Consider the following 42,476-nt stretch of genomic DNA (forward strand, 5'->3'; position numbering starts at 1 on the left):
GCGTCTCCGACAGCCTCGACTTCTTCCTGTCCGGCCGGTCCCTGCCCGCGTGGGTCACCGGGCTGGCGTTCATCTCGGCCAACCTCGGCGCGGTCGAGATCGTGGGCATGTCGGCCAACGGCGCGCAGTACGGCATGGCCACCATGCACTACTTCTGGATCGGCGCCGTCCCCGCGATGCTCTTCCTGGGCGTCGTGATGATGCCCTTCTACTACGGGTCGAAGGTCCGCAGCGTCCCCGAGTTCATGCGCCGCCGGTTCGGCACCGGCGCCCACCTGGTCAACGCGATCAGCTTCGCCACCGCCCAGGTGCTCATCGCCGGCATCAACCTGTACCTGCTGGCCACTATCGTCAACGCGCTGCTCGGCTGGCCGCTGTGGGTCTCGCTGATCGCCGCCGCGGCCGTCGTCCTGAGCTACATCACCCTCGGCGGGCTCTCGGCCGCGATCTACAACGAGGTCCTGCAGTTCTTCGTGATCGTGGCCGCGCTGCTGCCGCTCACCCTCATCGGGCTGCACCGGGTCGGTGGGATCGGCGGCCTGGTCGACAAGGTGACCGAGGCAGGCAGCGACGAGCAGCTCTCCTCGTGGCCGGCCACGGAGCTGTCCGGGTTCGAGAACCCGGTGTGGTCGAGCATCGGGATCATCTTCGGTCTCGGGTTCGTGCTCTCCTTCGGTTACTGGACGACGAACTTCGTCGAGGTGCAGCGCGCCATGGCCACCCACTCGATGTCCGCCGCCCGGAGCACGCCGATCATCGGATCGTTCCCGAAGATGTTCGTGCCGTTCATCGTGGTGATCCCGGGGCTGATCGCCACGGTGCTGGTCCCGGAGGTCATCGAGGCCAAGGCGGCCGGCGACGCGGACTTCGACTACAACAACTCGATCCTCATGCTGATCCGCGACGTGCTGCCCAACGGCCTGCTCGGGGTGGCGCTGGCCGGCCTGCTGGCCGCGTTCATGGCCGGCATGGCGGCCAACATCTCGGCCTTCAACACCGTCTTCAGCTACGACCTGTGGCAGCAGTACGTGAAGAAGGACCGGCCCGACCACTACTACCTCAACGTCGGTCGCTGGGCGACCGTCGGCGCGACGGTGGCGGCGATCGGGACGGCGATCATCGCGTCGGGCTACACGAACCTGATGGACTACCTCCAGACGCTTTTCGGGTTCTTCAACGCGCCGCTGTTCGCCACGTTCATCCTCGGCATGTTCTGGAAGAGGATGTCCGCGGCGGCGGGCTGGATCGGCCTCGTGGCGGGCACGCTCGGCGCCGTCGCGGTCTTCGTGATGGCGGACCCGAAGCTGCTCGGCGTGCTCGACCTGCCGGGCCAGGGCGCCAGCTTCGTCGGCGCCAGCGTCGCGTTCGTGCTCGACATCGTGGTCAGCGTGGTCGTCACGATGTTCACGAAGCCGGTGCCGGAGAAGCAGCTGGGCGGGTTGGTCTACAGCCTCACGCCCAAGGCGGACCGCACCCACTCCACCACGGGCGACGACGCCGGGTGGTACCGCTCGCCCGCGCTGCTCGGCGGCGGGGTGCTCGCCCTGACCGCCGCGCTCTACATCATCTTCGGCTGAGGGAGGTAGACGATGGCCGAGAAGGGACACCGGGCGGGTCTGTTCGACCTGCGCCTGATCATCGCCGTGCTGTTCGGCGTGTACGGGGTCATCCTGACGATCGTGGGGCTGGGCTTCACCAGCGACGAGGACCTGGCCAAGGCGGACGGGTTGAACATCAACCTCTGGTCCGGGCTCGGGATGCTCGCGCTCGCCGCGTTCTTCGGCGTGTGGACGTTCACGAAGCCGCTGATCGTGCCCGACGAGGTCCCCGAGGGGACCAGGGCCGGGGAAGCGCCCCACCAGGGGTGAGCCTCGGCGACGCTGCCGGGCTCGTGACGGGTCGGGGGAGTCCTCGGCCGGTCACTACCGCGGGTAGGACTCTGAACGCGCAGCGTTCGAAGGGAAGGCGTTTCGAACGCTGCGCGTCCGGGGGTTGAACGCCTCGACGGTCCAGTCGTCGATCCAGCGGACCGCGCGGCCCACGGTGCGACCGATCGCCGAGCGCTTGTTCCGGTGCTTGCCCAACACGGGTTCCTTTCGACGGGGAGTGCTTCCACCAGTTACATCGCGTCGATCTTCTGAATCGTTCCCGAAGCCCTCCGTGACCTCGACCACGCTCCCGGTGTCGGTCGGACGACGAACCGCTGTCGATCGCCTGTGGGTTCGGGGGTTCGGTCCGCGCACGTCAGCACCGCTCGCTACCGTGCACCTCGTGCCCCGTCCCACCCGCACCTTCCCCGCGGTCGCCGCAGCCCTCAGCGCGCTCGCCCTGCTCGCCGCAGGGTGCGGGTCCGACGCGCTCGCGAAGCAGCCGCCGTTCCCGCGCAGCACGATCCAGGCGAACGCCGCCGACCCGTCGGACAAACCCGTGACCGGCACCACGACCACGGGTGAACCCGCCGACCCGGCGTTCTCCGTCGACAAGCTGCGGCTGCTCGACCCGTGCAAGCTCCTGGACGCCGACGCGCTCAAGGAGCTGGGCAAGCCGGACGAGGCCGTGCCGGGCGGGTTCAGCCGCTGCTCCAACTTCATGCAGGACAAGGACGGCAAGGACCTCTCGATCACCGTCGAGGTCGGGCAGACCATGACCAGCGAGATCAAGAAGGCGGACAAGACGCTCGCCGGTCTGCGCAGCTACGAGCAGGTGCTGGAGGGCAGCGCGTGCTTCGTCTCGGTCATCACCCAGGAGGAGCCGGGCCTCGCGTTCACCGTGCAGATCGGCTACAAGGACGGCGACGGGTGCGTGCCCGGCCGCAAGGTCGCCGAGTCCGTGGTGAAGCTGGCCAAGGGCAAGACGGCCGTCCGGACCGCGCCCAAGGGCTCGCTGATCACGCTCGACCCGTGCGCGCTGCCGTCGGACGCCGCCGTGGTCGAGGCGTCGGACAAGTCACCGCGCGTCTACCCGTACGGCCTGCACAACTGCTCGTGGGTCGGCGACGACGCCGAGATGACCCTCGACTTCCGCGGCGGGTTCGTCCCGAAGGACGACAAGTTCGACTCCAAGCAGACCGAGATCGACCTCGGCGGGGTGAAGGCGTACCAGGTCGACACCGCCACCTCGTTCCCGTCGTGCACGATCAAGTGGGTCCAGCTCAGGGGTGAGGACGACGACGGCGAGGTGGTCGAGGTGAAGTCCGCGGGCCCGAAGGACGCGCAGTTCGACCGCTGCGCGAAGGCCCAGGCGTTCGCCAAGGCGCTCCTGCCGAAGCTCCCCAAGCCCTGATGGGGCTTACTGTGGTGCGGAATTCCCCTACTCTTGGGTAACCCCGCAGCACCTCTGGAGGGCTCATGACGCAGACCGCCCCGGCCGAGTCCACCGAAGCGGACGGCGACCAGACGCGGTTCGCGTCACTGGACCCGCGCACGGGCGAGGTCGTCGGCCACCACCCGGTGCACACCGCCGCCGACGTCGAGGCCGCCGTGGCGCGGGCCCGCACCGCGGGCGAGGAGTGGGCCGCGCTGGGCTTCGACGGCAGGCGCGCCCGGCTCGACGCGTGGCGCAAGCTCCTGGTCCGCAGGCTCGACGAGTTCCAGGCGCTGATCAGCAACGAGACCGGCAAGTCGGCCGACGACGCGCGCACCGAGCTGGCGCTGGTCGTCGACCACCTGCACTGGGCGGGCAAGCACGCGAGCCGCGTGCTCGGCAAGCGCCGCGTGTCGCCCGGCATGCTGATGTACAACCACGCCGCGAGCGTCGAGTACAAGCCGCTGGGCGTGGTCGGCGTGATCGGCCCGTGGAACTACCCGGCGTTCACGCCGCTGGGCTCCATCGCGTACGCGCTCGCCGCGGGCAACGCCGTGGTGTTCAAACCCAGCGAGTACACCCCCGGCGTCGGCGAGTTCCTCGCCAGGACGTTCGCCGAGGCCTCGCCCGAGCACGCCGACCTGTTCCAGGTCGTGACGGGCTTCGGCGAGACGGGCGCGGCGCTGTGCCGGGCAGGCGTCGACAAGGTCGCGTTCACCGGCTCCACGCCGACCGGCAAGCGCGTCATGGCGGCCTGCTCCGAGACGCTGACGCCGGTGCTCGTGGAGTGCGGCGGCAAGGACGCGCTGATCGTCGCGGACGACGCGGACGTGAAGGCCGCCGCCGCGGCGGCCGTGTGGGGCGGGATCTTCAACTCCGGCCAGACCTGCGCGGGCGTGGAGCGCGTCTACGTGGCCGAGGCCGTGGCGGACGAGTTCATCGAGCTGGTCACGAGGCAGGCGTCGAAGCTGCGGCCCGGCGGTGAGCCCAACGCCCCGTTCGGGCCGATCACCATGCCGCGCCAGGTCGAGGTCATCCAGGCGCACGTGCGCGACGCCCTGGACCGGGGCGGCCGGGCGGTCGTCGGCGGGCTGGACTCGATCCGGCCGCCGTACGTCGCGCCGATCGTGCTCGTGGACGTGCCGGAGGAGTCCACGGCCGTGACCGAGGAGACGTTCGGCCCGACCCTGGTGATCACCAGGGTGCCCGACGCCGACGAGGGCGTCCGGCTGGCCAACGCGCTGCGCTACGGGCTCGGCGGCTCGGTGTTCTCCCGCGGCCGTGGTGAGGAGCTGGCCCGCAAGCTGCGCTGCGGCATGGTGTCGGTGAACGCCGTGCTGGCGTTCGCGGCGATCCCCGGCCTGCCCTTCGGCGGCGTCGGCGACTCCGGGTTCGGCCGCATCCACGGTGACGACGGGCTGCGCGAGTTCACCACCCCGCAGTCGGTGACCCGGCTGCGCTTCCGGGCGCTGCTGAACCCGATGACCTACGACCGCGGCTCGCGGACCGTGCGCCACGTCGTCCGGCTCACCAGGCTGCTCTACGGCCGGTGACCGGCGGCCCGGTGCGGAGACCCCGCACCGGGCCCCGGTTCAGTTCGAGACCTGCTTCTCCAGGTCGGTCAGCACGGCCTCGGCGCCGATGACGCCCAGCCCGAGGAACCACGTCTCGTCCGCGACCGGCTTCGCGTGGCCCGCCTTCACCGCGGTCAGGCCCGCCCACAGCGGCCCTCCGAGGATCTCCTGCCGCGCGGTCTTGGACGCGTCGCCGTAGGTGGCGTAGAGGATCCAGTCGGCGTCGGCCTTGCCGATCTGCTCGGTGCTGACCTCCACCGCGAGGTCGTCGACCTGCTGGCTCTCCGGCTGCGGGAGCTTCGCGTCGATCAGGATCGTGCCGATGAACGACTTCCTGGCGTACAGCCTGGTCTTGCCCGCGAGGAACCGGACCATCGAGATGGTCGGGCGCTTGCCGAACTCCTGCTCCACGGCGTTGCCGACGGCTTCGGCGTGCGCGGTGTAGTCGGCGAGCATCTTCCGAGCGTCGGCGACGCGGTCGAGCGCGGCGGCGTTGAGCCGGAAGTTCTCCTTCCAGGTGTAGCCGGGGCGGACCGCGAACACGGTGGGCGCGATGGCGGAGAGCTTGGCGTACTGGGCCTCCTCGCGCAGCCGCGAGCCGAGGATGAGGTCCGGCCGCAGCTCGGCGATCGCCTCCAGGTTCAGCGAGCCGATCGTGCCGACGTTCTCCGGCGTGCCCGCCTTGTCGCCGATGTAGGGCGGCATGGTCGGCGCGCCGTCGGGGAACGCGACGCCGACGGGCTTGACGCCCAGCGCGACCACGTTGTCCAGTTCGCCGCCGTCGAGCACGACGACCCGCTCCGGCTTCTTCTCCAGCGTCGTCTCGCCCATCGCGTGGCGGATCGTGCGGGGGAACACGCCGGGCTCCGCGTCGGTGCCGAACGTCTTGCTCTTGTCGCCCGCTTGGCCGAACTCCGCTCCGCCCTGTGCCACGGCGGGCTGTCCGGCGGGTTGCGCCGTCTGGCCGCACGCCGTCAGCGCGAGGGTGCAGGCGAGCGCTGCCGCCCAGATGGTCCTTCGGTTCGACACAGCGCGAATCCTTCGCTACTCAAGGTCACTGAGCTGGACTTATTAGGCCTTCCTAACCGTAGTCGAGGGCGTTGTGCCGTTACGACGACTCGTGACGTGGGGTACTAATGGCATCGGTCAGCGGCGATCGGGAGGCAACGGTGAAGAAGATCATCAATGATCCGTCCACAGTGGTCGAGGAATCCCTGAAGGGGATGGCCTTGGCCCACCAGGACCTGATCGCGGTCCAGTTCGACCCCACCGTGGTCGTCCGGGCGGACGCCCCCGTGCCGGGCAAGGTGGCCGTCATCTCCGGCGGCGGAGCGGGCCACGAGCCCCTCCACGGCGGTTTCGTCGGCCGGGGGATGCTCGACGCCGCCTGCCCCGGCCACGTGTTCACCTCGCCGACCCCCGACCAGGTCCAGGCCGCCGTGCGGAGGACCGACGCGGGCGCCGGGGCGCTGCTGGTCGTGAAGAACTACACCGGCGACGTGCTCAACTTCGAGACCGCCGCCGAGCTGGCCGCCGCCGACGGCGTGGAGGTCCGCACCGTCGTGATCGACGACGACGTGGCCGTGACCGACTCGCTCTACACCGCGGGCAGGCGCGGCGTCGGCGGGACGCTGCTGCTGGAGAAGGTCGTCGGGGCCGCCGCCGAACGCGGGGTCGACCTCGACGGCTGCGAGGCGCTGGCGCGCCGGGTGGTCGGCCGGGTCCGGTCGATGGGCCTCGCGCTCGCGGCGGGCACCGTGCCGCACGCGGGCGAGCCCGGCTTCACCCTCGCCGAGGACGAGATCGAACTCGGCATCGGCATCCACGGCGAGCCCGGCAGGCGCCGGGTGAAGATCGGCACCGCCGACGAGATGGTCAGGAGCCTGCTGGACCCGATCCTGGAGGACATGCCGCTCGCGGACGGCGACCGCGTGCTGCTGTTCACCAACGGGATGGGAGGGACCCCGCTCATCGAGCTCTACCTGGCGCACGGCATCGCGGAGCGGTTGCTGGCGGAACGGGGGATCGTGGTGGAACGCCGGTTGGTCGGACCCTTCGTCACCAGTCTGGAGATGCAGGGCATGAGCCTCACCGTGCTGGAGCTGGACGACGAACTGCTCGACCTGTGGGACGCACCGGTCCACACGGCCGCTCTCCGCTGGGGGGTCTGACCGTGGTGGCGTGTTCTGGGCACGGGGTGGCCGTCGCGATGCGGACGGCGGCCAAGGTGCTGGAGGAGCACCGGGAGGAGCTGAGCAGGCTCGACCGGGAGATCGGCGACGGCGACCACGGCGAGAACATGCACCGCGGCTTCGCGGCCCTCGTGACCGCGCTGGAGCGCGACGCCCCCGACTCGCCGGGCGGCGTGCTGAAGCTGGTCGCCATGACGCTGATCTCCAAGGTCGGCGGCGCGGCCGGGCCGCTGTACGGCACGGCGTTCCTGCGGGCCGCGACGGCCGTCAAGGACACCGGCGAGCTGGACGCGGCCACCGTGGCGCTCGCGCTGCGCGCCGCGCTGGACGGCGTGGTCGCGCGCGGCAAGGCCGAGCGCGGCGACAAGACGATGGTGGACGCGCTGCTGCCCGCCGTGCTGGCGGCCGAGGGCGCGGTGGAGCGCGACGAGGACGTCCCGGCCCTCCTGCGCGCCGCCGCCGACGCGGCGGCCGAGGGCGCGGACTCCACGGTGCTCGTGCTGGCCCGCAAGGGGCGCGCGTCGTACCTGGGGGAGCGCAGCATCGGGCACATGGACCCCGGCGCCCGCTCCACCGCGCTGCTGCTGCGCACCTTCGCCGACGTGGCGAGCGGCCAGCGATGACCGCTCACCCCGAAACCCCGGCCGACCGTCGGGGCGGCACCCGATGACCGCGCTGGTCGGGCTGGTGGTCGTCTCGCACAGCCGCAAGCTCGCCGAGGGCGTCGCGGAGCTGGCCGGGCAGATGGCGCCCGACGTCGACGTGCTGCCCGTGGGCGGGGACGGCGAGGGCGGGCTGGGCACGGACTACGCCGCGGTCGCCGACGCCGTGGTCGAGGCCGACTCCGGGGCGGGCGTCGTCGTGCTCTACGACCTCGGCAGCGCCAAGATGGTCGCCGAGATGGCGGTCGAGGAGGTCGACGACGGGCGGGTGCTCGTGGTCGACGCGCCGCTCGTCGAGGGCGCGGTGGCCGCCGCCGTGGCCGCGCAGGGCGGCGTGGCGATGGCGGAGGTGGGCGTGGCGGCGGCGAGCGCCACCCCCGGCAGCGCGGGCCAGGTCACCGCCGTCAAGCCGAGCGGACGGCCGTCGCTGCGGCTGGTGACGAACGCCGCCAGCCTGGAACTGGTGCTGACCAACGACGTCGGGCTGCACGCGCGGCCGTCGGCGCTGCTGGCGCGCACGATCGCCGACCTGGACGCGAACGTGCTCGTGCGGTTCGACGGGGACGAGGCCGACGCGCGCAGCGTGCTGGCGCTGATGGGTCTCGGGGCGCCCGGCGGCGCGCGGATCGAGGTCGTGGCCAGCGGCGCGGACGCCGAGGAGGCGCTGCGGCGCATCGAGGAGCTGGCGGAGCGCGGTTTCGACGAGTGAACCGGCAACTTGCACGATCCCGATGGTGAAGCTCACGCGTCGGTGCGCCCGGACCGTGGCATAGTCGCCACAAGTTACCGTTCGGTAGCACCGGGAGGTCGTCGTGGCGCGCCAGTTCAGCACGGTCGGAGTGGTCGGACTCGGCACGATGGGCGCGGGCATCGCCGAGGTGTTCGCCCGCACCGGGGTCGCGGTGATCGCGGTGGACGTGGACGAGCGGGGCATCGAACGCGGTCTCGGCCACCTGGAGCACTCGACCTCGCGGGCCGTGGAGCGCGGCAAGCTGGACGAGGCTGGCAAGGCCGAACTGCTCGGCCGGATCAGCACCAGCACGTCGCTCGCGGACCTCGCGGGCTGCGACCTCGTGGTCGAGGCCGTGCCGGAACGCATGGACCTCAAGGCCTCCGTGCTCGCCGAACTGGACCGGATCTGCCCGCCCGACACCGTGTTCGCGTCCAACACCTCGTCGCTGTCGATCACCGAGATCGGTGTCCACACCGGACGCCCCGGCAAGGTCGTCGGACTGCACTTCTTCAACCCGACCCAGGTGCTCAAGCTGGTCGAGGTCGTCCGGTCCGTCGTCACCGAGCCCGACGTCGTCGCGGACGTCGTCGCACTGGTGGAGGGCCTCGGCAAGACCCCCGTCGTGATCGGCGACCGGGCCGGGTTCATCGCCAACGCCCTGCTCTTCGGCTACCTCAACCACGCCGTCCGGATGTACGAATCCCGTTACGCCACGAGGGAAGACCTCGACGCCGCCATGCGCTACGGCTGCGGCTACCCGATGGGCCCGCTGGCGCTGCTCGACCTCATCGGCCTCGACACGGCCTACGAGATCCTCGACACGATGTACCACCAGTCCCGCAACCGCCTGCACGCCCCGGCGCCGGTGCTCAAGCAGATGATCACCGCGGGCCTGCTCGGCCGGAAGTCCGGCCGCGGCTTCTACACCTACGACGGCCCCGACTCCTCCACCGTCGTGCCCGACGTGCACACGCCCGCCGCCGCGTCGGACACCACCGCGGTGCGCGACGTCCGGCGCGTCGGCGTCATCGGCACCGGCACCATGGCCACCGGCATCGTCGAGGTGTTCGCCAAGCGCGGCTACGACGTCGTGCTGCGCGCCCGCTCCCTCGACAAGGCCGAGGCGGCGCTCGCGAGGGTGCGCAAGTCGCTGGACCGCGCCGTGTCGAAGGGCAAGCTGTCCGAAGTGGACGCCGCGGCCGTGCTCGGCCGCGTCTCGCCCGCCGTGGAGTTCGACGAGCTGGCCGACTGCGACCTGCTGGTCGAGGCCGTCGCCGAGGACCTGGCGGTCAAGAAGGCCGTCTTCCGGTCGCTGGACGAGGTCTGCAAGCCCGGCGCGATCCTCGCGACCACCACGTCGTCGCTGCCGGTCATCGAGTGCGCCGCCGCCACCGCCAGGCCCGGCGACGTCGTCGGCCTGCACTTCTTCAACCCCGCGCAGGTGATGAAGCTGGTGGAGGTCGTCGACACCATCTCCACCTCCGCCGACGTCGTCGCCACCGCCCGCGCGGTGTGCCTCGACCTGGGCAAGCAACCGGTCCACTGCGGCGACCGCGCCGGGTTCATCGTCAACGCGCTGCTGTTCCCGTACCTCAACGACGCCGTCAAGATGCTCGAAGCCCACTACGCCGACGCCGACGACATCGACAACGCCATGAAGGTCGGCTGCGGCCTGCCCATGGGCCCGTTCGAGCTGCTCGACGTCGTCGGCCTCGACGTGTCGCTGGCGATCGAACGCACCCTGTACCTGGAGTTCCGCGAAGCGGGCTTCGCCCCCGCTCCGCTCCTGGAGCACCTCGTGACCGCCGGGCGGCTCGGCCGCAAGACCGGGAAGGGGTTCCGCGACTACGCCTGATCCGCCGTCGTGAGCTGCGCGGATGAGCGGGAGCGCCCCCGATACCAGTGGCCGCCGCACACGGGGGCGTCCACGTTTGGCATGGTGGTAGTCATGCGGCGCGCGGTGATCTCGCTCTTGGTGGTGTTGCTCGGGTTGACGAGCGGATGTGCGTACTCGGTGCGGGGTGCGGCAGTGGCGGAACCGCAACTGGACATCGACTCGCCCTTCTCACCCGGCGGCGAGTCGACCGACCCTTCCGTCGACCCGTCCGAGGACCCCTACCCGTCGACGTCGGGCTCGGCGCCCACGTCGACGTCCGACGACCCCGCGGCAGACCCGGTCAAGAACCTGTGCGGCCTGATCGGCTGGGGCGACCTGCCCTACACCGGCACCGACAAGAGCAGCCCGCCGTCGGACCGCGACTACGACCCCACCTACGACCAGTCGTGCAAGTGGCAGACCAGATCCGGGGAACTGGACGTCGGCGTCACCCTCCGCTACCGCGCGGGCAAGCCCGTCGCGCTCCAGGAGAACTCCGGCGAGTACGACCTCAACGGCCGCAAGGTCACCTACCTGGACCGCACCGCCGACACCGAGGTCCAGCCGTCCTGCGTGCTCGTCCTGGACTACGCGGGCGGCGGCCTCGGCATCATCGTGATCGACGGCTCGAACAAGTTCGGCGCCATCTGCGACCAGGGCAAGCACCTGGCCGAGGTGCTGCTCGCCAAGGAGCCGAAGGGCTAACCGCAGCACCCACCGCCGCAGCAGCCGCCGCCGCCCTGGGGCGCCTCCGCGGCGGCCGTCGCCACCCCGACGACGGACAGCAGCTTCACCGTGTCCGAATGGCCCTCGGGGCAGTCGGCGGGCTCCGATGAGGCGCTCATCGGCCGCTTGACGTCGAACGTGGAACCGCAAGCCTTGCAGCGAAACTCGTAGGTGGGCACCCGACCATTCTCCTCGGCCAGGAGGCCCATCGGTAGTCTGGTCCCTCGTGCCACGCCGCAACCACCCCAAACGACCAGCGTCGGCCGACGACCGACCACTCGGCGGGGGCCACGGCTGGGCCCGCAACGAGTCGGCGTCGGACGGCGAGTGGCTGGTGCGGAACGTGGCCGGGGCGCAGACGACGAAGCACTACCGGTGTCCGGGGTGCGACCACGAGATCCAACCGGGAACGCCCCACGTGGTCGCGTGGCCCGCGGCGGACTACGGGTCGGTGGAGGAACGACGGCACTGGCACCAGGGGTGCTGGAACTCCCGCACTCGAAGGCCTCGGCGGGGGTATTGAGTCCGGGGTTCGGGTCGTGCGGGGAAGCCGTGGCGACCGTTGTCTCGGGCCCGCAAGCACCCAACCCGCCGCAGCCGAAGCGGACCCCACCCAACCAAGCCCACCAGAAGTGGAAGCGCTCAACCCGCCGCAGCAAAGCGGACCCACCCAACTGGACCGAGTCCAGACCCCTCCCTGCCCCCGATCCACAGCGCCCTCATGGTCGGCCGTGCCGGGTCAAGGCGTCTTTCCAGCCTTGACGCGGTACGTCCGGCCATGAAGACAATTGCGCGACCGGGGGGAGGCTCCACCCCCCCGCACCCCCGGCACGCAACTCTCAAAGAGGTCCCCCATAGTGCAGGGCCCCCCGATGCACACGCTACGACAGACCACCGACGAAACCGGATCGTCGCAGGTCCGAGGACCGCAAGGGCAGACTTCGCCCCGCCCGTCAATCGTCTCGATGCCCCGCTGTGTCAAGGTGGGAAAGATGCCTTGACGAACAAGGCGAGACACGATGGGAGTGGGGAACGGGCTCTGCCCCCGCTTCGCGGTGGACGTGTCCCGTTTGTTGGGTGGGTCGGGTTTCGGTTTCGGTGAAGGGGTTGTCGTGGGTGGTGTGAAGGTCGGTGCGAACACCGTGTTGCCCGCTGTGCGGGAGGCTGTCGTGCTGCGCACTGCTGATGGGCTTGAGTTGGTGGGGGAGTTGGCCCTTCCCGTCGAGGTGGCGCCCGTGGCGACCTTGGTGTTGTTGCACCCGTTGCCCACGCATGGCGGGATGATGGACTCGCACCTCTACCGCAAGGCTGCTTGGCGGTTGCCCGCTCTGGCCGGGATCGCTGTTCTGCGGTTCAACACCCGTGGCACGGTCAGTGAGGCCGGTCGCAGCCAAGGCGCGTTCGACGGGGGTGTGGGGGAGCAGTTCGACGTTGCTTCCGCCGTCGAGTTCGTGCGGGAGCGGGGGTTGCCCGGTGTGTGGTTGGTCGGGTGGTCGTTCGGGACCGATCTCGCGTTGATGCACGGGTGCCTGCCCGGTGTTCGCGGCGCGGTGCTGATCTCGCCGCCGCTGCGGTGGAGTTCGCCCGCGGAGCTGCGGGTGTGGGAGCGGTCCGGGAAGGCCGTGGTGTGCCTGGTGCCCGAACTGGACGACTACCTGCGGCCCGACGAAGCCGCGGAGCGGTTCGGGGCCGATCTGCCCAGCGCTTCCGTGGTCCCGTTCGAGAACGCCCGGCACCTGATGGTGGGGCAGTCGGACAAGGTGCTCGACGCGATCGTGGGCGTGGTCGCGCCGGACGTGCGGACGCCGCTCGCGCGCACGTGGGACGGGGCGTGGGAGAAGCGTCAGGTGACGATCGTCGAGTCCTGACGGCGGTGGACGTGCAGGTTCCCCTGGTTCGTCGTGCGGACGAAGCCCAGCTTCTCCGCCACGCGCTGTGACGGCGTGTTGTCCGGGTCGGTGAGGATCACCACCGGCAGGTCCGGGCGGGCCCGGTCGGCCCACTCCAGCGCCGTGCGCGCCATCTCCGGGGCGTAACCGCGGCCCCAGTGCGCGGGCGTGAAGCGGTAGAAGAGGTTGAGGGTCCGCTCGCCGTCCAGGTCGTGGGTGCGCAGGCCGCCGAACCCGATGACCTCGCCCGCCAGCTCCACGGCCCAGTAGCCGATGCCGTCCTCGACCCAGTGCCGCAGCCAGGCCGCCAGGTTCTCGGCCGTGCGCTCCGGCGACGGGGTGCCGTCCGCGTTGTGCCGGTTCGTCTCGGGGTCGCCCATGATCGCCAGCGCGGACGCCAGGTCGCCGGGCACGACCCGGCGCAGCCGGAGGCGTTCGGTGTGCAGTTCGTCCGGTGGCGCTGTCATGCCCCGACGGTAGCGCCGGGGTCCGACGGTCAGCGCTTGGCGGCCGGAGCCACCTGCTGGGTGGGCGTGGGCTTGGGCAGGTTCACGGTCTCCTCCGACCGGGCCTGCTTGTCCGCTGCGGGAGCGGCGGGAGCGGCGGACTTGGCCGGAGCGGCGGGACCGGCCGGGGTGACCGGAGCGGCCTGGACGGTGGGTGCGCTCGCCACCGCGGCGGCGGGGACCGCGTGCGGTGCGGCGGCCTCCTTCTCCACCTCCAGCGGTTCCAGCAGCGGTGCGATGTCCTGCAACGCCGTGCGGGCGTTGCGCAGCTGCTGCGACAACCCGTTGCGGAGCTTGGCCAGCGCCTCGACCTGCTGCGTGGCCGCCGCGACCCGCCGGTTCGACTCCTCCGTGGCCTCGCGCACGCGCCGGTTCGACTCGTCCGTCGCCTCCTGCACGCGGGCGGTCGCCTCGCTGATCGAGTCGTGCCTGCGCCGGTTCGCCTCCTCCGTCGCCTCGCGCACGAGGCGCTGGGCCTCGGCGTTGCTGGAGGCCTGCTCCTGCGAGATCTGCGCGCGGATCCGGTTCGCCTCGTCCTGCGACTCGCGCAGCCTGCGGTCCGCCTCGGCCTTGCTGGCCGCCTCGGCCTCCGCGAGCGTCTTCATCGACTCGACCCGGCGCGCGGCCATCGCGATCTCGAAGTCCTCCTCGACGGTGACGCGGCGCTGCTCGGCCTCCTTGACCACGACGTCGGCCGCGGCGCGCGCGTCCTCGACGATCTTCTCCGCCTCGGCGCGGGCCTTGTCCAGCACGCCGCGGTGCTCGGCCTCCATCGCGGCACGGCGCTGGTCCAGCTCGGCGATCAGCTTCTCGTAGCGGGCGCGCAGCACGCCCGCCTCGCCCTCGGCCTTGGCGCGGATGTGCCCGCCCTCGGCCTCGGCACGGGACTTGATCTCCGCGGCCTCCTCCTGGGCGAGGCGCAGCATGCGCTGCAACCGCTCGCTCAGGCCCTCCAGCGTGTTCGGCGGCATGGAGAGCCGCTCGACCTGACCCCGCATCTCGGCGATCTCGGATCGAGCGGCTTCGAGCTGGCGTGCCAGGTCGTTGGTCTGGGACACCGCGGCGTCACGGTCGGCAGCCAGCAGCCGGAGGTCCGAGTCGAGCCGTTCGAGGTGGTCCTCGACCTGGCCCTTGTCGTACCCCCGCTTGGCGATGTCGAAGCCGGATCCCAGCGGGACGAGGTCACGATCGTCGGCGAGGCCCATGCCCCCACGCTACCCGCTCGCGGTGACCCGGTGGCACCCCGGCGCGGACTTCGCCTACACGCCGCGGAAGCGGTTGATGCCGCTCAGGTGCGTTGCCCGCAGGGCCTGGTCGCGCACGCCGAGGCCCTCGCCCGGAGCGAGGCACAGCACGCCGACCTTGCCCTGGTGGGCGTTGCGGTGCACGTCGTGCGCCGCCTGTCCGGTGTCCGCCAACGAGTACACCTTGGACACCGTGGGGTGGATCTTCCCCTTGGCGACCAAGCGATTCGCCTCCCAGGCCTCGCGGTAGTTGGCGAAGTGCGAGCCGACGATCCGCTTGAGGTTCATCCACAGGTAGCGGTTGTCGTACTGGTGCAGGAACCCGCTCGTGGAGGCGCAGGTCACGATCGTGCCGCCGCGCTTGGCGACGAACACGCTGGCGCCGAACGTCTCGCGGCCGGGGTGCTCGAACACGATGTCCGGGTCGTCGCCACCGGTGAGCTCGCGGATCCGCGAGCCGAACCGCTTCCACTCCTTGGGGTCCTGCTCGTGCTCGTCCTTCCAGAACCGGTAGCCCTCGGCGCTGCGGTCGATGATCAGCTCCGCGCCCATCGACCGGACCAGCTCCGCCTTCTCCGGGCTCGACACGACGCAGATCGGCGTCGCTCCGCCGTTCAGCGCGAACTGCGTGGCGTAGGAGCCGAGACCGCCGGACGCGCCCCAGATGAGCACGGTGTCGCCCTGCTTCATGCCCGCGCCGTTGCGGGACACCAGCTGCCGGTACGCGGTCGAGTTGACCAGTCCGGGCGACGCGGCCTCCTCCCACGTGAGGTGGTCGGGCATCGGCATGAGCTGGTTGGACTTCACCAGCGCGAGTTCGGCGAGCCCGCCGAAGTTCGTCTCGAAGCCCCAGATCCGCTGCTCCGGGTCGAGCATCGTGTCGCTGTGCCCGTCCGCGTGCTCCAGCTGCACGTCCAGGCAGTGCGCGACGACGCGGTCGCCGGGCTTCCAGGCGTTCACGCCGGGGCCCGTGCGCAGCACGACGCCCGCCAGGTCGGAGCCGACCACGTGGTAGGGCAGGTCGTGCTTGGCCGCGAGCGGCGAGGACTTCCCGTAGCGCTTGAGGAACCCGAAGGTCGACATCGGCTCGAAGATCGACGTCCACACGGTGTTGTAGTTGATGGCGCTGGCCATCACCGCGACGAGCGCCTCACCGGGACCGGGTTCCGGCGTGGGGACCTCGTCCAGGTGCAGCGACTTGCGCGGGTCCTTGTCCTTGGTGGCCAAGCCCTCGAACATCCCGGTCTCGTCCTCGTGGACCGTGATGCCGCGGTACGTCTCGGGCACAGGGAGTGACGCGATGGCGTCGAGTTCGTCGGCCAGGATCGCGTCGAGGATCTTCTGCACGGCGGGTCCTCCCATGTGAGGAGTATCAGGTGGCGAGGCGAGAAGCGCTGGGAGCCGGAGGTTACCGACGAGTAACCGATTCAGAACGACCGTTGTGAGCCAGGGCACGGAAAGTAATGTTGACCGGTCGGCCAATCAAGGCGGACCATCGGTGGTGTCCCTCTCCAGGACGGAGGTAAAGGATCATGGACAAGGCGTGGACCAGGTGGCAGGACTGGGCGGAGGTCGTGATCGGCGTCGTGGTGCTCTTGGCCCCGATCGTCGTCGACACCACCAACGGCGCGATGTGGACGATGATCGTGCTGGGAGCCCTGATCGCCATCGACGGACTGGCGTCGCTCGCGGCGCCCGCGATGGTGTACGGCGAGTGGTTCCAGATGGTGCTGGGCGTGCTGTTGTTCATCTCGCCGTTCGTGATCGGCTACACCGACCTCACCGGCGCCGCCTGGACGTCGTGGGTCGCCGGTGTGCTGACCGTCGCGGCGGGGGCCATCGCCCTCCCGGCCGCGAACAGCGCCCACTCGGGACGTTCGGGGCTGGCGGGCCAGCACTGACGGCAGGACAGGTCGGGGCTCACGACTCGCGGGTCGTGAGCCCCTCGCACGTCGAGGAGGCCGATCGTGGCTGAGGACGGGTCGGCCAGGGAGCGCATCCTCGTGGCCGCCGAGGAGCTGTTCGCCGAGCTGGGGTTCGACGCCACGCCGACGTCGCGCATCGCGGAGCGGGCCGGGGTGCCGAAGGGCCTCGTGCACTACTACTTCCGCCGCAAACCCGACCTGCTGGCCGCGCTCGTGCGCAGGCTGCCCAGCGGCGCCGTCGACCCCGATCTGGTCGTGGTCGACGGCGACATCGCGGCCAGCCTCGCCGAGCTGGTGGCCGTGCTGGACGCCAGGAGCGACGCGTCCCCGCTGCTCTCGCACCTGCTGTGGCGCGAGGCCGACACCCACCCGGACGTGCGCGACGCCCTGCACGAGCGGCACCGCGCGGTCGCGGTCCAGGTCCGCGACGTCATCCTCGCCGCCGGTGGTCCCGCCGTGGCGGGCAAGGACGTCGACAGCGCGGCCGCCCTCGTGGCGCTCGCCGTGAGCTACCGGCACTCGGTCGCCCGGCACAGCCCCGAGGAGGACCGGCTGATGGACCGCGAGCTGGCCTTCGTGGCTAGTGCGCTCGCGTAGCGGGCTCGACCAGCTCCACCAGCACGCCGCCCGCGTCCTTCGGGTGGACGAAGTTGACCCGGCTGCCGGACGTGCCGCGCCTGGCCTCCTCGTAGAGCAGCCGCAGGCCCTTGGTGCGCAGCGCGGCGGCCGCCGCGTCCACATCGGACACCCGGTAGGCCAGCTGCTGGAGCCCCGGACCCGAGCGGCCGATGAACTTCGCGATCGTCGACGTCTCGTTCAGCGGCGCGAGCAGCTGCACGGCCGGTCCGGTGCCGTCGTCGCCGGGCGCGCGGAGCATGGCCTCGTGGACGCCCTGCTCCTCGTTGACCTCGGTGTGCGCCACCTCCAGGCCGAAGTTGTCCCGGTGGAACGCGATGGCGGCGTCGAGGTCCGGCACGGCGATGCCGACGTGGTCGATGGCGGTGACGAGACCGCGGAGTGCTTCCTGCATCGGGCCAGCGTAGTGACGGAATCGGTCTAGCGGCAGTTGTGCGGCGCCTCACAGGGGTACCGCCCGGTAACCCTGGGTATCGTGTGAAGTTAACGCTCGCTCACCTCCTGGAGGCTCTTGTGTCCGGTTCCGTCATCGTCGCCGGTGCCCGTACCCCGATGGGCAGGCTGCTCGGGCAGCTCAAGGACTTCTCGGGCGCGCAGCTCGGCGGCGTCGCGATCAGGGCGGCGCTCGACCGGGCCGGTGTCGCCCCGGAGCAGGTGCAGTACGTGATCATGGGCCAGGTGCTGACGGCCGGAGCGGGCCAGATCCCGGCCCGCCAGGCCGCCGTGGCCGGTGGCATCCCGATGAGCGTGCCCGCGCTGACGATTAACAAGGTGTGCCTGTCGGGCGTGGACGCCATCGCGCTCGCCGACCAGCTGATCCGCGCGGGGGAGTTCGACATCGTCGTTGCGGGCGGCCAGGAGTCGATGACCCAGGCGCCCCACCTGGTGCAGAAGTCGCGCGGCGGCTTCAAGTACGGCGACGTGACGATGGTCGACCACATGGCCAACGACGGCCTGTTCTGCGCGTTCGACCAGGTCGCCATGGGCGCGTCGACGGAGAAGTACAACGGCCGCTACGAGCTGACCCGCGAGCAGCAGGACGAGTTCGCCGCCCGCTCGCACCAGCGCGCCGCCGCGGCGATCGAGAAGGGCCTGTTCGCGCAGGAGATCGCACCGGTCAGCATCCCGCAGCGCAAGGGTGAGCCGGTCGTGGTCAGCACCGACGAGGGCGTGCGGCCGGACACGACCGTCGACACGCTCGGCAAGCTGCGCCCCGCGTTCGCCGCCGACGGCACGATCACCGCGGGCTCGGCCTCGCCGATCTCCGACGGCGCCGCCGCCGTGGTCGTGATGAGCAAGGCCAAGGCCGAGGAGCTGGGCCTGGCCTGGATCGCCGAGATCGGCGCGCACGGCGTCGTGGCCGGGCCGGACGCGAGCCTGCACGAGCAGCCCGCGAACGCGATCAAGGCCGCCTGCGCCAAGGAGGGCATCGACCCCGCCGACCTGGACCTCGTCGAGATCAACGAGGCGTTCGCGGCCGTCGGCATCGTGTCCGCGCGGCAGCTCGGCGTGTCCGAGGACAAGGTCAACGTCAACGGCGGCGCCATCGCCCTCGGCCACCCGATCGGCATGTCCGGCGCCCGCATCGCGCTGCACCTCGCGCTGGAGCTCCAGCGCCGCGGTGGCGGCGTCGGCGCGGCCGCCCTGTGCGGTGGCGGCGGTCAGGGCGACGCGCTCATCGTGCGGGTCCCTAAGGTCTGACGTGTGACGCGGACTGTTGAGGTATCCGACCTGGTCGACCGCGCGCGGGCCGGACAGCCCCGCGCGGTCGCCAGGCTGATCTCCCTGGTCGAGGACGCGAGTCCGCACCTGCGCGAGGTCGCCGAGGTGTTGGCGCCGTTGACCGGTCGGGCCCGCGTGATCGGCCTGACCGGCCCGCCCGGCGTCGGCAAGTCGACGTCCACGTCCGTGCTGGTCTCGGCGTTCCGCGAGCAGGGCAAACGGGTCGGCGTGCTCGCCGTCGACCCGTCCTCGCCGTTCTCCGGCGGGGCGCTGCTCGGCGACCGGGTGCGGATGCAGGACCACGCCACCGACCCCGGCGTGTTCATCCGCTCCATGGCGACGCGCGGTCACCTCGGCGGCCTGTCGTGGGCCACGCCGCAGGCGCTGCGCGTGCTGGACGCGGCCGGGTTCGACGTGGTGCTGGTCGAGACCGTCGGCGTCGGCCAGTCCGAGGTCGAGGTCGTCTCGCTGGCCGACAGCACGCTGGTGCTGCTCGCGCCCGGCATGGGCGACGGCATCCAGGCCGCCAAGGCGGGCATCCTGGAGGTCGCGGACGTGTTCGTGGTCAACAAGGCCGACCGCGACGGCGCCGACGCGACCGCGCGCGACCTCAAGTACATGATCTCGCTGGGCAGGCGCGACCGCGAGGGGCCGTCGTGGCGGCCCCCGATCGTGAAGACCGTCGCGGCCAGGGGCGAGGGCGTCACCGAGCTGGTCGAGGCGGTCGACGCCCACCACGCGTGGATGACCGAGCACGGCGAGCTGGAGCGCAGGCGCGCCCAGCGGGCGGCGAGCGAGGTCGAGGCCATCGCCGTCGCCCAGCTCCGGTCGCGCATCGGTGACCTGCGCGGGGGCGCCGCGCTGGAGCAGCTCGCGAAGCGCGTCGCCATCGGGGAACTCGATCCCTACACCGCGGCCGATCACCTGATCGAGGGGCTCCAGGCGTAGGCCGGGCCTTCCGACTCTAGGCAACGGTGCACGAACAGCAGACCGTATTGGTTTCGCGCTCACCGCCTAGAGAGGTGCCACCGTGGACTCCGCAGAGGTGGATTCCGCAGGCTTGGAGGTGCTCTCCCGCCGGGACTGCCTCGGACTCCTCGCCTCGGTCACCATCGGCAGGCTGGTGTTCACCGACCGGGCCCTGCCCGCGGTGCAGCCGGTGGCGTTCGTCCTGCACGACGAGGGTGTGGTGGTCCGGCTGGCCGCGGGCAGCCCGGCACTGGCGGCGGGCGGCGCCGTCGTGGCGTTCGAGATCGACAACATCGCCCACGACCTCCGCGAGGGCTGGAGCGTCACGGTCGTCGGCCACGCGCACGAGGTCCGCGACCCGGAGTGGCTGAGGAGGCTGGCGGAGCTGAGGCTGCCGTCCCGCGGCGAAGGCGTGACGGACCGCTACCTGGTCATCACGATCGAGGTGGTGACCGGCACCCGGATCCCGATGCCGCGTCTGGGCTGATCGCCCGGAACAGGGGTTCGGTCACCAATGCGGCACTCCCGCTGACTACGGAGAGCAGTTACCCTCGTGCACGTCCCCACGAAAGGGATGGGTCACGTGGTCGGTTCGGGCGGATCGCACGCACTGCGACTGGACGGTCTCCTGCGCAAGCTGACCGAACGCACCACCGACGCGTCGGTCTCGCAGGAACGGCTGCACCTGCTGCTCAGCGCCGTCGTCTCCCTGGCCAGCGACCTCTCCCTCCCCGACGTGCTGCGCCGCGTGGTCGAGTCGTCGTGCAGCCTGGTCGGCGCCCGCTACGGAGCGCTCACGGTGGTCAGCCCCGACCGCCGCCTGCTGGAGTTCACCTACGTCGGCTCCGACGGCGACGCGGGCGTGGACCGGGACGCGCTGCCGAGGGTGCGCTCCCACCCGGACCCCAGCGGTGCCGCGGGCGAGTCCGGCGCCTGCCTCCGGCTGCCCGTGCACCTGCGCACCGAGGTCTTCGGCAACCTGTACCTGGCGGACAGGGAGGACGGCGGCGAGTTCACCGAGGTGGACGTCGAGATCGTCACCGCCGTCGCCGCCGCCGCGGGCATCGCGATCGAGAACGCCCGCCTCTACGAGCAGACCCGGCAGCGCGAGGTGTGGCACCGCGCGTCCAACGAGGTCACGCTCGCGCTGCTCACCGGCATCCCCGGCCACGACGCGCTCAGCCAGGTGGCCGCGCAGGCCCGCGGCGCGGCGGACGGGATCGCCGCCGCGCTCGTCCTGCCCGACCACCGGGGCGAGCTGGTGCTGGAGGTCGTGGACGGGATCCTCGGCAGGCACGCGAAGGGCTTCACCGTGCCCGGCGCCGCGGCGTCCTGGGAGGTCTTCTCCACCGGCAAGGCGAAGGTGATCGACCGGCTCGCGCAGGCGGCGCCGTGGCCGGAGGACGTCAACCCCGGCCTGGTGGAGGACTTCGGCCGGATCGGGCCGATCGTGCTGGTGCCGATGGCCGCGGGCGACCGCGTGCTCGGCGTGCTCCTGGTGGCACGCCCCCACGGGCACCCCCCGTTCAACACCGCCGACGTGGAGCTGGTGGAGTCGTTCGCGTCGCAGGCGGCGCTGGTGCTGGAGTTCACCCGCGCGCAGGAGGACAGCAGGCGGCTCGCGATCCTGGAGGACCGCGACCGCATCGCGCGCGACCTGCACGACCTGGTGATCCAGCGTCTGTTCGGGCTGGGGCTGGGGTTGCAGGGCCTCAACGGCTCGGTCGACCAGCCGATGGTCGCGGCCAGGCTGGCCGGGTTCATCGAGGAGGTCGACCACACCATCCGCGAGATCCGGCGGACCATCTTCTCCCTGCACGAACCGCCCAGCGGCGGCATCAGCCTGCGCGGCCAGCTGCTGCGCGCGGTGCGGGAGTCGACGCGGCTGCTGGGGTTCGAGCCGACCGTGGCGCTGGACGGCCCGCTCGACTCGGTCGTGCCGGACCCCGTGCGCCCCGACCTGCTGGCCTGCCTGCGCGAGGCGTTGACCAACGCCGCCCGGCACGCGTGCGCCACGTCGGTCTCGGTCTCCATCGCGGTGGACCGGGCGGCCACGGCGCTGGAACTGGTCGTGCGCGACAACGGGAGGGGCCTGCCCGAGCTCCGGGGCAGGCACAGCGGCGGACTGGTCAACATGTGCGCGCGCGCCGACCGGTGGTCCGGGCGGTGCGCGGTCGACTCCGAACCGGGCCGGGGCGTCGCCGTGGTCTGGTCGGTCCCCCTCGTCCGGCACCACGACTTCGGCTTGGAGGCGGAATGACGATCACCGTGCTGCTGGTGGACGACCACGAGATCGTGCGCCGCGGTCTTCAGCAACTGCTGGCGGTCGAGACCGACATCACCGTGGTGGGCGAGGCGGACACGGCCGCGGCGGCGGTGGCCGCGGCCCCGGTGCTCAAGCCGGACGTGGTGATCATCGACGTGCGGCTGCCGGACGGCAACGGCGTGACCGTGTGCCGGGAGATCCGGTCGACGACGCAGCCGCCGCCCGCGTGCCTGATGCTCACCTCGTACTCCGACGACGAGGCGCTGTTCGGCGCGATCATGGCCGGGGCCGCCGGGTACATGCTCAAGCAGGTGTCCGGCAACGACCTCGTCGCCGCCGTCCGCACGCTCGCCGCGGGCGGGTCGCTGCTGCACGCGGGCGTGACCGCGACCGTGCTGCAACGGCTGCGCAGCGGGCCGGAGGAGGACCCGAGGTACGCGACGCTGAGCCCGCAGGAGCGGCGGATCCTGGACCTGATCGCCGAGGGCCTGACCAACCGGCAGATCGCGCACCGGCTGTACCTGGCGGAGAAGACCGTGAAGAACTACGTGTCGTCGCTGCTGCACAAGCTCGGGTTCGACCGGCGCACGGAGGCGGGCGTGTACGCGGCACGCCGAAGGGACAACGGCTCGCACTCCCCCGGGTGAGACGAAACCGGCCGGTATGACATGTCAACCTGGGTACGGTGGCGGTGGATCATCGTCGCTCATCCCCTGGGGGACTGGCATGGACTCTGACCACTCGAAGCTCAGCCGCCGCGGCCTGCTCCGCGGCGCGGCCGTGCTCGGCGGTGCCGCGATCGTGGGCACACCCGGCGTCGCGGCGGCGCGGGAGCCGTCCGCGGGGACGGCGGGCGGGCGCCGGTTCACCGCCCGCGAGGGCACCGGCATCTCGGCCGCGCTCTCGCCGGACGGCAAGCTGGCCGCGATCGACCTCTACACCGCGATCTGGGTCCTGCCCGCCGGGGGCGGCCGGGCCCGCAGGCTCACCGGCGACGACCAGGACGCCACCCGCCCGCACTTCTCACCGGACTCCAGGACGCTCGTCTTCCAGTCCTACCGGGACGGCAACTACCACCTCTGGACCATCGGCGTCGACGGCGGCGGCCTGCGGCAGCTGACCACCGGCCCCGACGACCACCGCGAGCCCCGGTTCTCCCCGGACGGCACGCGGATCGCGTTCAGCTCCGACGTCGGCGGCAGCTACAACCTGTGGGTGCTCGACCTGCGCACCGGGCGCAAGACCCAGGTGACCAGCACGGACCTCGACGAGGGCGAGCCGAACTGGTCGCCGGACGGCAGCCGGCTCCTGTGCACGGTCGACGGCACCGCGATCGACTCCGTCGACCTCTCGGGCGGCAGGCAGCGGCTGGTCGAGCCGGTGGCCGACACCCGCCTGTTCGGTCCGGGGTTCGCCCCGGACGGCGCGCTGGCCTACACCACGCTGCGCGGCGCCGTGACGGAACTGGTCGTGGACGGCCGGGTCGTGACCGAGGGCGAGGACCTGTTCGGCTTCCCGGTCGCGTGGACGGCGGCGAGCACGGTCCTCTACACCGCCGACGGCGGCCTGCGCACCCGCGACCTCGCGAGCGGGGCCAGGGGCTCGGTGCCGTTCGACGCGACGGTGGACTACCGCAGGCACGAGAACCGGCGCGCGAAGCGGGACGTGTCGTCGCGCGCGCCGCGGCCGGTGCGGGGGATAGCGAGCCCCGTCCTCTCGCCAGACGGGGGGTCGGTCGCGTTCCGGGCGCTGAACGCCCTGTGGCTGCTGCCCGTCGGCGGCCGGCCGCGCAAGCTCGTGGACGACGGCTTCTTCAACTCCGACCCCGACTGGCACCCCGACGGCACGTCGCTGGTGTACTCCAGCGACCGCGGCGGCACGGCGGCGCTGTGGCGGCACGACCTCGCGACCGGTGGGCGGACGAGGCTCACGACCCTGCCCGGCGCGCAGATCACGCCCCGCTGGTCGCCGGACGGCACGCGGATCGCCTACCAGGACGCCGACGGCGCGACCTGGGTGTTCGACGTCGCGGCGGGCACGGCGTCCCGACTGCTCCCGGCCCTGTTCCAGCCCGGTCGCCCCACGTGGTCGCCCGACGGGAAGACCATCGCCCTGGCCGCCGTGAAGCCGTTCACCCGACGCTTCCGCGAGGGCACCAGCCAGGTCCTCACCGTCGGGCTGGACGACGGCGTCGTCCGCTACACCGAGCCCATGCCGTACAGGTCGCTCTCCACCAGGGGTGACGACGGCCCCGTGTGGTCGCCGGACGGCAGGTGGCTCGCGTTCGTCGTCGAGAGCGTCGTGTGGGTCGTCCCCGTCGACGCGCGCGGGGTGTTCACCGGCGAGCCGAGGCAGCTCACCCGCGAGGCGAGCGACGCGCCGTCGTGGAGCGGCGACTCGAAGACCCTGCTGTACCTCAACAACGGCCGGTTGAAGCTGGTCGACGTCCACGGCGGCCGGGCCCGTCCCGTGGAGCTGCCGCTGACCTGGACCCGGTCCCGTCCGCGCGGCAGGACCGTCGTGCGGGCGGGCGCCCTGTGGGACGGCAGGAGCGAGACCCTGCGGCGCGACGCGGACGTGCTGCTCGACGGCGACCGGATCGTCGGGGTGCACGACCGCCGCGACTGGCCCGGACTGTCCGTCGTGGACGCTTCCGGCCTCACGGTGATGCCGGGCCTGATCGACGCGCACAACCACTGGCACCTGCGCGGGCGGCAGTGGGGCGACCGCCAGGGCAGGCTGTGGCTCTCCTACGGCATCACGACCACGCGCTCACCGGGCGACCCGGCGTACCAGATGCTGGAGACCAGGGAGGCGCTCGACTCGGGCGCGCGCGTCGGCCCCCGCTTCTTCGCCACCGGCGAGGCCGTGGACGGCAGCCGGGTCTACTACAACTTCATGCGCCCCACCCGCGGTGAGGACCAGTTGGCGCTGGAGCTGTCGCGGGCCGTCGAACTCGACTACGACCTGATCAAGACCTACGTCCGGCTGCCCGTCGCGTCGCAGCGCGAGGTCGTGGAGATGGCCCACCGCGAGGGGATGCCGCTCAGCTCCCACTACCTCTACCCGGCGGTCAACGTCGGCATGGACGGCATGGAGCACGTCGGCGCCACCAACCGGCTCGGCTACTCCCAGACCACCAGCAGGCTCGGCCGCAGCTACCAGGACGTCACCGGCCTGTTCGCCGCGTCGGGCATGTCGGTCACGCCGACCCTGTTCCACGCCGCGATCCTCTACGCCGACGACCGCTCGCTGCTGGACGACCCGCGCACCAGGGCGCTGCTGCCGCCGTGGGAGTACGCGCGGCTGGAGCAGAAGGTCGCCGACGCGGGCAAGGACACCCCAGCCAACCAGCTGTCCCGCACCGCCCTCCCCGGCTGGGTGGCGATGCTGCTGGCGATCCACCGCGGCGGCGGGTTCGTCATCTCCGGCACCGACGCCCCGCTCGACGACGTGGCGCTGAGCCTGCACCAGAACCTGCGGGCGATGGTCCGGCACGGTTTCACGCCCCACGAGGCCCTCACCACCGCCACCCGCAACCCCGCGCGCTGGCTCGGCCTCGCCGACCGGCTGGGCACCGTGGAGCCGGGCAGGCTCGCGGACCTCGTCGCCGTGCGGGGCAACCCGCTCGCCGACATCACCGCCGCCGCGGCGGTCGAGGTCGTCGTGGCGGGCGGCGTGCCGCACCGGGTCGCCGACCTGGCGGCCCCGTTCACCGATCCGGCCGCGCTGTCGGCCCCGGCCGAGGGGCGCACGGGCGCGGACTACCCGAGCGCCGACCCGGACCTGTTCTGGTGGCACGGCGAACCGGAGTGGGCCGTGCACCACTGCCACTAGTGGCGACGAGGGGGCCCCGGCCGTCGGGGCCCCCTCGTTCCCGGCCTACTCCAGCAGGTCCGCGTACCTCTGGAGCGGGTTCCCGACCGGGTGGTGCGCCTGCGCCGACACACCCGCGGTGGGCACCGGCAGCGGCACCCCGGCGCACGTGAGGTCGCGGGCGGGGACCACGCCGTCGACGATGAACGACTCGACGATCGTGTCCACGCACGTGTTGCCGAACGCGTAGACGCCGTGGTCACCCTCGTCGGTCACGGTCAGCAACCGCGAGCCCGCGAACTTCGCGTGCGCCCGCTGCGCCCCCTCCAGCGGCGTGGCCGGGTCGCGGACGGACTGCACCATCAGGATCGGCGGCACCCCGCGCCCGGTCGGCGCCTTGAGCCGCAACGGCGGCCGGTCCCAGAACGCGCACGGCGCGGCCACGACGTACCAGCCGATCAGCGGGTACAGCGCGCCCTGCCGACCGGACTCCCGGACCAGGTGGTCGCGGTCGCCGCGGAACGGCGTGTCGTTGCAGATGATCGAGTGCAGGGTCCCGTTCGGCGCGTCGGCGAACCGGCCGAGCGCGGCGACCGACCCCCGCTGGTCCACGACGATCTGCCGGAGCTGCGCGAACTGCTCCGCGGCGGGCTGGAAGTTGTACTTGGAGTACTGCGCCCGGAACAGGAACAGGTCGAACAGCACCGACGTGAGCAGCGAGCCGTCCGGCAGCGGCAGCGGGTTCGCGGCCAGCTTCGCCCGGACGTCCTCGTAGTTGAGCCGCACGGCCTCCGCGGTCGTGCCGAGGTGGTAGAGCGAGTCGTACTTCGCCACCCACGGCAGGAAGTCGGTGCGGAAGCGGCGTTCGAAGCCCATGCCGAACGCGCCGAAGATCGTCTGGAACGTCGACGTGAACTCGGTGTTGGAGTCGATCACGAACTTGCCCACGCGGTGCGGGAAGTACGTGGCGTAGTAGGCGCCCAACCAGCTGCCGCCGGAGTACCCGACCCAGTTGACCTTCTCCCGGCCGAGCAGGTGCCGCAGCAGGTCCAGGTCCCGCACGGTCTGCTCGGTGTTGACGACCTTCCCGAACTCGCCGGAGCTGACCTGGCACGCCCGCGCCTGCTGCTCGGCGGCGTCGAACAGCAGTTCCAGGTTGGCCCGACCGCGGTCGCGCGGGTCGGTGATGCCGAGCCAGTCGTAGCCGCCGCAGGTGACGTTCGTGCTGTCACCGGTGCCGCGGACGTCGATCCCGATGATCTCCTGGTCCGCCAGGAGCTTCGGCTGGCCCAGGAACAGCAGCGGGAACGTCCGCCCCGGTCCGCCCGGTCCGCCGGGGTTGGTCAGGACGCTGCCCTTCGCCTCGCCGCTCACCGGCCGCAACCGGCTCACGGCGATCGTGATGTCCTCGCCCCGGCCCGCTCGCCGCCAGTCCTGCGGCGACAGGAACGTGCCGCACTCCAGCCGTTCCCCGCCGGGAGGCAGCCCCTCCGGCGGGTTCTCCTGGTCGAAGCAGGGTGCCCACTCGATCCGCTGCGCCAGGTACCGGTCCGGAACCGGCGCCTCGCGCGCTTCCCGCGCCTGTGCGGGCAGGCCTCCGCCCACCAGCGCTCCGATCAGCGCGATCACCAGCAGTGGTGTTCTCCGCATTGATCCCCCTCAGGATGTCGGAGCCTCCACCTCATCGCTGCGGTGAGGTCCGCCACAACCACCGAAAGTAGAAGGTCTGCTACCCCCGAAGGACTACGCCGTTTCCCACTGAGACGACCTGGGCAGGCCGGCCGTGGATAAGTACTGTTCTTGAGGTGGGGATCTTTCGAAGGAAGCGCCCGGTGGCGGTCGCCCGCGAAGTGATCAGGGATCACACCTACGACGACCCGATCGTCGACATCGCGGCGGAGGAGATGGACGCGGGCCACCTGCGCGCGGCCACGACCGTGCTGGCCGAGTGCCGGGACCAGCCGGAGCTGCGCGCGCTCCGCCTGGAGGTGCTGCGCGACCACGCCGTCGGCCACGCCGACGAGCTGCTTGACCTCGCCAAGAACGCCAACGACCCGGACCTGTGGCTGCTGGCGGGCGCGTCCTTCATCGGCGAGGCCTGGGCCGTGCGCGGCACGGGCAGGGCGGACGACATCGGCGAGGACCGCTTCAAGATGTTCTTCGCGACCCTCCGCAAGGCGGTGTCCCCGCTGCACGAGGCGGCGAACCTCCTGCCGCGCGACGCGGTCCCGTGGGCCCAGTTGCAGACCACGGGCATGGGTCTCCAGGTCGACCGGGGGCAGAAGGACGAGGTGTGGCGGGAGATCGTCCAGCGCTGCCCGACCCTCTACCCGGCCCACTGGGTGCGGGCCCAGATCCTGGCCCCCAAGTGGGGCGGCTCGACCGAGGAGATGATGGCGTTCGCCAAGGGCAGCGTGGACGCGGCGGCCCCCGGCGACCCGGTGGTGGCGATGCTCCCGCTGGCCCACTTCGAGGTCTTCCTGGAGCGCTTCGCCGAAGCCGTCCAGTCCAGGAGCGCGTTGAAGGTCGCCTCGCTGAAGATGCGCTACTTCGGCAAGGTCCACGACGAGATCGCCGAGGCGGCGGACAAGTGGGACATCGCGGTCCCGAGGGTGCACCCGAGGGCCCTCCAGGCGCACAACCTCTTCGCCGCGGCCTTCGCGCTGGCCGACGACGGCCCGAGGGCGAAGCGGCACCTGATCGGGATGCGCGACCACGTGCACGACATCCCGTGGACCTACGTCGCCTACCTCAAGGACGACGTGGAGAAGGAGTACACGGAGTTGGCGAACAAGTACCTGTAGCCCTCACCCCACGAGGGGCGGCGGCGCCCCGCCGGGTCCGGTCGCCCAGTCGGCCTCGCCCGCGTCGGCGGTCACCGCGAACTCCAGCACCGCCCCGTCGCGCAGCTCCTCCAGTTCCACCCAGGCCCGGTCGCGGACCTCGCCGTCCACCACCAGCCCGCGCACGTACTGGAGCACCCCCGGATCGGCCCCGGCGGCCGTGACCACCACGTCGCCGCCCTCCAGGTGGAGCACGGCCCGCTCGTACCGGGGCGCGTGCAGCAGGAACTGCCCGGTCCCCGGCACCACCGGGTACAGGCCCAGCGCGCTCAGCACGTACCAGGCGGACATCTGCCCGAGGTCGTCGTTCCCGGTCACGCCCGCGGGCCCGTCCACGAACAGGGTGTGCGCGGCCCTGACCACCGCCGAGGTCTTCCAGGGCTGCCCCACCAGGACGTACATCCACGGCGCGTGCAGGTCGGGTTCGTTGTTGGGGTTGTAGCGGAACTGGTTGTAGTACTCGTAGGCGCCCACGACCCACCTGTTCCGCGCGGTGCCCGCGGGGTCGTCGACCAGGTCCTCGTAGGCGAAGAAGTCGTCCAGCCTGGCCGCGGCGGCCTCGGCCCCGCCCAGCCTCTCCACCAGCCCCGGCACGTCCTGCTGCACCAGCCACTGGTACTGCCAGGCCGTCCCCTCGTGGAACCCGTCGTCGCCCTGGGGGGTGAACGACGGCAGCCACCCGCCTCCGGCGACGCGGGGCCGGGGGAAGCCGGTGAACCCGCGGTCAGACACCGCCCGGTCCCACAGCGACCGGTAGTTCAGGCCTCGGGCCCGCAGCGCGGCGGCGTCCTCGGCGTGCCCCAGCGCCTCCGCCATCACCGACAGCGAGGCGTCGGCCAGCGCGTACTCCAGCGTCGCGGAGGCCCCGTGGTGCGGGTCGACGTCCTGCCCCTTGCGGGGGAAGTCCCGGTCGTGCGGCACGAACCCGTGGGCCAGGTAGCCGGGGTTGCCCGCCCGGCCGCTGAACCGCGACCCGGCCTCGGGGACCCCGGAGGCGTTCTCCCACAGCGCCCGGTAGGCCTGCTCCTCCACCCCCTCCAGCGCGCCGAACCGCCACAGGTCGACGAGGAACGGCGTGACCGGGTCCCCGGTCATCGTGTTGGTCTCCTGGTTGGCGTAGGCCCACCGCGGCAGCCACCCGCCCTGCTCGTGCACGGCCAGCAGGGACCGCCCGACGTCCCGCGCCCTGCCCGGCCGCAGCAGGGCCAGCAGCTGGTTGTGCCCCCGGTAGGTGTCCCACAGCGAGAAGTACTCGTGGTAGGTCCACCCGTCGGCCACGTGGACCCGCCCGTCGAACCCCCGGTACCGGCCGTCGACGTCGTCGCCCGTCAACGGTTGCAGCAGCACGTGGTAGAGCGCGGTGTAGAACACCGTCCGGTCCACGTCCGAGCCCGAGACCTCCACCGACGACAGCTCGGCCAGCCAGGCCTCCTCGGCGAGGGCCCGCAGCGCGTCGAACGACTTCCCCCGCGCCTCCTCCAGGTTCCGCGCCGCCCCCTCGGGGTCCACCTGGGAGAGCGCGGTCGCGGCCGTCACCGGCCCCGGCGGGAACGTGACCCAGGCACCCCGCAACCCCGACGCGCCGGAGGCGCCGCCCCACACCCCCGAGGTCAGGAACGGCCGGTCGAACGTGGTCGTGAAGTGCGTGACGTAGGGCCGTCCGCCGCAGAACGCCTGCGCCGTGACGGTCCCGGCGATCGTCCGGTCGTCCACCACCCGCACGGCGCTGGCGAACACCGGCTCCTTGTCGTTGGCCTGCCCCACGTTCACCAGCACGGTCCCGCCGACCCCGTCGGGGAACGTGAACCTCTCCACCCCGCACCGCAGGGTCGCGGTGCACTCCGCGGTGATCCCGCCCTCCAGCGCGACCCGGTAGTAGCCGGGCTTCCCGACCTCGCCGTCGTGGGTGTACCGGGCCCCGTAGACCCGGTGGTCGAACGTCCGGGGCAGCGGCCCGACGATCGGCAGGATCGACACCAGCCCGCCCTGCTCCCAGCACCCGGCGCCGGACAGGAAGAAGTGCCCGAACCCCCGGATCACCGGGTCGTCGTACCGGTACCCCGCGTAGTGCGACCCGATCGGGCTCGACTGGGCCTTCCCGAACGGCATCGACGCGCCGGGGAAGGTGTTCCCGTCGTCCTTCGTCCCGATGAACGTGTTGACGGCCGCGAGAGGAGAGGTCATCAGGCCATTATCGGCGCCGCGGCGGTGATCGGACACTCCTCGTCCTGACACCGTTGTCCACCGCCGCCCGCACCATCCGGTCTGCGACGTATGGCCCCTTGACCAGCTTTACCGGTACCGAAACGTTGACAGGACCTGTCGGATCGGTGTGAAATGCCGCCACTATGACAACGTTGTCCGCGAATGGGGCGTCCGCCGTGGCCGGCGCTGCTGGGCGCAAGGTGCGTCGCGCGACGATGAACGACGTCGCACGGCTGGCCGGCGTCAGCATCAAGACCGTGTCCCGTGTCGTCAACGACGAGCCGGGCGTGCACCCGGCGACCGCCGAGCGCGTTCTGGCGGCCATCGACCAGCTCGGCTTCCGCCGCAACCTCAGCGCGCGCAACCTGCGCCGCGGGTCGTCGACGGGCACGATCGGGTTCGTCCTCGAAGACGTCGCCAACCCCTTCTACTCCGGTGTCACCCGCGCGGTGGAGGAGATCTCCCGCCTGCGCGGCCGCCAGGTGATCACCGGTTCGTCCGACGAGGACCCGGCCCGCGAACGCGAGCTGGCGCTGGAGTTCTGCTCCCGCAGGGTCGACGGGCTGCTGATCGTCCCCGCCGGGCTCCAGCACGGCTACCTCGTGCCCGAGATGCGCGCGGGCACCCCCGTGGTGTTCCTCGACCGCCCGGCGGGCGACGTCGTCGCCGACACCGTGCTGGTCGACAACATCGGCGGCACGGTCGAGGCCGTCGCCCACCTGGCCGCGCACGGCCACCGCCGGATCGCCTTCCTCGGCGACGCCCCGGACATCTTCACCGCCAACGAGCGCCTGCGCGGCTACCGCGAGGGCTGCGTCCGCTCCGGCGTCGGCTACCAGGAGGACCTGGTGGTCATGGGCCCGCACGACGAGCGCAGCATCGCCGCGGCGCTGCACCGGCTGCGCGGCTTCCGCGAGCCCCCGACGGCGCTCGTGACCGGCAACAACCGGATCACCGTCTACGTGCTGCGCGCGCTCGCGGGCACGGTCGACCGCCCCGCGCTCGTCGGCTTCGACGACTTCGAGCTCGCCGACCTCCTCTCCCCACCGGTGACCGTGATCGCGCACGACGCGAGCGCGCTCGGCAAAGCCGCCGGTGACCTCCTCTTCGCCCGTCTGGACGGCGACAGCTCGCCACCGCGCCGCGTCGTGCTGCCGGTGCGCTTGGTACCACGTGGATCAGGGGAGGTTCGTGCGTGAGCTCCGGTGACAGGCCCGTCGTACTACCGGCCAACCAGCCCAGGCAGTTCTACCGGGGTGGGGCGTCGATCGCGGCGTTGAGGGGCGACGAGTCGGCCGACTTCGGCCCCGAGGACTGGGTCGCGTCGACCACGACGCTCTACGGCCGGGACGACGCGGGGCTCTCCACGCTGCCCGACGGCACGCTGCTGCGCGACGCCGTGGCGGCGAACCCGACCGCCTGGCTGGGGGAGCGGCACGTCGCCGAGTTCGGCGCCGACACCGCGCTCCTGGTGAAGCTGCTGGACGCGGGCCAGCGGCTGCCGGTGCACTGCCACCCGTCGAACGAGTTCGCCTCGACCCACCTGAACTGCCGTCACGGCAAGACGGAGTCGTGGATCGTCGTCGGCACCAGCGGTGCCGAGCCGACCGTCTACATCGGATTCCGGGAGGACGTCGAGCCCGAGGTGGTGCGGGGCTGGGTGGCCGCGCAGGACACCGACGACATGCTCGCCGCGCTGAACCCGGTCCGGGTCGCGGCGGGCGACACCGTCTTCGTCCCCGCGGGCCTCCCGCACGCCATCGGCGAGGGCGTCTTCATCGTGGAGCTCCAGCAGCCGACGGACTTCTCCGTCACGTTGGAGTGGAAGGGTTTCCTGGCCAACGCCGACATCGGCCACCTGGGGCTCGGCTACGACGCCGCGCTCGGGTGCGTCGACCGCAGCGGGTGGGCCGGGACCCTCGACACCCTCGTCCGGCGCACGGCGGGCGACACCGCCGAGGTGGTGCCGCTGTTCTCCGAGCAGGCCGACCCGTTCTTCCGGGCCGACCGGCTCCAGGTGAGCGGCTCGCTGGTCCTCGACGCCTCGTTCGCGGTGCTCGTGGTGCTGGAGGGGGAGGGGAAGCTCGGCGACGTGCCCCTGCGCAGGGGCAGCACGGTCGTCGTTCCGCACGGTGCTGGTGAGGAGGTGCTCAACGGTGAGCTCGTCGCGATCCGATGCAGGCCGCCGAGGTTGGTCGGCTGAACGGGTGGTCCATGGCTGACCCGCTGCTCGAAGCCAAGGACCTGGTCAAGCACTACGGCAGCGTGGAGGCGCTGAGGGGGGCGTCGTTCACCGCCTACGAGGGCGAGGTCGTGTCCCTCATCGGCGACAACGGCGCGGGGAAGTCCACCCTGGTCAAGTGCCTGTCGGGCGTGCAGCGGCCGGATTCCGGCTCCCTGGTGCTCGGCGGTCGCGAGGTGGTGCTGGACTCGCCCGTCGCCGCCAGGGAACTGGGGATCGAAACGGTCTTCCAGGACCTGGCGGTGGCCCCGGACCTCGACCCGGCCGCCAACCTCTACCTGGGGCGCGAGCTGCGCAAGCCCGGTCTGCTGGGGATGTTGGGCGTGCTGGACAAGAAGGAGATGCGCCGCCGCGCGACCGCCTCCTTCGAGGACCTGGGCGTGAGCCTCCAGAGCATCGACGTGCCCATCGGCTCGCTGTCCGGCGGGCAGCGCCAGAGCGTCGCCGTGGCCAGGTCGGTGGTGTGGGCCAGCAAGCTCGTCTTCATGGACGAGCCGACGGCGGCGCTGGGCGTCGTGCAGCGCGAGCGCGTCCTGGACGTGATCCGCCGCGTCCGCGACCAGGGCGTGGCCGTGGTGCTCATCAGCCACAACATGCCCGAGGTGCTGGCGGTCTCCGACCGCGTGGAGGTGCTGCGGCTGGGCAGGCGGGTGGCCAGGTTCCAGGCCGCCGACACCACCGTCGAGGAACTGGTGGGCGCCATGACCGGCGCGCTGTCGCAGGAGGACGCCGGATGACGACCACCACCACCCCTGCGCGCGAGTCCCTGCTCAAACGCCTGGCAGGCACGAACACCCTGTGGATCGCGCTGGTCCTGCTGCTGCTGGTCGCGGTGTTCGGCGCGCTGCGCCCGGACGCCGTCCTCACGGTCTTCACGCTCCAGACCACCCTGGTGGAGACGGCGGTGCTGCTGGTGCTGGCCGTCGGCATGACCTTCGTGATCATCACCTCCGGCATCGACCTGTCCGTGGGGTCGGTGCTCGTGTTCTCCGGCGTCACCTCGGCCATGACCATGAACGCGCTGAGCGGCGGCGACGCCACCGGCGCCGGGTGGGACGTCGTGGCGGTCGGCCTGCTGGTGGCGCTGCTCAGCGGCGCGGCCTGGGGCACGCTCAACGGCGTCCTCATCGCGAAGGCCAAGATCCCGCCGCTGATCGTCACGCTCGGCTCGTTCGGCGCGGCGCTGGGCGCGGGCCAGCTGATCTCCAACGGCTCCAACGTCAGCGGCGTCCCGAACGTGCTGGGCGACAACCTCGGCACCGGCACGACGTTCGGCGTCCCCAACCTCGTGATCCTCGCGGCCGTCGTCACCGCCGCGGGCGCGCTGGTGCTCGGCACGACCAGGTTCGGCAGGCACACCTACGCCATCGGCTCCAACGAGGAGGCCGCGCGGCGGGTGGGCATCTCCGTGACGAACCACCTGATGAAGGTCTACCTGCTGGCGGGCGTCCTGGCGGGGCTGGCGGGCTTCATGGCCATGGCCTACTTCCGGGTCGCCTCCATCACCGGGCACGACACCGACAACCTGAACGCCATCGCGGGCGTCGTCCTCGGCGGCACGTCCCTGTTCGGCGGGGCGGGTTCCGTCGTCGGCACGATCTTCGGCGTCTTCATCCCCGCCGTGCTCCGCAAGGGCTTCGTCATCATCGGCGTCAACGTCTACTGGCAACCCGTCGCGGTCGCCGTCGTCCTGGTCGCCGCAGTCTGGTTCGACCAGTCCCGCCGCAAGGCACGCGATCAACGCTAGGAGGAAGAACGTGTCAACGAGGACAGTTCGCACCCTGGGACTCGCCGCCGCCGCGCTGCTGCTGACGGCCTGCGGCAGCGGCGGCCAGATCGGCGACTCGGGGACCGCGAGCACCGCGAAGAAGATGGTGCTCATCCCCGGTGTCGCCGCTGAACCCTTCTACATCTCCATGGAGTGCGGCTTCCGCGAGGCGGCGAAGGCGGCGGGCTACGAGGTCGACGTCCAGGCCCCCGCCAGGTTCGACGCCACGCTCCAGACGCCGATCGTCACCGGTGTCCTGGCCAACAAGCCGGGTGCGGTGCTGATCGCGCCGACCGACGACAAGGCGCTCGCGGGCCCGATGAGGCAGCTCAAGGACGCGGGCGTGAAGGTGGTCGAGGTGGACACCAAGCTCCAGGACACCTCGATCGCGTCGGCCACCATCTCGTCCGACAACGAGCAGGGCGGCGAGAAGGCGGCCGAGACCCTGGCCGAGCTGGTGGGCGACAAGCAGGGTTCGGTGCTGGTGCTCAACACCAAGGCGGGCACGTCCACGACGGACGCGCGGGCGAAGGGCTTCGAGACCGCGGTCAAGAAGTACCCGAACCTCAAGTACCTGGGCCAGCAGTACACCGACAACGAGCCGGACCAGGCCGCGCAGAAGGTCACCGCGACGCTGGCGGCGAACCCCGACCTGATCGGCGTCTTCGCCACCAACCTCAACACCGGTGAGGGCGCCGCGACCGGCCTGCGCAACGCGGGCAGGACCGGTGCGGTCAACCTGGTCGGGTTCGACGCGAGCCCGAAGCAGGTCCAGGACCTCCAGGCGGGCGTGGTGCAGGCGCTCATCGCCCAGGACCCGGCCACGATCGGCAAGACCGGTGTGGAGCAGGCGCTGGCGGCCATCGAGGGCAAGGAGGTGACGAGGGACACCGAGACCGACCTCGTGGCGATCACCAAGGCCGACGCGGACGCCAACTCGAAGTACTTCTACAAGCAGGCCTGCTGACGGCACCGGGTCGGACGGCACCGCGAGTCGTCCGACCCGGCTACCGAAGTCCCCGTTCCCGGCGACTTTCGTCGTTCACCGCTCCGCGACGGCGTGCGAGCACCTACCGTCCACACCATGACAGACGCCGTGGCCGTCACCGACATCCGCAAGTCGTACGGCTCCCTCACCGCCGTGGACGGCGTGTCCTTCACGGTCGCCGAGGGCGAGTTCTTCGGCATCCTCGGGCCGAACGGGGCAGGCAAGACCACCACGCTGGAGATCGTGGAGGGTTTGCGCGAACCCGATTCCGGCACCGTGACGCTGCTGGGCGAGACCCCGTGGCCGCGCAACCCGAAGCTGCTGCCGCGCGTCGGCGTGCAGCTCCAGGCGTCCAGCTTCTTCGAGAAGCTCACCGCGCGCGAGCAGCTGGAGACGTTCGGTTCCCTCTACGGCGTCGGTCCGGCGAGGGCCGCGGAGATGCTGGAGCTGGTGGGCCTGACGGACAAGGCCGAGGTCCAGGAGAACAAGCTGTCCGGCGGCCAGCGCCAGCGCCTGTCGATCGCGTGCTCCCTGGTCCACGACCCGGACGTGGTGTTCCTCGATGAGCCGACGGCCGCGCTGGACCCGCAGGCCCGGCGCAACCTCTGGGACGTGCTGCGCGCGATCCAGGACCGGGGCAAGACCATCGTCTACACCACGCACCACCTGGACGAGGCCGAGATCCTCTGCGACCGGGTGGCCATCATGGACCGCGGCAGGATCCTCGCGATGGACTCGCCCGCCGCGCTCGTGCGCGGGCTGGACGCGCCGACGCGGATCACCCTGCAACCCGGCTCGCTGCCGCTGGAGGGCGCGCGCGAGCTGGAGGGCGTGGACAGCGCGACCGAGGACGACGGCGGGCTGACGATCTCCACGCGCAAGCCCGCGCAGGTCCTGTCCGCCCTCGCCGAGCGGGGCACCCTGGACGGTCTCCAGGTCCGCACCGCCACCCTGGAGGACGTCTTCCTGGACCTCACCGGACGGGAGTACCGGGCATGAGCACGACCGCGTTCAAGAGCCTGTCGACGGCGATGTTCAAGGGCTTCGTCCGCGACCGGATGTCGCTGTTCTTCATGTTCTTCTTCCCGCTCATGTTCCTGGTGGTCTTCGGGCTCCTCCTGGGCGACCCCGGCGACGACAGGATCAAGATCGCGGTGACCGGCGACGGCCCGGTCGTCGCGGCGCTGGACCAGACCGGCGCGGTGGAGATCCAGCGGTTCGACGACGAGGGGGCCGCCGTCGCCAAGGTCCAGGACGGCGACCTGCCCGCCGCGATGATCCTGCGCGGCACCGCGATCGAGCTGCGGTTCGCCGCCAGCGACCAGGTCGCCGCAGGCACCGTGAACGGCCTCGTGTCCGGCGTGGTCGACAAGATCAACCTGGGTGCCACCGGTCAGCCCGCGACGTTCACCCTCCAGCAGCGGCCGGTCGAGGACGCGTCCCTCAAACCGATCCAGTACCTCACCCCCGGCATCCTCTCCTGGGGCATCTCCATCTCGGCCGTCTTCGGCGCCGCGCTGACCATGGTGTCGTGGCGCAAGAAGCAGGTGCTGCGCCGCATCCGGCTCGCCCCGGTCAGCGCCGTCACGGTCCTCACCTCGCGGCTGACCGTCAGCGTGGGCATCGCGGTCGTCCAGGCCATCACGTTCGTCCTGGTGGCCCTGACCCCGCCGTTCGGGCTCCGGCTCTCCGGGAACTGGTACCTCGCGCTGCCGCTGCTGATCCTCGGCACGCTGGCGTTCTTCGCCATCGGGATGCTCGTGGGCGCGTTCTGCAAGACCGAGGAGTCGGCCAGCGGCGCCGCGAACATCCTGGTGATGCCGATGTCGTTCCTGTCCGGCTCGTTCTTCCCCATCGAGAACGCCCCCGCCTGGCTCCAGGCGGTGTCGCAGGCGCTGCCGCTGCGGCACATGAACGACGGGATGCTCGACGTCCTGGTGCGGGGCAAGGGGATCGAGGCGCTGCTGCTGCCGTGCTCGGTGCTCATCGCGTTCACGGCGGTCGTCGGCCTCCTCGCGGCGAAGGTCTTCCGCTGGGAGGACTGACACCCCGCAACGCCGGTGAGCCCGCTCACGCAGCACAATGGGGGGCATGCTCTCCACCTCGGCAGGCCGGTTCCGCCTCTTCGCACAGGCAGAGGCGGTGTCCTGGGCGGGTCTCCTGATCGGCATGCTCTTCAAGTACGTGCTGTCGGACAACGAGATCGGCGTGAAGATCTTCGGCCCGATCCACGGGTTCATCTTCGTCGTCTACATCTTCGTGGCGCTGTTCGCGAGCGTCGCGCAGAAGTGGGAGCGCCGCACCACGGTCCTCGCGCTGCTGGCGAGCATCCCGCCGTTCGGGACGATCGTCTTCGAGCGCTGGGCGATCCGGACGGGCAGGCTGAACGTTCAGACCAGCGCGGCCTGAGCCTTCCTGATCTCCTCCTCCGGGTCGCCGGAGTGGTAGACTTGCTCGCTCTCCTCGATGTTCGCCAGGAACTCGCGGTAGCGGAACGCGTTGAACACGTGCACGAGCGGGATCGCCAGTTCCAGCGCCGCGGCGGGGTCGCTGTCCGGCACCCGCTCCCGCCACGCCGCCGTCCACACCTCGGCGAGCAGCGGTCGCTCGTCCGGACCGATGAACGTCCACAGCCGCGCGGCGTCCAGTGCCGGGTGCCCCCAGTGCGCGTCGGCCCAGTCGATCACCTGGGTGGTCGTGCCGTCGGACTGCCAGTTGCCGGGGTGGAAGTCGCCGTGCAGCAGCGTCAGCGGCAGGCCGGTGGCGAGCAGCGCCTCGGCCCGTTCGCGGGAGCCCTCGACCTCGGGTGACCAGATCGGCACCTCCGGCATCGCGGGGTGCTTCTCGCCCGCGAGCGCGGCCTGGACGGCCACGAGCCTCGGCACCACCGACCGGAGCCGCTCCGGTTCGAGCGGCCAGCACGGTGTCCCGGGGGCGTCGGCCATCAGCACCCGCAGCGGCGCGCTCGCGATCACCTCGGGCACCAGCGTCGGGTCCTGCTCGGCCACCAGCCGCAGCGCGGTCGGCTCGGCCGCGAAGAACGGCGGCAGTTCCTTCACCCACACCCGTCCGGCGTCGGTCTCCAGCCGGTACACGCAGGACAGGTTCCACGTCTTCTTCTGCCGCGCCTCACCGGTGCGGGTGACGTGCTCCTCGGCCCACGCGAGCAGGGCGGCCGGGCCGCCCGGTTTCGCCCACGGCAGCCTCAGCGGGGTGTCCGGGAACGCGTGCGCGGGCTCGGTGACCAGGGCGCTCCGGTCCGGCGCGCCGTAGGCCTCCACCTGGTAGGTGACCTGGCCGCCCGCGGTGTACTCGCCGATCCCCTCGACGAGCCGCAGCACGCTCGTCGGCACGCCCAGCACCTCGTCGAGGTGCGCGGTGACGTCGTCGACCAGGGCCCACCACCGGCTCTCCACCGTGAACGGCCCGAGTGATCCGACGTACTCGCCGTCGACCGTGACCAGGGCTATGACCTCGCGCATCCGCACAGGGTGGCTGATCGACCCCGGCGGGCGCGACGGGTTTTCAGTCCTCGAAGTCCCCGACCGCGCGCCGCACCTTGGCCAGCAGGTCGGTCAACTGCTCGGTCTGCCGCTCGGTCAGCCCGCGCAGCCCGAAGTCCACCCCGGTCACGGCCTCGGTGGCGATCTCCCGCCTGGCCCGGCCGTCGTCGGTGATCCCCACCAGCGTGGTGCGCCGGTCGGTCGGGTGCGGGTTGCGCCGCACCAGCCCGTCGGCCTCCAGCCTGTCCACGATGTTCGTGACGCTGGTGGGGTGGAGCTGGAGCCGCTCGCCCATGACCCGCATCGGCAGGCTGCCCGCCTTCGAGAAGGTCAGCAGCACCAGCGCCTCGTAGCGGGCGAACGTCAGCCCGTGCGGCTTGAGCGCCGCGTCGACGGCCGACTGGATGATTTGCTGTACCCGCATGACGCTCGTGACCGCCGCCATCGCCGTCGACGGCCCGATCCTCTTCTCCCACAGCTCGGCTGCTCGTGCGATCGGGTCGAACGGCAGCGGCTGGGGCGTCATGCAGGCGAAGCTACCAGTGGGTACCAGTCGACGATCCAGGAGGCACGCGTGCTCATCGCGTTCAGCGTCAGCCCGCTCGGCGGGGAGTCCGACAGCGTCGCGGAGGCCGTCGCGGCGGCCGTGCGGGTGGTCCGCGAGTCGGGCCTGCCGAACGAGACCAACGCCATGTTCACCCTCGTGGAGGGCGAGTGGGACGAGGTGATGGCCGTGGTGAAGGCGGCGACCGAGGCCGTGCAGGCCGCCGCGCCGCGCGTCAGCCTCGTGCTCAAGGCCGACATCCGGCCCGGCTTCACCGGGCAGATGGCCGCGAAGGTCGAGCGCGTGGAGGCCCACCTGCGTGAGCTGTGACAGGTGACACGATGGCGACCGATAGTCGGACGTCCTACTATTTGGGTATCGACGACGATGCGGAGACCGCCATGCCTGCTCCCGGCTACGACGAGAACCACGCCGACCACGAGGCCGGCCGTGAGCGTTGGCAGGCCGCCTACGCGGAGGCGGAGGCGGCCGGTCGGGTCCGCGACGCCGACTTCACCACCCTCTCCGGCGTCGAGGTCGACCCCGTGTACGGGCCTCGACCCGGTGAGGTGGTCGAGGGCTTCGAGCGCATCGGCTGGCCCGGCGAGTACCCGTTCACCCGCGGCCTGCACCCGACCGGGTACCGCGGCAAGAACTGGACCATCCGGCAGTTCGCGGGCTTCGGCAACGCCGAGCAGACCAACGAGCGCTACAAGATGATCCTGGCGCGCGGCGGGGGCGGCCTGTCGGTCGCCTTCGACATGCCCACGCTGATGGGCAAGGACTCCGACGACCCCCGGTCGCTGGGGGAGGTCGGGCACTGCGGTGTGGCGATCGACTCGGCGGCCGACATGGACGTCCTGTTCGGCGACATCCCGCTGGAGCGGGTCACGACGTCGATGACGATCTCGGGGCCAGCCGTGCCGGTGTTCGTGATGTACCTCGTGGCCGCCGAGCGGCAGGGCGCGGACATCTCGAAGCTCAACGGCACGCTCCAGACGGACATCTTCAAGGAGTACATCGCCCAGAAGGAGTGGCTGTTCGCGCCCGAGCCGCACCTGCGGCTCATCGGCGACCTGATGGCGTACTGCCAGGACAACATCCCCGCGTACAAGCCGCTGTCGGTGTCCGGCTACCACATCCGCGAGGCCGGGGCGACGGCCGCGCAGGAGTTGGCGTTCACCCTCGCGGACGGGTTCGGGTACGTCGAGCTGGGACTGTCGCGCGGGTTGGACATCGAGAAGTTCGCGCCGGGGCTGAGCTTCTTCTTCGACTCCCACCTCGACTTCTTCGAGGAGATCGCGAAGTTCCGGGCCGCTCGGCGGATCTGGGCCCGGTGGATGCGGGACGTCTACGGGGCCAAGACCGCGAAGGCGCAGCAGTTGCGGTTCCACACGCAGACCGCCGGGGTGTCGTTGACCGCGCAGCAGCCGGACAACAACATCGTCCGCACGGCGGTGGAGGCGCTCGCCGCGGTGCTGGGCGGGACGAACTCCTTGCACACCAACGCGTTGGACGAGGTGCTCGCCCTCCCCAGCGAGAAGGCCGCCCAGATCGCGCTGCGCACCCAGCAGGTGATCATGGAGGAGACCGGCGTGTCGAACGTCGCCGACCCGCTGGGCGGGTCCTGGTACGTCGAGGCGCTGACCGACAAGATCGAGGCCGAGGCCGAGAAGATCTTCGACCGCATCAAGGACATGGCCCGCGCGGCGGTCCCGTCCGGTGAGCACGAGATCGGCGAGATGACGTCGGGGATCCTGCGCGGCATCGAGGACGGCTGGTTCACCGGGGAGACCGCCGACTCGGCGTTCGTGTACCAGGTGGCGCTGGAGAAGGGCGACAAGAAGGTCGTCGGGGTGAACGTGCACACCGAGTCGCTGTCGGAGAACCTGGAGATCCTGCGGGTCAGCCACGAGGTGGAGCGCGAGCAGAACCGCGTGCTGGCCGAGCGGCGGGGGCGGCGTGACCAGGGGGCTGTCGATCGGGCCTTGGCGCACATGGTCGAGGTGGCTCGGACCGACGGGAACCTGATCGAGCCGATGCTGGCGGCGGCTCGGGTCGAGGCGACGCTGGGGGAGATCTGCGGGGTGTTGAAGGACGAGTGGGGCGGGTACACGGAGCCTGCTCGGTTCTGAGCTGGTCGTTCGTGAAAGACGGTCTGGTCGCTGACGTGATGGGTGCGTGAAAGACGGTCTGGTCGCCGACGTCGTGGTGTGGCCGGTTTGACTTGGGGCCCCTGGATTTGACCCTTTGATCGGGCTGAAGGGCAGGTGGTGCCACCCTGCCCGATCTACCAGGGTAAGGGTCGAATCCCCCAAGTAAAACCGGCCACGCTTCGCATCCG

40 protein-coding genes are annotated in these 42,476 nt (G+C 71.4%); 30 read left to right on the forward strand and 10 right to left on the reverse strand.

From position 1 onward, the window contains the following. From VFZ92_RS01435 to VFZ92_RS01450, 4 genes are all read left to right on the forward strand, one after another. Nucleotides 1–1,577 (forward strand): sodium:solute symporter family protein (locus VFZ92_RS01435; RefSeq protein WP_330873803.1); only part of this gene is annotated, 1,577 nt, incomplete at its 5' end. A 12-nt stretch (nucleotides 1,578–1,589) separates the two neighbouring features. Further along, the gene (locus tag VFZ92_RS01440; protein WP_330873804.1) at nucleotides 1,590–1,868 is read left to right on the forward strand and encodes a hypothetical protein; all 279 of its coding nucleotides are present in this window, start codon (nucleotides 1,590–1,592) and stop codon (nucleotides 1,866–1,868) included. Between the two features lie 403 nt (nucleotides 1,869–2,271). Continuing rightward, nucleotides 2,272–3,282 (forward strand): hypothetical protein, encoded by a 1,011-nt coding sequence (locus VFZ92_RS01445; RefSeq protein ID WP_330873805.1) that lies wholly within the window; start codon nucleotides 2,272–2,274, stop codon nucleotides 3,280–3,282. 65 nt (nucleotides 3,283–3,347) lie between these two features. Next, nucleotides 3,348–4,856, forward strand: coding sequence for an aldehyde dehydrogenase family protein (locus VFZ92_RS01450; RefSeq protein WP_330873806.1), 1,509 nt, complete (start codon nucleotides 3,348–3,350; stop codon nucleotides 4,854–4,856). A gap of 39 nt (nucleotides 4,857–4,895) precedes the next feature. Here the strand turns inward: VFZ92_RS01450 and VFZ92_RS01455 are convergent, their stop codons facing one another. Beyond that, complete coding sequence (locus VFZ92_RS01455) at nucleotides 4,896–5,906, reverse strand: iron-siderophore ABC transporter substrate-binding protein (protein ID WP_330873807.1); 1,011 nt, start codon at nucleotides 5,904–5,906, stop codon at nucleotides 4,896–4,898. Between the two features lie 140 nt (nucleotides 5,907–6,046). On the opposite strand from VFZ92_RS01455, the gene dhaK reads away from it, so the two are divergent. The 5 genes from dhaK to VFZ92_RS01480 all read left to right on the forward strand — a co-directional run bounded on the left by dhaK (nucleotide 6,047) and on the right by VFZ92_RS01480 (nucleotide 11,045). Further along, a complete protein-coding gene (gene dhaK, locus VFZ92_RS01460; RefSeq protein WP_330873808.1) occupies nucleotides 6,047–7,048 on the forward strand; it encodes a dihydroxyacetone kinase subunit DhaK in 1,002 nt (333 codons plus the stop codon). A 5-nt stretch (nucleotides 7,049–7,053) separates the two neighbouring features. Continuing rightward, nucleotides 7,054–7,692 (forward strand): dihydroxyacetone kinase subunit DhaL, encoded by a 639-nt coding sequence (gene dhaL / locus VFZ92_RS01465; RefSeq protein ID WP_330873809.1) that lies wholly within the window; start codon nucleotides 7,054–7,056, stop codon nucleotides 7,690–7,692. Between the two features lie 43 nt (nucleotides 7,693–7,735). After that, nucleotides 7,736–8,440 (forward strand): dihydroxyacetone kinase phosphoryl donor subunit DhaM, encoded by a 705-nt coding sequence (dhaM, locus tag VFZ92_RS01470; protein WP_330873810.1) that lies wholly within the window; start codon nucleotides 7,736–7,738, stop codon nucleotides 8,438–8,440. Between the two features lie 103 nt (nucleotides 8,441–8,543). Further along, the gene (locus tag VFZ92_RS01475) at nucleotides 8,544–10,319 is read left to right on the forward strand and encodes a 3-hydroxybutyryl-CoA dehydrogenase (protein ID WP_330873811.1); all 1,776 of its coding nucleotides are present in this window, start codon (nucleotides 8,544–8,546) and stop codon (nucleotides 10,317–10,319) included. Nucleotides 10,320–10,493: 174 nt separating this feature from the next. Then, the gene (locus tag VFZ92_RS01480; protein ID WP_330873812.1) at nucleotides 10,494–11,045 is read left to right on the forward strand and encodes a DUF3558 family protein; all 552 of its coding nucleotides are present in this window, start codon (nucleotides 10,494–10,496) and stop codon (nucleotides 11,043–11,045) included. On the opposite strand, the gene VFZ92_RS01485 is transcribed toward VFZ92_RS01480, so the two are convergent. Continuing rightward, entirely contained in the window at nucleotides 11,042–11,245 is a 204-nt protein-coding gene (locus VFZ92_RS01485; protein ID WP_330873813.1) for a zinc ribbon domain-containing protein, read from the reverse strand. The genes VFZ92_RS01480 and VFZ92_RS01485 overlap by 4 nt on opposite strands. Before the next feature lie 47 nt (nucleotides 11,246–11,292). Here VFZ92_RS01485 and VFZ92_RS01490 point away from each other — a divergent pair, with 47 nt between their 5' ends. Together VFZ92_RS01490 and VFZ92_RS01495 are read left to right on the forward strand one after the other, a co-directional pair. Further along, entirely contained in the window at nucleotides 11,293–11,589 is a 297-nt protein-coding gene (locus VFZ92_RS01490; protein WP_330873814.1) for a hypothetical protein, read from the forward strand. 712 nt (nucleotides 11,590–12,301) lie between these two features. Then, on the forward strand, nucleotides 12,302–12,934 hold the full coding sequence (locus tag VFZ92_RS01495; protein ID WP_330873815.1) for an alpha/beta hydrolase: 633 nt from the start codon (nucleotides 12,302–12,304) through the stop codon (nucleotides 12,932–12,934). Here VFZ92_RS01495 and VFZ92_RS01500 read toward each other — a convergent pair. Genes VFZ92_RS01500 through ccrA form a run of 3 tightly spaced genes read right to left on the reverse strand, consistent with a single transcriptional unit; the run spans nucleotide 12,910 to nucleotide 16,067 of the window. Next, the gene (locus VFZ92_RS01500; RefSeq protein WP_330873816.1) at nucleotides 12,910–13,422 is read right to left on the reverse strand and encodes a GNAT family N-acetyltransferase; all 513 of its coding nucleotides are present in this window, start codon (nucleotides 13,420–13,422) and stop codon (nucleotides 12,910–12,912) included. The genes VFZ92_RS01495 and VFZ92_RS01500 overlap by 25 nt on opposite strands. A 29-nt stretch (nucleotides 13,423–13,451) precedes the next feature. Next, a complete protein-coding gene (locus VFZ92_RS01505) occupies nucleotides 13,452–14,666 on the reverse strand; it encodes a chromosome segregation protein (RefSeq protein WP_330873817.1) in 1,215 nt (404 codons plus the stop codon). A gap of 54 nt (nucleotides 14,667–14,720) precedes the next feature. After that, entirely contained in the window at nucleotides 14,721–16,067 is a 1,347-nt protein-coding gene (gene ccrA / locus VFZ92_RS01510; RefSeq protein ID WP_330873818.1) for a crotonyl-CoA carboxylase/reductase, read from the reverse strand. Between the two features lie 170 nt (nucleotides 16,068–16,237). On the opposite strand from ccrA, the gene VFZ92_RS01515 reads away from it, so the two are divergent. Both VFZ92_RS01515 and VFZ92_RS01520 read left to right on the forward strand, forming a co-directional pair. Further along, entirely contained in the window at nucleotides 16,238–16,606 is a 369-nt protein-coding gene (locus tag VFZ92_RS01515; protein WP_330873819.1) for an SPW repeat protein, read from the forward strand. Nucleotides 16,607–16,672: 66 nt separating this feature from the next. Next, nucleotides 16,673–17,227, forward strand: coding sequence for a helix-turn-helix domain-containing protein (locus tag VFZ92_RS01520; protein ID WP_330873820.1), 555 nt, complete (start codon nucleotides 16,673–16,675; stop codon nucleotides 17,225–17,227). Here VFZ92_RS01520 and mce read toward each other — a convergent pair. Then, nucleotides 17,211–17,660: a methylmalonyl-CoA epimerase gene (gene mce / locus VFZ92_RS01525; protein ID WP_330873821.1), complete on the reverse strand. Its 450-nt coding sequence runs from the start codon at nucleotides 17,658–17,660 to the stop codon at nucleotides 17,211–17,213. The two genes, VFZ92_RS01520 and mce, sit on opposite strands and share 17 nt — an antisense overlap. A gap of 119 nt (nucleotides 17,661–17,779) precedes the next feature. Between mce and VFZ92_RS01530 the strand changes: the two genes are divergently transcribed. From VFZ92_RS01530 to VFZ92_RS01555, 6 genes are all read left to right on the forward strand, one after another. Continuing rightward, nucleotides 17,780–18,967, forward strand: a complete 1,188-nt coding sequence (locus VFZ92_RS01530) for an acetyl-CoA C-acetyltransferase (RefSeq protein ID WP_330873822.1) — start codon at nucleotides 17,780–17,782, stop codon at nucleotides 18,965–18,967. 3 nt (nucleotides 18,968–18,970) lie between these two features. After that, on the forward strand, nucleotides 18,971–19,936 hold the full coding sequence (gene meaB / locus VFZ92_RS01535) for a methylmalonyl Co-A mutase-associated GTPase MeaB (RefSeq protein WP_330873823.1): 966 nt from the start codon (nucleotides 18,971–18,973) through the stop codon (nucleotides 19,934–19,936). An 82-nt stretch (nucleotides 19,937–20,018) separates the two neighbouring features. Continuing rightward, on the forward strand, nucleotides 20,019–20,444 hold the full coding sequence (locus VFZ92_RS01540) for a pyridoxamine 5'-phosphate oxidase family protein (protein ID WP_330873824.1): 426 nt from the start codon (nucleotides 20,019–20,021) through the stop codon (nucleotides 20,442–20,444). Nucleotides 20,445–20,540: 96 nt separating this feature from the next. Continuing rightward, nucleotides 20,541–22,217 carry a GAF domain-containing sensor histidine kinase gene (locus VFZ92_RS01545; protein WP_330873825.1) on the forward strand — a complete coding sequence of 559 codons (1,677 nt, stop codon included), beginning with the start codon at nucleotides 20,541–20,543 and terminating at the stop codon, nucleotides 22,215–22,217. After that, nucleotides 22,214–22,870 (forward strand): response regulator transcription factor, encoded by a 657-nt coding sequence (locus tag VFZ92_RS01550; protein WP_330873826.1) that lies wholly within the window; start codon nucleotides 22,214–22,216, stop codon nucleotides 22,868–22,870. The genes VFZ92_RS01545 and VFZ92_RS01550 overlap by 4 nt, the downstream gene beginning before the upstream one ends. A gap of 79 nt (nucleotides 22,871–22,949) precedes the next feature. Next, on the forward strand, nucleotides 22,950–26,060 hold the full coding sequence (locus VFZ92_RS01555) for an amidohydrolase family protein (RefSeq protein WP_330873827.1): 3,111 nt from the start codon (nucleotides 22,950–22,952) through the stop codon (nucleotides 26,058–26,060). 45 nt (nucleotides 26,061–26,105) lie between these two features. Here VFZ92_RS01555 and VFZ92_RS01560 read toward each other — a convergent pair whose 3' ends face one another. Beyond that, the gene (locus VFZ92_RS01560) at nucleotides 26,106–27,689 is read right to left on the reverse strand and encodes an alpha/beta hydrolase (RefSeq protein ID WP_330873828.1); all 1,584 of its coding nucleotides are present in this window, start codon (nucleotides 27,687–27,689) and stop codon (nucleotides 26,106–26,108) included. 155 nt (nucleotides 27,690–27,844) lie between these two features. Between VFZ92_RS01560 and VFZ92_RS01565 the strand changes: the two genes are divergently transcribed. Further along, nucleotides 27,845–28,843 (forward strand): hypothetical protein, encoded by a 999-nt coding sequence (locus tag VFZ92_RS01565; protein ID WP_330873829.1) that lies wholly within the window; start codon nucleotides 27,845–27,847, stop codon nucleotides 28,841–28,843. 3 nt (nucleotides 28,844–28,846) lie between these two features. On the opposite strand, the gene VFZ92_RS01570 is transcribed toward VFZ92_RS01565, so the two are convergent. Further along, nucleotides 28,847–31,066: a GH92 family glycosyl hydrolase gene (locus VFZ92_RS01570; RefSeq protein ID WP_330873830.1), complete on the reverse strand. Its 2,220-nt coding sequence runs from the start codon at nucleotides 31,064–31,066 to the stop codon at nucleotides 28,847–28,849. 236 nt (nucleotides 31,067–31,302) lie between these two features. Between VFZ92_RS01570 and VFZ92_RS01575 the strand changes: the two genes are divergently transcribed. The 8 genes from VFZ92_RS01575 (at nucleotide 31,303) to VFZ92_RS01610 (ending at nucleotide 38,494) form a co-directional block, all read left to right on the forward strand. Next, complete coding sequence (locus VFZ92_RS01575; protein WP_330873831.1) at nucleotides 31,303–32,286, forward strand: LacI family DNA-binding transcriptional regulator; 984 nt, start codon at nucleotides 31,303–31,305, stop codon at nucleotides 32,284–32,286. Continuing rightward, nucleotides 32,283–33,290, forward strand: coding sequence for a class I mannose-6-phosphate isomerase (locus VFZ92_RS01580; RefSeq protein WP_330873832.1), 1,008 nt, complete (start codon nucleotides 32,283–32,285; stop codon nucleotides 33,288–33,290). The genes VFZ92_RS01575 and VFZ92_RS01580 overlap by 4 nt, the downstream gene beginning before the upstream one ends. A gap of 11 nt (nucleotides 33,291–33,301) precedes the next feature. Then, nucleotides 33,302–34,066: an ATP-binding cassette domain-containing protein gene (locus VFZ92_RS01585; protein ID WP_330873833.1), complete on the forward strand. Its 765-nt coding sequence runs from the start codon at nucleotides 33,302–33,304 to the stop codon at nucleotides 34,064–34,066. Continuing rightward, a complete protein-coding gene (locus VFZ92_RS01590; RefSeq protein WP_330873834.1) occupies nucleotides 34,063–35,076 on the forward strand; it encodes an ABC transporter permease in 1,014 nt (337 codons plus the stop codon). Before VFZ92_RS01585 ends, VFZ92_RS01590 begins: the two co-directional genes overlap by 4 nt. 10 nt (nucleotides 35,077–35,086) lie before the next feature. After that, complete coding sequence (locus VFZ92_RS01595) at nucleotides 35,087–36,064, forward strand: ABC transporter substrate-binding protein (protein WP_330873835.1); 978 nt, start codon at nucleotides 35,087–35,089, stop codon at nucleotides 36,062–36,064. 117 nt (nucleotides 36,065–36,181) lie between these two features. Beyond that, nucleotides 36,182–37,084 (forward strand): ABC transporter ATP-binding protein, encoded by a 903-nt coding sequence (locus VFZ92_RS01600; RefSeq protein ID WP_330873836.1) that lies wholly within the window; start codon nucleotides 36,182–36,184, stop codon nucleotides 37,082–37,084. Continuing rightward, entirely contained in the window at nucleotides 37,081–38,130 is a 1,050-nt protein-coding gene (locus VFZ92_RS01605; RefSeq protein ID WP_330873837.1) for an ABC transporter permease, read from the forward strand. The genes VFZ92_RS01600 and VFZ92_RS01605 overlap by 4 nt, the downstream gene beginning before the upstream one ends. Before the next feature lie 46 nt (nucleotides 38,131–38,176). Next, on the forward strand, nucleotides 38,177–38,494 hold the full coding sequence (locus tag VFZ92_RS01610; RefSeq protein ID WP_330873838.1) for a DUF3817 domain-containing protein: 318 nt from the start codon (nucleotides 38,177–38,179) through the stop codon (nucleotides 38,492–38,494). Here the strand turns inward: VFZ92_RS01610 and VFZ92_RS01615 are convergent. Both VFZ92_RS01615 and VFZ92_RS01620 read right to left on the reverse strand, forming a co-directional pair. Next, entirely contained in the window at nucleotides 38,476–39,567 is a 1,092-nt protein-coding gene (locus tag VFZ92_RS01615; protein WP_330873839.1) for an aminoglycoside phosphotransferase family protein, read from the reverse strand. The genes VFZ92_RS01610 and VFZ92_RS01615 overlap by 19 nt on opposite strands. A 43-nt stretch (nucleotides 39,568–39,610) precedes the next feature. Further along, the gene (locus VFZ92_RS01620; RefSeq protein ID WP_330873840.1) at nucleotides 39,611–40,114 is read right to left on the reverse strand and encodes a MarR family transcriptional regulator; all 504 of its coding nucleotides are present in this window, start codon (nucleotides 40,112–40,114) and stop codon (nucleotides 39,611–39,613) included. Between the two features lie 48 nt (nucleotides 40,115–40,162). Between VFZ92_RS01620 and VFZ92_RS01625 the strand changes: the two genes are divergently transcribed. Continuing rightward, the gene (locus tag VFZ92_RS01625; RefSeq protein WP_330873841.1) at nucleotides 40,163–40,462 is read left to right on the forward strand and encodes an MTH1187 family thiamine-binding protein; all 300 of its coding nucleotides are present in this window, start codon (nucleotides 40,163–40,165) and stop codon (nucleotides 40,460–40,462) included. 71 nt (nucleotides 40,463–40,533) lie between these two features. After that, entirely contained in the window at nucleotides 40,534–42,267 is a 1,734-nt protein-coding gene (locus VFZ92_RS01630) for an acyl-CoA mutase large subunit family protein (RefSeq protein ID WP_330873842.1), read from the forward strand. The last annotated feature ends 209 nt before the right edge of the window (nucleotides 42,268–42,476 follow it).

The organism is Umezawaea sp. (assembly GCF_036375055.1).
Classification (GTDB): Bacteria; Actinomycetota; Actinomycetes; order Mycobacteriales; family Pseudonocardiaceae; genus Umezawaea.

What these genes read in the sequence shown, in the direction of transcription:
- VFZ92_RS01450 (WP_330873806.1), top strand. Translation starts at nt 3,348, where the DNA reads ATGACGCAGACCGCCCCGGCCGAGTCCACCGAAGCGGACGGCGACCAG.
- VFZ92_RS01630 (WP_330873842.1), top strand. Translation starts at nt 40,534, where the DNA reads ATGCCTGCTCCCGGCTACGACGAGAACCACGCCGACCACGAGGCCGGC.
- dhaM (WP_330873810.1), top strand. Translation starts at nt 7,736, where the DNA reads ATGACCGCGCTGGTCGGGCTGGTGGTCGTCTCGCACAGCCGCAAGCTC.
- VFZ92_RS01575 (WP_330873831.1), top strand. Translation starts at nt 31,303, where the DNA reads ATGAACGACGTCGCACGGCTGGCCGGCGTCAGCATCAAGACCGTGTCC.
- VFZ92_RS01615 (WP_330873839.1), bottom strand. Translation starts at nt 39,567, where the DNA reads ATGCGCGAGGTCATAGCCCTGGTCACGGTCGACGGCGAGTACGTCGGA.
- VFZ92_RS01440 (WP_330873804.1), top strand. Translation starts at nt 1,590, where the DNA reads ATGGCCGAGAAGGGACACCGGGCGGGTCTGTTCGACCTGCGCCTGATC.
- VFZ92_RS01570 (WP_330873830.1), bottom strand. Translation starts at nt 31,066, where the DNA reads ATGACCTCTCCTCTCGCGGCCGTCAACACGTTCATCGGGACGAAGGAC.
- VFZ92_RS01500 (WP_330873816.1), bottom strand. Translation starts at nt 13,422, where the DNA reads ATGACAGCGCCACCGGACGAACTGCACACCGAACGCCTCCGGCTGCGC.
- VFZ92_RS01505 (WP_330873817.1), bottom strand. Translation starts at nt 14,666, where the DNA reads ATGGGCCTCGCCGACGATCGTGACCTCGTCCCGCTGGGATCCGGCTTC.
- VFZ92_RS01555 (WP_330873827.1), top strand. Translation starts at nt 22,950, where the DNA reads ATGGACTCTGACCACTCGAAGCTCAGCCGCCGCGGCCTGCTCCGCGGC.
- ccrA (WP_330873818.1), bottom strand. Translation starts at nt 16,067, where the DNA reads ATGGGAGGACCCGCCGTGCAGAAGATCCTCGACGCGATCCTGGCCGAC.
- VFZ92_RS01585 (WP_330873833.1), top strand. Translation starts at nt 33,302, where the DNA reads ATGGCTGACCCGCTGCTCGAAGCCAAGGACCTGGTCAAGCACTACGGC.
- mce (WP_330873821.1), bottom strand. Translation starts at nt 17,660, where the DNA reads ATGCAGGAAGCACTCCGCGGTCTCGTCACCGCCATCGACCACGTCGGC.
- VFZ92_RS01620 (WP_330873840.1), bottom strand. Translation starts at nt 40,114, where the DNA reads ATGACGCCCCAGCCGCTGCCGTTCGACCCGATCGCACGAGCAGCCGAG.
- VFZ92_RS01605 (WP_330873837.1), top strand. Translation starts at nt 37,081, where the DNA reads ATGAGCACGACCGCGTTCAAGAGCCTGTCGACGGCGATGTTCAAGGGC.
- VFZ92_RS01550 (WP_330873826.1), top strand. Translation starts at nt 22,214, where the DNA reads ATGACGATCACCGTGCTGCTGGTGGACGACCACGAGATCGTGCGCCGC.
- VFZ92_RS01610 (WP_330873838.1), top strand. Translation starts at nt 38,177, where the DNA reads ATGCTCTCCACCTCGGCAGGCCGGTTCCGCCTCTTCGCACAGGCAGAG.
- VFZ92_RS01600 (WP_330873836.1), top strand. Translation starts at nt 36,182, where the DNA reads ATGACAGACGCCGTGGCCGTCACCGACATCCGCAAGTCGTACGGCTCC.
- VFZ92_RS01590 (WP_330873834.1), top strand. Translation starts at nt 34,063, where the DNA reads ATGACGACCACCACCACCCCTGCGCGCGAGTCCCTGCTCAAACGCCTG.
- VFZ92_RS01515 (WP_330873819.1), top strand. Translation starts at nt 16,238, where the DNA reads ATGGACAAGGCGTGGACCAGGTGGCAGGACTGGGCGGAGGTCGTGATC.
- VFZ92_RS01560 (WP_330873828.1), bottom strand. Translation starts at nt 27,689, where the DNA reads ATGCGGAGAACACCACTGCTGGTGATCGCGCTGATCGGAGCGCTGGTG.